General features: G+C 67.4%; 43 protein-coding genes and 5 pseudogenes. 19 read left to right on the top strand and 29 right to left on the bottom strand.

Annotated features, from left to right (window positions below):
- The first annotated feature begins 137 nt into the window (after positions 1 to 137).
- The gene (locus ACFC8N_RS17360; RefSeq protein ID WP_376288660.1) at positions 138 to 1,868 is read left to right on the top strand and encodes a DUF3533 domain-containing protein; all 1,731 of its coding nucleotides are present in this window, start codon (positions 138 to 140) and stop codon (positions 1,866 to 1,868) included.
- A 62-nt stretch (positions 1,869 to 1,930) separates the two neighbouring features.
- On the opposite strand, the gene ACFC8N_RS17355 is transcribed toward ACFC8N_RS17360, so the two are convergent.
- The 4 genes from ACFC8N_RS17355 to ACFC8N_RS17340 all read right to left on the bottom strand — a co-directional run bounded on the left by ACFC8N_RS17355 (position 1,931) and on the right by ACFC8N_RS17340 (position 6,566).
- Complete coding sequence (locus ACFC8N_RS17355; RefSeq protein WP_362820401.1) at positions 1,931 to 2,587, bottom strand: LuxR C-terminal-related transcriptional regulator; 657 nt, start codon at positions 2,585 to 2,587, stop codon at positions 1,931 to 1,933.
- A 32-nt stretch (positions 2,588 to 2,619) separates the two neighbouring features.
- Complete coding sequence (locus tag ACFC8N_RS17350) at positions 2,620 to 3,402, bottom strand: alpha/beta fold hydrolase (protein WP_376288659.1); 783 nt, start codon at positions 3,400 to 3,402, stop codon at positions 2,620 to 2,622.
- 151 nt (positions 3,403 to 3,553) lie between these two features.
- On the bottom strand, positions 3,554 to 4,822 hold the full coding sequence (locus tag ACFC8N_RS17345) for an aromatic acid exporter family protein (protein ID WP_376288658.1): 1,269 nt from the start codon (positions 4,820 to 4,822) through the stop codon (positions 3,554 to 3,556).
- Positions 4,823 to 4,877: 55 nt separating this feature from the next.
- Positions 4,878 to 6,566: an alpha-keto acid decarboxylase family protein gene (locus ACFC8N_RS17340; protein ID WP_376288657.1), complete on the bottom strand. Its 1,689-nt coding sequence runs from the start codon at positions 6,564 to 6,566 to the stop codon at positions 4,878 to 4,880.
- Positions 6,567 to 6,863: 297 nt separating this feature from the next.
- Between ACFC8N_RS17340 and ACFC8N_RS17335 the strand changes: the two genes are divergently transcribed.
- The 3 genes from ACFC8N_RS17335 to ACFC8N_RS17325 all read left to right on the top strand — a co-directional run bounded on the left by ACFC8N_RS17335 (position 6,864) and on the right by ACFC8N_RS17325 (position 10,215).
- Positions 6,864 to 8,057: a PucR family transcriptional regulator gene (locus ACFC8N_RS17335; RefSeq protein ID WP_376288656.1), complete on the top strand. Its 1,194-nt coding sequence runs from the start codon at positions 6,864 to 6,866 to the stop codon at positions 8,055 to 8,057.
- Positions 8,058 to 8,472: 415 nt separating this feature from the next.
- The gene (locus ACFC8N_RS17330) at positions 8,473 to 9,039 is read left to right on the top strand and encodes a hypothetical protein (protein ID WP_362820393.1); all 567 of its coding nucleotides are present in this window, start codon (positions 8,473 to 8,475) and stop codon (positions 9,037 to 9,039) included.
- A gap of 216 nt (positions 9,040 to 9,255) precedes the next feature.
- Positions 9,256 to 10,215 carry a 3-hydroxyacyl-CoA dehydrogenase NAD-binding domain-containing protein gene (locus tag ACFC8N_RS17325; RefSeq protein ID WP_362820391.1) on the top strand — a complete coding sequence of 320 codons (960 nt, stop codon included), beginning with the start codon at positions 9,256 to 9,258 and terminating at the stop codon, positions 10,213 to 10,215.
- Positions 10,216 to 10,390: 175 nt separating this feature from the next.
- On the opposite strand, the gene ACFC8N_RS17320 is transcribed toward ACFC8N_RS17325, so the two are convergent.
- The 9 genes and pseudogenes from ACFC8N_RS17320 to ACFC8N_RS17280 all read right to left on the bottom strand — a co-directional run bounded on the left by ACFC8N_RS17320 (position 10,391) and on the right by ACFC8N_RS17280 (position 22,369).
- The gene (locus ACFC8N_RS17320; protein ID WP_351621051.1) at positions 10,391 to 11,383 is read right to left on the bottom strand and encodes a helix-turn-helix domain-containing protein; all 993 of its coding nucleotides are present in this window, start codon (positions 11,381 to 11,383) and stop codon (positions 10,391 to 10,393) included.
- A gap of 386 nt (positions 11,384 to 11,769) precedes the next feature.
- Positions 11,770 to 15,948 carry a S8 family serine peptidase gene (locus tag ACFC8N_RS17315; protein WP_376288655.1) on the bottom strand — a complete coding sequence of 1,393 codons (4,179 nt, stop codon included), beginning with the start codon at positions 15,946 to 15,948 and terminating at the stop codon, positions 11,770 to 11,772.
- A 747-nt stretch (positions 15,949 to 16,695) separates the two neighbouring features.
- Positions 16,696 to 17,002 (bottom strand): annotated as a pseudogene (locus ACFC8N_RS17310) (alpha-hydroxy-acid oxidizing protein); the annotation flags it as partial.
- Between the two features lie 570 nt (positions 17,003 to 17,572).
- Entirely contained in the window at positions 17,573 to 17,947 is a 375-nt protein-coding gene (locus tag ACFC8N_RS17305; RefSeq protein WP_376288654.1) for a hypothetical protein, read from the bottom strand.
- A gap of 355 nt (positions 17,948 to 18,302) precedes the next feature.
- Entirely contained in the window at positions 18,303 to 18,728 is a 426-nt protein-coding gene (locus ACFC8N_RS17300; protein WP_376288653.1) for a hypothetical protein, read from the bottom strand.
- Between the two features lie 23 nt (positions 18,729 to 18,751).
- Positions 18,752 to 19,582 carry a polyphosphate polymerase domain-containing protein gene (locus ACFC8N_RS17295; RefSeq protein WP_376288652.1) on the bottom strand — a complete coding sequence of 277 codons (831 nt, stop codon included), beginning with the start codon at positions 19,580 to 19,582 and terminating at the stop codon, positions 18,752 to 18,754.
- A complete protein-coding gene (locus ACFC8N_RS17290) occupies positions 19,579 to 20,211 on the bottom strand; it encodes a DUF4956 domain-containing protein (protein WP_376288651.1) in 633 nt (210 codons plus the stop codon). Before ACFC8N_RS17290 ends, ACFC8N_RS17295 begins: the two co-directional genes overlap by 4 nt.
- Before the next feature lie 1,346 nt (positions 20,212 to 21,557).
- On the bottom strand, positions 21,558 to 21,794 hold the full coding sequence (locus ACFC8N_RS17285; RefSeq protein WP_376288650.1) for a dihydropteroate synthase: 237 nt from the start codon (positions 21,792 to 21,794) through the stop codon (positions 21,558 to 21,560).
- Positions 21,795 to 21,814: 20 nt separating this feature from the next.
- Complete coding sequence (locus ACFC8N_RS17280; protein ID WP_376288649.1) at positions 21,815 to 22,369, bottom strand: lytic transglycosylase domain-containing protein; 555 nt, start codon at positions 22,367 to 22,369, stop codon at positions 21,815 to 21,817.
- 832 nt (positions 22,370 to 23,201) lie between these two features.
- Between ACFC8N_RS17280 and ACFC8N_RS17275 the strand changes: the two genes are divergently transcribed.
- From ACFC8N_RS17275 to ACFC8N_RS17265, 3 genes are all read left to right on the top strand, one after another.
- The gene (locus ACFC8N_RS17275) at positions 23,202 to 23,615 is read left to right on the top strand and encodes a mechanosensitive ion channel domain-containing protein (RefSeq protein WP_376288648.1); all 414 of its coding nucleotides are present in this window, start codon (positions 23,202 to 23,204) and stop codon (positions 23,613 to 23,615) included.
- A 218-nt stretch (positions 23,616 to 23,833) separates the two neighbouring features.
- The gene (gene htpX / locus ACFC8N_RS17270; protein WP_376288647.1) at positions 23,834 to 24,748 is read left to right on the top strand and encodes a zinc metalloprotease HtpX; all 915 of its coding nucleotides are present in this window, start codon (positions 23,834 to 23,836) and stop codon (positions 24,746 to 24,748) included.
- 36 nt (positions 24,749 to 24,784) lie between these two features.
- The gene (locus ACFC8N_RS17265; RefSeq protein WP_376288646.1) at positions 24,785 to 25,354 is read left to right on the top strand and encodes a hypothetical protein; all 570 of its coding nucleotides are present in this window, start codon (positions 24,785 to 24,787) and stop codon (positions 25,352 to 25,354) included.
- Positions 25,355 to 25,501: 147 nt separating this feature from the next.
- Here the strand turns inward: ACFC8N_RS17265 and ACFC8N_RS17260 are convergent, their stop codons facing one another.
- The 3 genes and pseudogenes from ACFC8N_RS17260 to ACFC8N_RS17250 form a co-directional block, all read right to left on the bottom strand.
- A complete protein-coding gene (locus ACFC8N_RS17260) occupies positions 25,502 to 25,723 on the bottom strand; it encodes a hypothetical protein (protein ID WP_376288645.1) in 222 nt (73 codons plus the stop codon).
- A gap of 116 nt (positions 25,724 to 25,839) precedes the next feature.
- Positions 25,840 to 26,040: pseudogene (locus tag ACFC8N_RS17255) on the bottom strand (AMP-binding protein); the annotation flags it as partial.
- Between the two features lie 317 nt (positions 26,041 to 26,357).
- The gene (locus tag ACFC8N_RS17250; protein WP_071379009.1) at positions 26,358 to 26,666 is read right to left on the bottom strand and encodes a DUF3759 domain-containing protein; all 309 of its coding nucleotides are present in this window, start codon (positions 26,664 to 26,666) and stop codon (positions 26,358 to 26,360) included.
- Positions 26,667 to 27,355: 689 nt separating this feature from the next.
- Here ACFC8N_RS17250 and ACFC8N_RS17245 point away from each other — a divergent pair.
- Entirely contained in the window at positions 27,356 to 27,808 is a 453-nt protein-coding gene (locus tag ACFC8N_RS17245) for a hypothetical protein (protein ID WP_376288644.1), read from the top strand.
- A gap of 313 nt (positions 27,809 to 28,121) precedes the next feature.
- Here the strand turns inward: ACFC8N_RS17245 and ACFC8N_RS17240 are convergent.
- Positions 28,122 to 28,382, bottom strand: a pseudogene (locus ACFC8N_RS17240) (helix-turn-helix domain-containing protein); the annotation flags it as partial.
- 733 nt (positions 28,383 to 29,115) lie between these two features.
- On the opposite strand from ACFC8N_RS17240, the gene ACFC8N_RS17235 reads away from it, so the two are divergent.
- A complete protein-coding gene (locus ACFC8N_RS17235; protein WP_356038761.1) occupies positions 29,116 to 30,000 on the top strand; it encodes a cytochrome P450 in 885 nt (294 codons plus the stop codon).
- Between the two features lie 96 nt (positions 30,001 to 30,096).
- Here ACFC8N_RS17235 and ACFC8N_RS17230 read toward each other — a convergent pair whose 3' ends face one another.
- Positions 30,097 to 30,654, bottom strand: a complete 558-nt coding sequence (locus ACFC8N_RS17230) for a GNAT family N-acetyltransferase (protein ID WP_376288643.1) — start codon at positions 30,652 to 30,654, stop codon at positions 30,097 to 30,099.
- A gap of 477 nt (positions 30,655 to 31,131) precedes the next feature.
- On the opposite strand from ACFC8N_RS17230, the gene ACFC8N_RS17225 reads away from it, so the two are divergent.
- The 3 genes and pseudogenes from ACFC8N_RS17225 (at position 31,132) to ACFC8N_RS17215 (ending at position 33,980) form a co-directional block, all read left to right on the top strand.
- On the top strand, positions 31,132 to 31,359 hold the full coding sequence (locus ACFC8N_RS17225) for a ferredoxin (protein ID WP_376288781.1): 228 nt from the start codon (positions 31,132 to 31,134) through the stop codon (positions 31,357 to 31,359).
- Positions 31,356 to 32,717: pseudogene (locus ACFC8N_RS17220) on the top strand (NAD(P)/FAD-dependent oxidoreductase); the annotation flags it as partial. The gene ACFC8N_RS17225 and the pseudogene ACFC8N_RS17220, both read left to right, overlap by 4 nt.
- Positions 32,718 to 32,774: 57 nt before the next feature.
- The gene (locus ACFC8N_RS17215; protein WP_376288780.1) at positions 32,775 to 33,980 is read left to right on the top strand and encodes a cytochrome P450; all 1,206 of its coding nucleotides are present in this window, start codon (positions 32,775 to 32,777) and stop codon (positions 33,978 to 33,980) included.
- Between the two features lie 213 nt (positions 33,981 to 34,193).
- On the opposite strand, the gene ACFC8N_RS17210 is transcribed toward ACFC8N_RS17215, so the two are convergent.
- The 5 genes from ACFC8N_RS17210 to ACFC8N_RS17190 form a co-directional block, all read right to left on the bottom strand.
- Positions 34,194 to 34,550, bottom strand: a complete 357-nt coding sequence (locus ACFC8N_RS17210; protein WP_376288642.1) for an ArsC/Spx/MgsR family protein — start codon at positions 34,548 to 34,550, stop codon at positions 34,194 to 34,196.
- A gap of 64 nt (positions 34,551 to 34,614) precedes the next feature.
- Positions 34,615 to 35,271 (bottom strand): GTP cyclohydrolase I, encoded by a 657-nt coding sequence (folE, locus tag ACFC8N_RS17205; RefSeq protein WP_376288641.1) that lies wholly within the window; start codon positions 35,269 to 35,271, stop codon positions 34,615 to 34,617.
- A gap of 1 nt (position 35,272) precedes the next feature.
- The gene (locus tag ACFC8N_RS17200) at positions 35,273 to 35,536 is read right to left on the bottom strand and encodes a hypothetical protein (RefSeq protein ID WP_376288640.1); all 264 of its coding nucleotides are present in this window, start codon (positions 35,534 to 35,536) and stop codon (positions 35,273 to 35,275) included.
- A gap of 258 nt (positions 35,537 to 35,794) precedes the next feature.
- Positions 35,795 to 35,998 carry a DUF2231 domain-containing protein gene (locus tag ACFC8N_RS17195; protein WP_376288779.1) on the bottom strand — a complete coding sequence of 68 codons (204 nt, stop codon included), beginning with the start codon at positions 35,996 to 35,998 and terminating at the stop codon, positions 35,795 to 35,797.
- Positions 35,999 to 36,033: 35 nt separating this feature from the next.
- Positions 36,034 to 36,336 (bottom strand): DUF2231 domain-containing protein, encoded by a 303-nt coding sequence (locus ACFC8N_RS17190; RefSeq protein WP_376288639.1) that lies wholly within the window; start codon positions 36,334 to 36,336, stop codon positions 36,034 to 36,036.
- Positions 36,337 to 36,703: 367 nt separating this feature from the next.
- Between ACFC8N_RS17190 and ACFC8N_RS17185 the strand changes: the two genes are divergently transcribed.
- Positions 36,704 to 37,036 carry a hypothetical protein gene (locus ACFC8N_RS17185; RefSeq protein ID WP_376288638.1) on the top strand — a complete coding sequence of 111 codons (333 nt, stop codon included), beginning with the start codon at positions 36,704 to 36,706 and terminating at the stop codon, positions 37,034 to 37,036.
- 158 nt (positions 37,037 to 37,194) lie between these two features.
- Here ACFC8N_RS17185 and ACFC8N_RS17180 read toward each other — a convergent pair.
- Positions 37,195 to 37,442 (bottom strand): annotated as a pseudogene (locus tag ACFC8N_RS17180) (DoxX family membrane protein); the annotation flags it as partial.
- Between the two features lie 1,245 nt (positions 37,443 to 38,687).
- Here ACFC8N_RS17180 and ACFC8N_RS17175 point away from each other — a divergent pair.
- The 3 genes from ACFC8N_RS17175 (at position 38,688) to pglW (ending at position 46,369) form a co-directional block, all read left to right on the top strand.
- Entirely contained in the window at positions 38,688 to 39,680 is a 993-nt protein-coding gene (locus tag ACFC8N_RS17175; protein ID WP_376288637.1) for a protein NO VEIN domain-containing protein, read from the top strand.
- 96 nt (positions 39,681 to 39,776) lie between these two features.
- A complete protein-coding gene (locus ACFC8N_RS17170) occupies positions 39,777 to 41,636 on the top strand; it encodes a DNA/RNA helicase domain-containing protein (protein WP_376288778.1) in 1,860 nt (619 codons plus the stop codon).
- A 413-nt stretch (positions 41,637 to 42,049) separates the two neighbouring features.
- On the top strand, positions 42,050 to 46,369 hold the full coding sequence (gene pglW, locus ACFC8N_RS17165) for a BREX system serine/threonine kinase PglW (protein WP_376288636.1): 4,320 nt from the start codon (positions 42,050 to 42,052) through the stop codon (positions 46,367 to 46,369).
- Positions 46,370 to 46,423: 54 nt separating this feature from the next.
- On the opposite strand, the gene ACFC8N_RS17160 is transcribed toward pglW, so the two are convergent.
- The 3 genes from ACFC8N_RS17160 to ACFC8N_RS17150 are packed head-to-tail and all read right to left on the bottom strand — an operon-like array spanning position 46,424 to position 49,838.
- Entirely contained in the window at positions 46,424 to 47,905 is a 1,482-nt protein-coding gene (locus ACFC8N_RS17160; protein WP_376288635.1) for a hypothetical protein, read from the bottom strand.
- Entirely contained in the window at positions 47,902 to 49,305 is a 1,404-nt protein-coding gene (locus ACFC8N_RS17155; RefSeq protein ID WP_376288634.1) for a KGGVGR-motif variant AAA ATPase, read from the bottom strand. Before ACFC8N_RS17155 ends, ACFC8N_RS17160 begins: the two co-directional genes overlap by 4 nt.
- Positions 49,302 to 49,838, bottom strand: coding sequence for a hypothetical protein (locus ACFC8N_RS17150; protein ID WP_376288633.1), 537 nt, complete (start codon positions 49,836 to 49,838; stop codon positions 49,302 to 49,304). Before ACFC8N_RS17150 ends, ACFC8N_RS17155 begins: the two co-directional genes overlap by 4 nt.
- A gap of 223 nt (positions 49,839 to 50,061) precedes the next feature.
- On the opposite strand from ACFC8N_RS17150, the gene pglX reads away from it, so the two are divergent.
- Positions 50,062 to 53,802, top strand: coding sequence for a BREX-2 system adenine-specific DNA-methyltransferase PglX (pglX, locus tag ACFC8N_RS17145; protein WP_376288632.1), 3,741 nt, complete (start codon positions 50,062 to 50,064; stop codon positions 53,800 to 53,802).
- Between the two features lie 64 nt (positions 53,803 to 53,866).
- Here pglX and ACFC8N_RS17140 read toward each other — a convergent pair whose 3' ends face one another.
- Both ACFC8N_RS17140 and ACFC8N_RS17135 read right to left on the bottom strand, forming a co-directional pair.
- Positions 53,867 to 54,055, bottom strand: coding sequence for a DUF397 domain-containing protein (locus ACFC8N_RS17140; protein WP_376288631.1), 189 nt, complete (start codon positions 54,053 to 54,055; stop codon positions 53,867 to 53,869).
- Positions 54,052 to 54,900, bottom strand: a complete 849-nt coding sequence (locus ACFC8N_RS17135) for a helix-turn-helix domain-containing protein (protein ID WP_376288630.1) — start codon at positions 54,898 to 54,900, stop codon at positions 54,052 to 54,054. The genes ACFC8N_RS17140 and ACFC8N_RS17135 overlap by 4 nt, the downstream gene beginning before the upstream one ends.
- Positions 54,901 to 55,099: 199 nt before the next feature.
- Here ACFC8N_RS17135 and ACFC8N_RS17130 point away from each other — a divergent pair, with 199 nt between their 5' ends.
- Both ACFC8N_RS17130 and ACFC8N_RS17125 read left to right on the top strand, forming a co-directional pair.
- Positions 55,100 to 55,540 (top strand): ATP-binding protein, encoded by a 441-nt coding sequence (locus ACFC8N_RS17130; RefSeq protein ID WP_376288777.1) that lies wholly within the window; start codon positions 55,100 to 55,102, stop codon positions 55,538 to 55,540.
- Positions 55,541 to 55,733: 193 nt separating this feature from the next.
- Positions 55,734 to 57,317, top strand: a complete 1,584-nt coding sequence (locus ACFC8N_RS17125) for an ISL3 family transposase (protein WP_376288629.1) — start codon at positions 55,734 to 55,736, stop codon at positions 57,315 to 57,317.
- The last annotated feature ends 354 nt before the right edge of the window (positions 57,318 to 57,671 follow it).

Genomic DNA, 57,671 nt, shown 5'->3' with positions numbered 1-57,671 from the left:
CGCACCGCACGCGGCACTTCCGCACAGGCATCGGCGCGCACGGACGTCGCTCAGGCCGCGCCGTAAACCGAGCCGCAGACCGTCATTCAGGTCTCGTCCCGCAGCTCCACCTGGAACCCGAAAGGCATCCGACACCCATGAGGATCAATGTTCCCGGCGTGCCGAAGGCCACCGCCCGACATCTGCTGCGCCGACCGAACCTCTGGTACTTCCCGACGCTCGTCATGATCGCGGTCAGCGTGGTGGTGTCGCTGTCCTACATCGGAGGCATCATCAACCCCACGGGCAACCTCCACCACCTTCCGATCGCGATCGTCGACGAGGACCAGGCGGTGCACGTCGACGGCCGGAAGGTGCACCTCGGTCCGCAGATCGTCCGGGGCATCACGACCGCGTCGGATTCCCGTCAACGCGTGGAATGGCAGACGCTGAGTCTGCGCGAGGCAGAGGCCGAGATGGACAAAGACGCAGTCTACGGCGCCTTGATCATTCCAGCTGATTTCAGCAGCGGCGTCCTGTCCTTGACCGGCCCCGTCGCGCCCCATGGGAGGGCTTCGCGGCAGCCTAGTGTCCACCTGCTCACCAACCCCCGTTCCGGCAGTGTGGCCACCTCCTCGGTTCAAGCCGTCGGAGAGCGAACGACCCACACCGTATCGAGTCGTATCGCCGCGACGCTGGCTGCGCACGTGGAGCCCGCGCACCACACGAGCCGCCGGGCGATCCCGACCGCCGAGAAGATATTGCTGGCCGACCCCGTCACGTTGCACACGAGCGAGCATCGCCCTCTCGGCAACCATTCCGGATTTGGCCTCAGCGCTTTTTACGTCAGCCTCGTCCTCACTCTTGGCGCCTATCTGGGTGCGGGTGTCGTCAGCAGCTCGGTCGATTTCGCTCTCGGATATCAGTCAGCCGAGCGCGGACGTCGCTGGTCCAGCAAACTGCCCGTCCCGATCACCCGCACTCAAACACTGGTGACCAAGACCGCCATGTCGGCCGTCCTGTCACCGGTCACCGCGACAGCAACTTTGCTCACGTGTAAATTCGCCCATCACATGGATACACCCCACTTCGGTCAGCTATGGATCTACTCCGTATGCGCCTCGATAGCCGTCGGGGTGACCGCTCAAACCATCATTTCGCTGGTCGGAGGACTCGGGTCGCTGGTGGGCATGCTCTTCTTCGTCGCCTTGGCGGTGCCCTCGTCCGGGGGGAGCTTCCCCCTCCAGACCGTTCCCAGCCCCTACCGGTGGCTCGCCCAGTTCGAACCCATGCGGCAGATCGACGACGGCGTTCGCGCAATCCTCTACTTCGACGCCCGAGGCGATGCCGGCCTGACGCGTGGCTGGATCATGATCGCCGTGGGGTGTTTCGTCGGCCTGGCCCTGGGCCTGATCTTCGCGTGGATCCGTGATCACGGCGGTCACCAGCGGCTCACGAGCCATCAGATCGCCGCCGCACATGCACACTTCCGCTCCACGGTCTCCCTCGCGGCCCCAGTCGGCGGTACGCAGCACGAATCCGGTGGAAAGCCCACTCCCAGAGCCGCGGCGCCCGACCGGCGCAACGCCACCGAGTCGACCGCTCCCTCGCAGGCAGCACCCCGCGTCTTCGGTCGGGTACGGAACTCCTACGGAGACGTTGTGCCCCTGGCCGCCGTCACCCTTCTCTCGCTGAACGGGAGCCAACTGGGCCGGATCGGCACGCAATCCGATGGCTCTTACGAAATTGATGCGCCGGCATCCGGAGCCTGCCTCCTTCTTGCTACGGCGGACGACCACCAGCCCCACGCCGCCATCGTTCAGATCGGCGACAGGGCGCGATGCCACGACGTCGTACTGAGCGGACTGAGCGGGACGGTTCCGGTGTGACGAGTGGGCGTCCGGCGCCTCCGCCGTTTCGCCCGGACAGAGTGGGCGGGGCTCGCCCGACGTCACTTGCCTTCTTCGGAGCCGGGGGGCCAGGACGTGGGGCTCAGAATTCCGAGGACATACGCCTTGGCGACCAGTGCAGTCCTGTTCGGCACTTTCAGCAGGCGGCACATCCGGGAGAGATGGTAGTTGACGCCGTCCGCCGTGAGGCCGACCGACCGGGCGATCAACGCGGAGGTGGCTCCGGACGCGACCAACGCCAGGATGCGTTCTTCTTTCGGTGACAACTCCTGCACCAGATTTGGTTCTGCCCCGTGCGCCATCGGGTCGACGTGCAGGAACACCATGAGCAGCGTCGGAGTGATGACTTCGTCGCTGACCGGTTCCACGGTGAGTTGCCCGGTTCTGGTCATGCCCTCGGCGTCCCACTCGACTCGAATCGGGTAGCGGAAACGACGCCCGAATCGAAGCCCCTCCGAGATCTTGAGCAGTGACTCCTCGTCCGGGGAGACCAGCAGATCGAGCAGGTTGAGATCACGCATATGTCCCGGCGTCAGGCCCCACAGGGCAGAGAATGCGGGATTGGTGATCACCAGCAATCCATCGGACTGGCTGATCGCAGTGGGCGCCGGCGACCGGTCGAGCAGCCGCAGGAACCGGTTCCGCCAGACCGCCATCTCCTGTCGGAGGTCGGTCCGTTCCTCCGGTTCATTGATCATGGACCAGTCGCCTCCTATCACGCGATACGCGATCAATAGCCTTTGTCTTGATGTGCCGAGATCACTCGCTCCGGCGCCTCCAGCGACGGCCAATGGCCCACGTCCGGCAGCTCGAGCAGCCGTGCCCCGGGCAGGCATTGGCGGATCCGCTCGGCGATGTGCGCGCCCGAGACCGGGTCCTGAAGACCCCACACGAACTGAAGCGGAAGGTCTGTCCCCTCGATCGCGTCGACCCAGCGATCGCGGTACGTCTCCCGATCGCGGACATAGCGCAGCAGCAGGTGGGAGTTCAGATGTCCGTCGTCACGGCTGTACGTCCGCCACATCTCCAGGCTGTCGGTCAGCGCGTCGTAGGCGGGTGCGAACGTGACGGCGAGGTCGGTGATGAATCGGTCCAGGTCGACCTGCGCGCTCAGCACGGGGCCGAGCTGGGGGTCCAGGAGCCGGCTTTGCGCGTCGGTACGCCGGTGCAGTTCGGGGTAGATGCCGCCGTTCATCAGAGTCATGTCGACCAGGGCCACAGACAGCGAGCCCTCCGAACGTCGTGCGAGCAACTCCTGCCCGACCGAGCTGCCGTAGTCGTGAGCGACGACCCGGGTGGCACTCAAGCCGTCGTGCGCCCACAGTGCCTCCACCAGATCGGCCTGCTCCATCAGGGAGTAGTCGTGCTCGCGCGGCTTGGCGGACGCGCCGAAGCCGAGGAAGTCCGGCATCACCAGCGTGTGGTTGCGGGCCAGCTCGGGTGCGATCTTGGCCCACTGGTGGGACGACGCCGGGTATCCGTGCAGGAGTGTGAGCGGGGACCCGCTGCCCATCCGGCGTACGAAGATCAGATGCTCGACGCCGCGCAGGCGGAGAGAGACGTACTCGCCTCCTGACCACCAGGCTTCGACGCCATCGATTGACCCAGCAGCTGACATTGCGCGCCTCGCTCTCGGCTCACGTGACATGTCTACTCTCCGTGTGTCACGACAGATGTTCACGACAGACGTTCGAGACAGATGCTCGATCGGATCGTCGACTCAGTACGCCACGAACGCTGACAACTTCGGCCGCACCTGCATCTTCGGGTGGCTCGATGCCGTCCAGGTCAGTGAGGAGTCGCTCCACGTCGGCGACGAGCGAACCGTAGACCTGCCATGCGTTCAGATCGGTCAGTGCGCCGTGTTCGAGGAGATCGGTCACCGTCGCATGCCAGGTCAGCATGCGATCGATCACTGTGCGCAACAGCCTCCGGGCATCGTCCTGACGTGCGTCGGCCGCCACACCGAGAGCGGCATATGTGAGGAAGACCTGCCCTGCCAACTCGAGGGCCTCCCCGTACCGCACTGCGAATCCCTGCTTCAGGCCATGGTCGGTGCCGTCCTGGTCGAGGCTGTCGGCCAGAGTCCTGGCGATACCTCGCACCTGGAACGACGCCCCGTGGAGAGCTTCGAAGGTGTATTCGCAGACTGCGGACATGTGCTGTCGGTGCGCGGCTGCGCGGGCGTTCCAGCGCAGGCTCTCAGCAGCCTTCTGCACCTCGTCGCGAGCGTCCGAGACCTGCCGCTCCAGCTCTCGTGCCCTCTCCAGCCAGAGGTGCGCGTGAGTCGCAGACCGTCCTTCCCTAACGTCACGGCCCATGTCCCGCAGCAACGTGCCCGTGCAGCGGGCCAGGCCGCGCACGGCGGCGTCGGACTGGCTGAGATACGTCGGTGGGAAGACCAGGGCATTGACCGCAACTCCCACCGTGGCGCCTGCAAGGGTGGAGACCGCGGGGACGACCACATGCCCGACCGGAGCCGCTGCGGCGGCCGTCAGGCTGATCACCGCAGTCGAAGCGACTTGAAGCCGGTCCTCACCGTTACGACGTCCACCGGTGAACAGCACCACGATCAGGACGGCCACGATGGCTCCGGCGGTGGCCCCCAGCAACCAGGCGGCGGCGACAGCCAGGGAGACACCTGACACCTGGATCGCCACCCGGCGCGCGGCATGGACCACCGAGCTGTACACCGTGGACGCATTGGCCATGACCAACGCCGTGCCGACGCCGAGGAACTGTTGCTGCCCCGGTAGCCACAAGGCGATGAGCTGCCACGCGAGCACCGCTGCGACCAGGCTCTTCACGCCATGGCGCAGGACGTACTCACTCTCTCTCGCACGGACCGTACTGATCATTCGCAGCGCGGTCGTCCAGGCCCGCGGCATTACCGCCGTGCTTCCATGCCGCGTGCCGGGGAGAAAATGATCCATAGTGCTGTTTCCGCCGATGGGGTGTCTCGATGGTCGGTCCGGGTGTCATCGGTGCTCAGCGGCCCGCGTCGGCATCGTGGGCAGCGGTGAGCGACTGCTCCGTGGCCCGCACGAGCACCTCCGGGACGTCCGACGGGGGCAGTACGGCCTCCAGCAGCACCAGGTCGGCCGGATCGGCGGCGCCGGCCAGTGCCGCGCTCAGCTCGGCCGGTGTACTCGCCCGCATGGTGGCCGCCGACTCGCCTCCCATGGCCGCCGGGAGCAGGCTCCAGTTCCATCGGGGAATGTCGTTGTAGCGACGCTCCCCACCGTGGAGTACGTTCTCGATGGTGTAGCGGCCGTTGTTGATCAGCAGCACGATCGGCGTGCAGCCTTCCCGCAGATGGGTGCCGAGCTCCTGAGCGGTCACCTGTGCGGAGCCGTCCCCGATGAGCAGGATCGTGCGCCGCCCGGGCGCCGCGAGCTGTGCGCCGAGGGTCGCCGGGAGGGTGTACCCGATGGAGGCCCACAACGGCTGACCGATGAAAGTCGCCCCGGCCGGCAGCCGCATTGCCTGCGCTCCGAAGAGCGAGGTGCCCAGCTCGGCGACCACTATGTCGCCCGGCCTCAGGAAGCTCTGGATCGTCGGCCAGAACGTCGCGTGACGCAAGGCTTCCGCGCTGTCGGAGGGCGTCTCGTCGGCCAGGTCATCGGCTGAGGCCGGCGGAAGATCCGGGCGCGCCCACGACCGGCCCGACTCGGCCAGCACCCCGGTCAGCGCACGCACGGCGTCGCGCATCGGCAGGGGAGCGAACACCCGGTCGCCGATGTGGGTGGCGCAGGGCTGTATGTCGATGGTCCGCTCCGCGTCGATACGGTGGCTGAATGCAGTGGTGCTGTCGCTGAACCGCACACCGACCGACAGCAGTACGTCGGCCTGCTCGATGGCGGCGAGCACACGCTTGTGGCTGGCGGCGCCGCTGTAGGTGCCGGTGAAAGAGGGGGCGCTCTCGTCGAGCACGCCTTTGCCCATGGACAGCGTCGCGTTCGGGATCCGGCCGGCAGCGACCAGCTCGGCCACCTCGGCCCGGACACCGAATCGGTCGGCCAGGAAGTCGGCGAGCAGACCCAGTGTGTCGGCCTCGGCCAGCATGGTGCGTGCGGCGTCGGTGAACTCCGCCAGCATCCGGGCCGAAGCCTCCGGCGCGGGTACGAGAAGCGGCTGCGTCGGCGGCTCGGCCGGGCTCGCGGCCACGTCGGTGGGCAGTACAAGGTAACCGGGACGCCGTTCCCGTTGGCTGGTGGCCAGCACCCGGTCGATCTCGGCGATCGCGTTGCCCGCGCTCAGGTAGGCCTGGGCCACGGTGACCTCGGCGTGTGCCCGGGCGAAGTGCCGGTAGTCGCCGTCACCGAGGGTGTGGTGGAGCAGCGCGCCGGCCTGTTGCGCCGCCGTGGACGGTGCGCCCACGATGTGGATGACCGGGACGTATTCGGCGTAGGCGCCGGCGATCCCGTTGATCGCGCTGAGCTCGCCCACACCGTAGGTGGTCAGCAGGGCACCGGCCCCGTTGACGCGGGCGTAGCCGTCGGCTGCGTAGGCGGCGTTGAGCTCGTTGGCGTTGCCGACCCAGCTGATGCGGTCGTGCTCGGCGATGCGATCGAGGAAGGCCATGTTGTAGTCGCCCGGCACGCCGAACACGTGCTGGACACCGATCTCGTCGAGCCGGGCAAGAAGGTGGTCGCCAACGGTGTAGTCGCCTGTCATGTCTGACCTCGGTTTCCGGCAGATGCGCCTGGTCCACGGGTTTTTCGCTAACGGTTCGAGCATTTCACTACATAACGGACAAAACTACGGCGAAAACCTGGAGATGCTGAGCCAGGATTTGTGGAATCCACGAGCCCGGGGCGCTGTCGGGTCAACCGCTCGCCGCTCACCCTTCGACCTCACGGCTCCCCGCGTCCGCACCCCCCCGCCGGCCGATCTTCCGTCCGAGATTTGAGATTTTCACCACCCAGCGCTCTGGATCTACGGTGAAAAGCCAGAAATGCTAGGGTCGATTTCGTGGAATCCGAGAACACGGCACTGTCGACGCCCCTCTCGGGCGCGGCCCGGAACGCCATTGCTCAGATCTGCGCGCACATCACCGACGACCTGCCGATGATCAGTCTCGAGGTCGTCCGGCGAATCCGGGCCGAGATCCCCGACTACGCCGTCGTGCCTACGGAGGAACACCGGGACTTCGTGCTGTACCAGGGCCGCATGCTGTTCGCCGGCATCGCCGAGCAGCGGCCGCCAGGGGAGGAGCAGATTGCGCACGCCCGGGAGCTAGGGCGGCGGCGCGCCGAGCAGGGCCTGCCCATCGAACTCATGCTCGGGGCCTACCACGTAACCTTTCGCGAGGCGTGGAACTTGATCCTGCAGCGGGCCACGGCCGACCACCCCGAGCACGTCGGCGACCTGACGCATCTGGTCACGCTCATCTGGACCTGGATCCGGGTCCTCACCGGCAACGCATCCGAGGCCTACGGCGAGGAAGTCCGGCGCGCTCAGGTCACCCGGGTCACGCTCGCCCACCGTCTGTTCGCCGCACTCACCGCCGACCCCGTCCAGGTGGAGGCGGCGGCCCCCATGGCCCAGTCGCTCGGCTACCGAGTCGACGGCGAGTTCCAGGCGCTGTGCCTGCCCGCCGAGGACTGGCAGGACGACCGCACCGAACAACTGCGCCTTCGGCTGACCGCCCTGACCGGCGAACTCCACTGCGCCACCGCCGGCACCCGGCTCCTGGTCCTGGGTCAGCGGCACGACCCGGACGCCGTGGCAGCAGCCGCCGCGGCCATCCCGCCGCGGCGGGACACCACCGCGATCGGCGTCGGCCTGTCCCGCCCCGGCCTGGCCGGGGCGGCGGACAGCATCACCGACGCGACCCAGGCGCTGTCCCGGACGGGCGAACAGTGCCGTGTCGTGTACTTCGCCGACGCCTGGCTCGCCGCTGGCCTCGGCGGGCAGGCCACCCGCTTGGCTCCGCTGTTCACCAAGGCCGTGGCCACGGCGCGCACGGACCCCCACCTGGCCCAGGCCGTGGTCGCATTCGCAGACCACGGTCTGTCGGTGGCCGCCGCGGCCCGCGGGTTGCACCTGCACCCGAACTCGCTGGCTTACCGGCTCGGCCGGTGGCACGAACTCACCGGATTCGATCCACGCAGCGGCGACGGACTCGTCGCGTCCCTGGTCGCGCTCCGTCTCTATCGGACGTGACGGAGGATTCCGTCACCCTTGTCTGCCGTGGGGTGTGCGCCGCAGGCGGACCGCTCACGACAATTACGGCGAGGGTCGACGGCGGGTCGGCACGAATGTTCCATCGAGCCGAACAGCCTCGCCCGCGCCCGGTCGCGGTAGCACTCTGACCGGAATGCGACTCCATGCCGATTGGCGTAAGCACTACGAGAATTTGTAGGCGAGCTTCGGTGCGTCGCGGTCACGCAAGCCTAGATTGGCAAATGCAGGCAATCGCCCCGCAGTCCGGCGAGGGTGGCCAACCATTCGAAATGGTGTGGACGTCGAAGACGCGGCGACGGTATGGCATGCGGCCTGACGGCCCGGCATACCGAGTGGCTCATCCACTGCCGTCGCAGAGCAGCACTTCACCGTCGCATTCCCAGAAGGAGCCGTTGTGTCCCGTCTTACCTATCCCGACCGGCAGGACTTTCCCAAGGAACTGCGTGAGTTCCTCGACCAGCTGCCGCAGCACGCGGCATTCGACATGCTGTCGCACTCGCAGGCCACCGTCGAGATCTTCCTCCGGCAGGGCCAGGCGCAGTTCACCCAGCTGGCGCTCTCCCCGCGAGACCGTGAACTGACCATTCTGACCACGGCCAGCGCCACGGACTGCGCATACGAGTTCACCCAGCACGTGCCGATCTCAGCGTCCGTCGGTGTCTCGGACGCCGTACGGGACGCGATCGAGCGCAAGGACTTCGACGCCCCGGAGCTGTCCGACGATGACCGCGCAATCATCCGCTTCGTGGCCGCGGTCATTGCCGCCCCGACCGTTTCCGACGAGATCTTCTCCGCGGTGAAGGAGCGCCTCACTCCACGCGAGATCCTCGAGATCATGCAGGTGACCGGGTTCTACTGGTCCTTCGGACGGGTCTGCACCGTTCTCGATGTCGAGGTCGAGAAAGACCATGGTGATGCCGTGATCGACGCGAGCCGGCGCATGCAGGTACCGGCGCAGTGACGTGGGGGTGTCGGCTCGTACGGGGCCGACACCCCCGAGAAGCGCGAGAGGGGCAGGCGTGGAACTCGGAAAATTCGCCATGCATATTGTGCCTGCGATTTCTCGGCAACAGAGATCAAGCACGCCATCCGTCAGCATGGCAGGCCTGCGGCAGCCCTCAAACACTTCATGCAATGTCGCGGTGCGACGCTCACCACCCGTAAGGAATCGCACACCATGAACACTGCGAACGCGGAATCGTTCCGTAACGTCACCATCGTCGGCGCCGGCGTCATCGGCATGTCGTGGGCAGCCCTGTGCCTCGCCCACGGCTGTGAGGTCACCATCAGCGACCCGGCTCCCACGACGGAGAGCCAGGTCCGCGCAGGTCTGGCAGACATCGCCCCCACGCTGGAAGAGCTGGGCATGAGGACGGACGACCTGACTGCCCGGCTGCGTTTCGAGGCCGATCTGGCCGCCGCGGTGGCCCACGCCGACGTGGTGCAGGAAAACGGCCCGGAGCGCCTGGAGATCAAGCACCGGATGTGGGCCACCATCGAGGAGAACGCTCCTGCCCATGCGCTCTTCGCCACATCGACCTCGGGTCTCCCGGCCGGCGAGATCGCCACGGTCCTCAAGCAGCCCGAGCGCCTGATCGTCGGCCACCCCTTCAACCCACCGCACCTGGTGCCTCTTGTCGAGATCGTTCCGGGCAGGCTCACCTCGGAGGAGACCGTTGAGCAGGCGCGCGCCTTCTACAGCGCCCTGGGCAAGAAGCCCCAGGTCCTGCACAAGGAAGTTCCGGGTTTCGTCGCGAACCGCCTGCAGGCCGCCTTCTTCCGCGAGTGCGTCCACCTGGTGGCCGAGGGAGTGGTGACCGAGCAGGAACTCGACGAACTCGTCACCTCTTCGATCGGCCCGCGTTGGGCGGTTGCCGGCCCCTTCCAGAGTTTCCATCTCGGCGGCGGTTCCGGCGGATTTGCCCACTTCCTCTCGCATTTCGCTCCCGCGATGGAGCAGAGCTGGAAGTTCCTGGGAAGCCCGACCTTCGACGAGGCCACCGTCAAACTCCTGAGCGAGCAGGCCGAGGCCTACCTCGGCGACCGACCCATCGAGGAACTCGCAACTCAGCGGGACCAGGCGCAGATCGCCCTCATGCGAGCGCTGGGTGAGCTTCCGCCCGCTCCCACCCGGTGAGGACCGATGACCTGCACCGTAACGGGTGGAATCGCCTCATGGTGAGCCGAGTTGGTCCGCACATGGTCCGGATCTTGGATCGTGTCCCCGCTGCCCGGCTACACGCAGAACGCCTCGCCGACCGACGTCAACTGTCTCTCCGGGACTCCCGAGCCAGTGACCATCCGGCGTAATGTCACAGCCAGCCGCGCTGGGCGGCGGTGAGCCCGGCCTGGAACCGGGTGTTCACCCCGAGTTGACTCATCAGGCGGTGGATACGGCGTTGGGTGGTGCGTTCGCTCCAGCCCTGGGCCCGGGCGATCGCGGCGTCGGTGAGCCCTGCCGCAAGCAGCGACACCAGTGACCGGGTCTCCTGGTCGGGTTCGCCGGTGCCGCTCTCAAGGCCCCCGTCGGCGGCTGTGCGGTTCGTCAGGGGCAGGGGAACCGCCCGCTCCCACTCCACCTCGAAGAGCGCCTCCAGGGCCACCAGCATCGGTGAGCTCTTCACGAGATACGCCGCCAACTGACCGCCCGGCGCCGAACTGATGGGGATGATCGCGACCCGGCTGTCGCAGATCACGAGTTTGAGCGGCAGCTCGGTACGGACACGCGCCTGTTCGCCGGCTCGGACACTGGGCAGGATGTCGTCTGCGAGGCGGCCCGGCCAGGCGACGGCGGCGCGGTCGTAGATCACCCGGTGGGCGACGCCCCGGCGCTGCCGCTTGATCTGCTCGTCGAGGTTGCTGCCAGGCCGGTCGACGTAGGGGGGCCGGTCGAAGGCTCGTATCTCGCGCTGTGCCTGGGTGGTCATGCACTGCACCGCGGTACTGACGTCGGCGCGTTCGGTGAGGAGTTCCACCGCGAGGTCCGGGCTGCTGATCCGGGATGCCTCCCGGTGTGCCTCCATCAGCCGGTGCACCTGCGACCGTGCCTCATCGAGTTGCTTCTCACGGCGGCGGATCAGCGCGGTGACAGCGATGTCGGGGGCCACCGCGGTGAACCGGGGCGGTCGGCCGGTGGCCCGCGTCGCCAGGCCCCCCTTGACCAGATCGGCCAGCTGCCGTGTGGTGGAGGGAACGGACAGTTCACAGGCGCCGGCGAGCTCCGAAGCCGTGGCGTGGGGCGTATGGACCAGCACGGCGTAGACGCGCTCAGTCTCCTCTGCCAGTCCCAGTACGTTGAATGTCATGCCCTTTTCCGCCTTCATGTCGCCTGCCCGCCGGCCGGCGGATGTCGGCCACCTATGTCTTTGCGCCGCAGCTGCCCCGTCGACATTTTCCATGTCATAAAGGAGGCCCTGGCCCGGGGGCCTGCGGGCAGCGCCACCCTCGTATCGGGTGAAGCCGCCGCGGGCGGCCACCGCGCAGCCGTCGGCCCTGGGCCGCGGCCGAGCAGGAATGGAAAGGGTGAGCCATTGCCCGCTCTCGCGTCGGTGAGGTGCCGGCCCCTGTGGACGAGACTGGGATCGCGTTCGACCGCCACCGCTCAAGATCGAAAAGGCAACAGCTTTGAAGACCGTGTGTCCGCGGGCGGTGTCGCGCCCGCGGACCCAGGTCGTCGAGCAAGCGGATCGGATCAGTAGGAGAACTGCTGGATCTGGCTTCCGTCGCCTGCGTACGTCCAGCCGGTCCGGGTTGCCGGGTCGAGTTGCATGACGCGCTCGCGATGGTTTTCGAGCCGGCCGTTCCAGGAGCCGTACAGGGGGTACGCGACGCCGGTCACCGTACCCACCGTGTTGCCTGTCCTCAGGTCGACGACGGCGATACGTCCGGTGGCGTTGTTGTCGGTGAAACCGTACTGCTGGAAGCCGCCCATGGGTTTCAGGTCCGGGAACCGGAAGGCGAGCAACGCCAGCTGGTGCTCCCCGTCGACGGCGAGCGCGAGGGGCGTCTGAGCCGTTCCGACGTTCACCGGGTCACCGCCGCCGAGCTGCCCGAGGTATCCGGTGCCGGCGAAGTTGACGCTGTAGGAGTGGTACCACGTTTCGTAGAGGTTGCCCTTCTGGTCGGCGGCGAGGTCCCCGGCGCAGGGGATACCGCCTTGGCTCTGGGCGACCGTTCCGGTGTCCAGGTTGACCGCTGCCACCGTGCCGGAGCCGATCGATGCCACGCAGTTGATGGTGGTGCCGGTCTTCTGCGCGGAAAAGAGGCCGGTCGACTCGTCCACGTCCAGCAGGCCGTACGACGTTCTCCCGTCCGGAGCGGGGTCGAGCTGGAGCGGGGTGCCCATGGCGCCGGTTGCCGTGTCCACGGGCAGGACGAAGCCCGCCCGGTCACTCGAACGGTGGGCGAGCACCGCTGCGCGGTGGCGTTTGGCGTCCACCCGCCCGCCCGTCACGACGTACTGGTCATCGACCCGGACGGGGCTGCCGACCGCGTCGCCGGTGCTCGTGTCGTACGTCTCGAGCCACTGCTCGCCGGTGGTCGTCTGCTTGTGCAGGACCAACGCGTGGTGGGCGGAGTCGACGCCGAACACCTCGTAGATGGAGCCGTACGCCGGGTCGCTCGCCAGCTTGCGGCCATAGGTTCCGGTGGCGGCGTCGTAGTCGTACACCGAGCCTTCACCGGTGGGGCTTTCGACCGCTGCGACGGACGTGCCGTCGGGGACGATGGCGAAGTCGGTCAGGTTCGTGCCGTCGGGGGCCGTTCCGTCGTCGTAGGCCAGCAGAGACGTCGGCGAAGCCTGCCCCACTGTCCTGCCGTGCTGGTCGACGGCGAACACCCGCAGGTCGTACGCGACCGAGGAAGGGAGCTTGAGCGCGAGGGCGTCGAGATCCGCCGTGCCTCGCGTGCCCGCGAGCGAGCGGTCGAGCGTCGCCGGGCTGTCCACCCCGTTGTGGTCGCGGGTGGTGCCGTTCTGGTTGCTGACCATGTCGTAGGAGTTGTACATGTTCGGTCCGGGTGCGGAGAACTCCAGCAGCGTGCCGGTGGCACCCTTGACCCGCGACACGTCGTAGTGCACGGAGAGTCGCGGCGCAGCCCGGTTCACCTCCAGCAGGTGACCGAACTCCCCGGATCCCTTCGCAGCCAGGGTCGGCGCCGCCGGGCGTTGCGACGGGTCACCGCCGTCGACCCGGACGGAGGCGAACTCGCCGTACACCGGGCCGCGCTTGGCGCCGCCCGCGGGGTTCTGGAGGACACCGATGCCGTAGATGCCGCCGCCGGCGGAGAAGGCGTCGGCCGGGACGGTGACCGTGCCGCGAAGTCCGGTCAGCGGGGCGGTGTGGACGGCGGAGAAGATGGGCGCCAACGCGGGGTTCCAGTGGCCGACCTGCGACACGATCAGCTGGGGCGAGTTGACGTTCCGCACGCCGGTCAGGTCGTAGCGCACCTGTACGGAGTGCCCCGCCTCGACCACGGGCTGGACCTCCGGGGCGAGTGCTTCGGCGTAGCCGCCGTCGGTGGGGCCGAAGGTCAGCTGGTGGGTGGTGGAGGCCAGCACCTCGTTGCCGTGGCGCACCTCGAAGGTGAGCGGGATCTGACGGTCCGTCGCGGAGACGACCGGAAGTCCGGCGGCGGCCAGCACCTGTGTGGGGGTGAGCCGGATCGCCGGCACAGCGGAGGTGAACTCGTGGTTCTTGATGCGCAGCGCGTAGCTCACGCCGTCCCGGTCGCTCAGGCCGGTGACGTCGGCGCCGATGGTCACCGGTCCCACCAGGCTCTCACCGGTGGCGCCGGCGCCCGTGCCCGGTCCGGCCAGGTCGATGTACCCGGGGTCGGTGGCCTCCAGGTAGGAGCCACCGAGCCCGCCGATGGTCTGGCGATGCGCCACGGAGAGCCGGACGATCCGGGGTGTGCCCGCGTCGGCCCGGCTGCCGTGCGCCTCGGCCAGGACCGCCTGCACCGCGGCGGTGACGTCGAGCTGCGGGCCCACGTGCAGCGGCTGGTCGATCTGTGGCGGAGTGGGCACGGCCCGGCCGGTGCGCTGCAGCAGCGCACGCACGTCCTGGGGTGACGGGTGCTGCCCGGTCAGCCGGGAGGCCTGCAGGACGACCGCCGCGGCGGCGGCGATCTCGGGTGCGGAGGCCGAAGTGCCTCCGCTGAGGACCTCCGTCACCGACTGCGCGGTCTGGCCTCGGTGCTCGAAGGCGGGGATGCCGTCACTGGGTGCCGAGACGTCGACCCGGGTGCCGAATCCCGAGGAGAAGATCCCGGAGCCGTTGAGCCTGGTGGTCGCCCAGGTTCCGTTGCCCGACGCGGCTGCGCCGTTCTGCGGGGGCACGGCCAGTGTGTCGTCGGTCGTGGTGCCGCCCGCGGCGATCGCGCCGGAGTCCAGGACCTTGCTGGGAGTGGTCGACAGCTGGTCGTCGTCGATCCTGGTGGTGTCGGCGGCCTTGCGCGTCACGTCGGTCGCGGTGCTGCCGCCGTCGGGGCCGACGGCCGCGTTGGTGAACAGCCGGGTCCCGTCGTTCGACGAGACCACCATGGTGATGCCGTACTGCTGCACGATCGACGCGATCACGGACTGCTGGACCGGGTCGTCCTCCAGGTAGCGTCCGGCGAACCCGTAAGCGTCGGTGCCGTAGCCCAGGCTGGCGGTGATCACATCGGGCCGCGGCTGCTGCCGGGCGGCAGCCAGTAGAGCCACCGCGATCTGACTGAACGTCGGTTGCTGCGGGGCGACGAGCCGGTAGTCGGCTCCCGGGGCGATGCCCAGCAGGTCCGAGTTCCCGCTGCCCTGCATGCCCGGACGCTGCAGGTCGTGCGGAAGCGGCGCCATCACGGAGAAGTCCAGCAGTACCTCACCCAGCGCGGAGTCCTGCCCCCGGGTCGAGCCGGTCGGGTCGAGTGCGCCGGTCGCGTCCGCGGTGTAGGTGGGGATCAAGGGCATCGTCGGGATGTCCAGGTACCGCTGGCCGTTCTGGACGATGGTCGTCGGCCCCGCGGGGCCCAGGTTCGGCGTCGACGCGTCGGTGAGGTCGCCCACCGAGACGTTGGTGATGGTCTCACCGGCGCCGGGCAGTTGCCGGAACTTCTGCTTCAGCAGGCTGTAGGCGCCTGTCGCGTCGACGCCGCCGGCGTTGAGGAAGCTCTGCAGTGAGGTGCCGAGAGCCGCGTTGCCGGGAACACCGTCGGTGCCGGTCTCACCGCTGTCCTGCTCCCTCGCCGACGAGTCGGCCTTCCCTGCGGTGGCCCCCACTGAGGAGGGCAGCGGCACGGCGCCGGTGTTCATGGGGGAGACGGTCCGGTCGGGCTCGGCGTAGACGACCCCGGGTGCGGCGGCCAGCGCATGGGCGGCAGCCGAGGCTTCGCCGCCGGCCAGTTGGACGACCTGGACCTCGGACAGGTCGATCGCCGCGGACCCCAGCTTCGCCTGGGCGGCTGAGTGCAGCTGCCGGGCCTGGGCGGCGGTGAGCCCCGGCACCAGCGGCCGCATGGAGACGGCGTGGGCCCGGTGGAGTGCGGAGTTGACCGCGGTGTCCGAGGTCAGCGGGGTGCGGACTTGCAAACTGCGCTGCTTGCCCAGCGACTTGCCGGTCACGTGGGTGGCCGGGTCGAGCACCACAAGGACCTGGTGCGGGCCGTTCTTCGCCGACTGCGCGGGCACGGGCTGCTGGAACGAGCGCCACGGACCGAGCGCCGAGGACCCGGGTATGCCGGGCAACGCGCCCACCGAAGCCGTACCTCTCGCACCGGAATCGATCGCAGAGGTCTTCGCTCCGGCGGCCGACGCGAACTGCTCGGGTGCGGCGAGCAGTACGGCCGCACTGGCTATGGCGAGGCCGCGAGCGAACGCTCGTCTCCGCCGTTTCATGGGCACTCCACTTCTTACAAGCGAACTCGGGGAAAGCAAAGACAAGGCGCTGCCCCCGAACAGCGCCCACGCTGCGGGGAATCTTTCAACCTGGAAAAGCCGCCACAAGATGAGCAGGGTGGCGTACTTCTGCCAACCGGCAGGAAGTCGCCACCGAGACGGCGAAGCTCCACGGCATTTACCGGCTTTGAGCCGGTGTTGTCGACGTGGTGTCGGTAGCTGATGGCAGTCAGGGCGTTTCACTGCGCGCAGCCGGTGGTCGGGGTGCGCCGGCCCTCTTTTGGGTCACGACGCACCGTCCGGCGGATACACGCCCTGATCGTGCCCGCCGACGTTCGGCAGCCGCAGCCCGCCGCGCTCTCGGCGGGCCACCCCGGTTGCCTGCGACATCATCACGCTTTCCCATGCCGCAGAGCCGACCAGTCTGCGGGTGCCAGGGGCTCAGCACACGCCATGAGGGGCGGCCGTCCATGGCTGGCCGTGACAAGCTGTCAGCGCCCCCGAACGGAACCTGCGTGCTTGCTTCATGGCGTCGGGCAGCGAAGAGGCCGACCTGAGCGGGGTGCCGCATCATCCGCCTCTGCCGTGCCACGTGAAGCGGGGGCGACCAGCCGGTCTGCCTCCGGAGAGTCGGCTCCGCCCGGGCGACGGTGGAGTCGGAGTGACCGCAACGACACGGGTCGAGCTCGAGTTTCCGAGGGTCCGCCTTTCGAGCCAGACGTCACCGGAAGTACGGATCGTCTCGCATCAGCGGATGCGGCGGAGGGCGTCGGGCGCACAGTCGGCCGGAGCGGGGTAACCGTTGACGGCCACGACGAGGTCGGCTTCGGCAAGCAGGGAGCGCAGGACGTGCACGATGCCGTCCGTCCCGTCGAGGGCCAGGCCGTAGGCGTAGGTCGGCCGACGCATGCGGCTGTGGCACCGAGGGCGAGGGCCTGGATGATGTCTGCTCCCGTGCGGACGCCGGAGTCGAACACGACGGGCAGGCCGTCGGCGCCTCGACCACGGCAGGTAGGGCGTCGAGGGCGGGCAGGCCGCCCTTGGCCTGGCGGCCGCAGGCCAGTTCGGCGGCACGCTCGGCTAGCCGGATGCGACTGGGCCCCGGCCATTGTCGGTTGGGGCCTCGCTCCTGAGCACGGCGCGGGCGACCCCACCGGTTGTCGGTCCCCTGGCTCGGCAGCATGATGGGGACGAAGGCAGCAGCCACAGGCCTTGGCGCGACTCGTATGGCCACGAGGTCAGTGCAGCAGTGCGGTGCTTGCCGGAACGAGTGAATTGGGGTCACTGCCCAGACGCAACGCCTGCATGCTGCCCACTCAGGTGCGCATCCTCGGTGGTGGGTGAGTCTCCGCGTGCGACCGTTGACTGTCGGTGGCCCCGATCACCTGGCACCTCGCCGGCCTGCAGCGCCGACCTCGGGCCGCCACCGGCTGAGACGACGACCCTTGTGACGGTCGGCGCCGACCAGTGCTGTGAACATCTGCCCACGGGCCCCTCACCAGCAGGCTGACCAACCGCTCGCCTCCTCACTACCTCGTCGCCGAACAACAAGCAGAACACCGCGACTACGCCCTCGGTCCCGTTCATCGGCTTGAGCACGCACGAACACTGACGGGCGCCCAGGTCAGGCGGTGGTCGTGGCGCGGGGTAAGAAGACGCGAACGGGTAGCAGCAGCCCGGCGAGCGACAGAACGATGAACACCACTTGGTGGACATGGTCCTTGCCCGGCGGCAGCCCTCCCGCCAAGTGGGCGATCCAGAAGGCCGGGTAGTACCACTGTGCGTACCACGCCCACCGTTCCCCGCAGCGGAACGGTAAGAGGGTGATCAGTACACCGAACAGGCCCATGCCGATCGCGGCCGCACCGTCGGCCCGCATGAGTTGCTCGTCGCCGGCCCACGGTGCGACCGCGGCGACGACACCGAAGATCAGGATGCCGATACCGACGATGAGAAGGCAGATCCACGCTGCCTTCAGGCGCGCGCTGTTGTGCTGCATGCGCGATTCGTATCCGCTTCCGGCGAAGGAGATGCAGAGCGTCTGCCGTGACTGAGGGTGCCGAGGCCGGACGAGGCGATTGGGGCGGAGTGCTGCAGGCTTCCGGGTACGGAGGAGGGGGCCCAGCCGGTTGTCGGCGTGGGCTGAAAGAGGTCTCGGTGGCCGAGTCTGCCTTGAGCCACGACGCCCGTATCGGCAGCCGTCAACTCGCCCCTCGGACACAGAGAGAGTTGCCCCACGACGCCCTGTTCTTGGGCAGGGGGTATTGGCACCCGCTTTCGGCTCCCGGCCGGGGCGGGTGTTCGTCGTTTCGGTTCGGCTTCTCTGCCTTCGCCGGATTGTCGCTGGGCTTTGGTCAGCTGATGGTGATCTCTTCTGCCTGGGGTGTGTTCGCGGTCAGGGTCCTGGCCGCTGGGTCGTAGGTCAGGATGATCTCCTCGCTGCGGAGGTGGGCGATCGCCTGGGCGGGTGTGGGTTGCACCGCGTCACGGCTGACGGACGCCGACCCGGGAGGATCCAGACGGCTGGTGAGACGGAGGCGCAGGGCCGGCAGATGTGGCAGAACGTGGTCTTCGCGGACGTAGGTGTTGGGCATGCGGCCGGGGTCGGGGCGGGTGGTGCTGGTGTGACCGTGGCGGCAGCGGCAGCCGGCCGCCTGGGCCAGCCATGCCACACCGGGCGCGCCCACGAGCGAAGATCGCGCGACAGGGCCCCGGTGTCCGGCCGGGAGGACGCACATCGCCTCCCGGCCGCAGGGCTGTCCCGGCTGCGGGCTCGTCATGCCACCGGGCTTTCACCGGCCGTTCAACGCTCCGGCTCCGGGGCCACCTCACCGAAAGCACGGCGGGAGGCGCGGCGCCACCGGCTGGCGGGGAGCGCGGGTCGCAGTGCGGCGTAGGCGCTGCAGTACTTGGTGAAGACGGCGGGGCGTATCCCGTGGGCGTGCAACAGGCGGTCCGCCTCGGTGAGATGCCCGGTGGTCTTGGTCTCGACGAGAACGAGGTCGTCCGTGCACCGCACGGTGCGCCCAGTGCGCATGTCGTCGCAGACCAGTGCCGCGTCGCAGGTGATGCGCTCGCCGTCGGCCACGAAGGTGGCGCGAATGTAGTCGGTGCACAAGGACGGTTCGAGGGCTGCCGGGGCGCCGATGCCGTACGCGGTGCGCAGGGTGTCGGCGAGGAACCCCCGGCAGTCGGGGTCGAGCGGGGTGGCCGCTCCGGTCAACGGACGGCGGCGTTTGACGGTGTCGCCGCGCGGCCCCTTGAGCTTGATCTCGAACTGCCGCTCACCCGTGTCTGTGTAGACCCGTTCCCGGATCTTGAAGCGGAGCCGGCGGCCCTGCCGGTGGTCGTGGAAGGAGCGGAGCTCGGGGGTGTCGTAGTAGACGGAGTGGTATCGGAAGGCACGTCGGCCGTCTATGGCGAGGGCGCGGAAGGGGCCGCCGGGCCGGTGCGGGTCGGTGAGCCGGCCGACGATGCGCAGGAAGGTGTTCGCGGGCACCAGGTAGCTGTGGTCGAAACGCGCGAGGAGAGCCGCCCGTTCGTTGAGCTCGTCGAGCGAGATCGGGCCGGCGCCGTGGGCGGCGTCGCTGATGGCGCGGACCGCAGCGGCGGAGCGGACCGATGCGGTGGTCATGCGCTTTCCCAGGTGGGTGTGGTCCGGTGGGCGGGTCCGGCGGCGGGCACGGGGCCCCGGTCAGCCGGGGCCGCTGTGCTCTCGCGGTAGCGGACGTCGACGACGGTGAGGTCCCGGACGAAGTCGACTTCCATGACCGTCCAGTGGAGGGGCTCACCCAGGCGCCGTGCGAGGTCGGTGCGGAGCGCGGCCGGGTCCTCGTGGACGGTGTCGAGAGTGACGACGGCGCGCCGGGTGTCGGCCAGGAGGCGGGGGCTGTCGGCCGCCCAGACGATGAGGAGGAGGGTGGCGCACAGCCCGCCGGTGAGCGCGAACGGCAGCCTCGGCAGTCCGCAGAGCAGGCCGAGGACAAGGGTGGTGAAGTAGTAGGCGACTTCTTCGTGCTGCACGGCGTCGGAGCGGAGTCGCACGATCGAGAGCACGCCGAAGAGGCCGAAGCCCAGGGCCGCCCCGCCGCTGCGCACCTCGGCGAGGGCGGTGACGACGGTGAAGAGGCCGGTGTTCAGGGCGAGATAGGCCGGCACGAGGTCGCGCCGGCGGTGGCGCGGATAGTAGATGGCGAAGGTCAGCACGCCGACGGCGGCGAGGTCGAGCCCGAGGTGGGCAGCGAGATGCCGTAACGACTCCATGACTGCACTCCCTGTAAGTACCGAGGCCGGAAGGCCCCGAAAGACCGGAACGAGAGACAGACGGTAGGTGAACGCATGGCGAACATGTATTCGCTTGTGGAGAAACGATGCGCCTCCTTGATGGCCTTCGGCACCAATTGACCGGAAGTGCACACCTCCTGTCGCGTTCGCCTCTCTTGCCGACCGCCTTCGACTGGAGTTGACCCGGGAGGGATTGGAGCGTCTCCGGATCGCGCGGGAGACGGTCGCCGAAGTGCTGGTGGAGTTGGTGCCAGAGAAGCGCGGACGCGGTCGATCCCCACCGGCCAACCGTGGCTGAGCCGGTGGCGTCGGCGTATGCAGGGGCCGAGCGGCAGGTCATCGGAGTGCTGACCGTGCCGAACTGGCAGTCCGGGATGGGGCCGGAGATCCTGTCGAGGGTGTATCAGGACATCGTGGAGGTGGTGGCGGAGGCGCCGGGGCCGGTCCGCGCCAAGCAGATCGTGCCGAGGATCGGGCTGCCGGTCGAGACCGGGAAGATCGAGGCCACGCGGGCGAAGTTGAAGCGGCTGGTGGAGCGGGGGCTGGCTGGACGAGGATGTCCCGGGGCCTGTTCACTTTGGCCCCCAGTCGGGGCGGTGCTTCGCCCAACTCCCGTCAACAGTAGGGCTCTTCCGCGCCTACATTCGAAGGCGCGACCCAAACGATGCTGGACGGGAAGAGCCTTGAAGCTGACACCGTACGACACTGATGCCGCCGCTGACCCCTTTGCCGCTCCCTCAGCGCCTTCGAGCTGCTGACCACCTCGCTGTCAGGCAGCGATGCGGGCACCTGGACCCACACTGAACTGGAGGAATACCTGGACGGCCGGGCGGGAACTGCTTCGCCTGCTGCTGCAGGGCCGCCTCGAGCTGCGCGCGGTGCGAGAGGAGGAACAGGTTCGTTCCGGTGGCGGCCCGGTCGTGGTGGGGCCGGAAGGCCGTGTGCGGCCCTGGCGGGAGACCGGACACGCGCGCTGGCCGGCCACCGTGTTCGGGATGGTCCGGGTCACCCGGGTCGCGCCCACCGAGGCCGGGGCGCGGGCAACGTCCATCCCGCCGACGCCGTGCTGTCCCTGCCGGCGGGCCGGGGCTACGACGAGCAGACCGCCTTCCCCGACACCGCTTGACCGATCAACCGCATCGGATGTCTGCTCCGCACGGGCGGCACTGTTCGCCGTTCCGCTCCCGACTGAGGTGGTCCATGCACCTCGCCCACGCCGCTCTCGCTCACAGGTCCGAGCCGGGCTCCGGTGTCCTGGCCGTTCTGATCGCGGCCTCGATGCGGACCGCGTCGGCCGTGGCCCGTACCTCGTGCACCCGGACGGCTCAGGCTCCCTGGGCGGCGGCGATCGCGGATGCGTCGGCGGTCGCCCTGTCCCGGGCGCGTGGCGGTCGGGGTGCGCCGGTCGCCGGGTCCGCCGGCAGCGTGTCCAGGAATCGCTTGCGGGAGGCCGCGACCAGGAGCGGACGGCACAGCCGTCGCCAGGCGTCGAGCCCGGCCAGCAGAACCCGGTCGTCCGCCCGGGTTCTCGTGACGATGCCCAGTCCGGGGTCGTTGATCATCTGACTGGGAGCAGGGGGCTTCAGTCGCCCGGAGGGTTGGGCGACGCGCTGATCTGCTTGGCGTAGGTCTGGGTGTACTTCGGGATCAGTGTCTCGATCCGGTTGACGTAGTTCTGTGTCTCGGGGATCTGTGGGATGCCCTGGGCCTTGAGTACCGCGTTGGGGCCGGCGTTGTACGCGGCGAGTGCGAGCTGGGTGGGGTCGCCGGGGACGCCCTTGACCTCCTTGAACAGGTGGCACATGTAGGCGCCCTGGGCCGGGATGGCGTCTTGTGGGTTCCACACGTCGGCCCGGCCGTCGCCGGTGTAGTCCTTGCCCCACTCCGCCCAGGTCGAGGGTTGGAACTGCGCGATGCCCTGGGCTTTGCCGGAGTTCGCCTTCGGATTCCAGTGGCTCTCCGCGTCGAGTTGCGCGGCCAGCATCGGAACGCTCAGCTCCGGGCAGGTCTTGGTGGCTGACTGAACGGTCGCCAGATACTGACCGGGAATGGTGGGCAGTGCGGGCGGTCGGGTCAGCCACCAGAGGGCACCGAGGGCAGCGGCGATGACGAGGACGGCTGCGAGGGCCAGACCCACCAGACACCCTCGGCGGCCGGAGCGCCTGGTTTCTACATCCGCCGGAGAAAATCGGTACGTCGTGGCGGGCGACGACACCCCCCGGTCGAGATGTGCGGGCTGCTGACCTTGCCGCCACACCTCGCCGCTGTCGGTCGCTCCGGCTTGCTGCTCTTGCACGTGCCCAGTCCGTCCGGTCGGTCGTCGGGTGCTCTGTCGATGACGGGTAGGACGCGTAGGGCGTCACATTAGTTGCAAGATCACGCAAACGAGCAGGTGCGTGGGGGGATCGCCACACGAGGGAACCCGCCTCGGCCGCCGCGATACCTGCACCAGCGCCGCAGATCTGAGGGCTCCGGCCCGGACGGCCCTCAAGACAGAGACCTTTAGCGGACGCTGTCCGGATCACCTGTGTGACGTGAGGCTGCGCAAAGGTGCTTCACCGGCTTGCCGGGCCAGGCGCCGCCCGGCCGGACAGCAGCAGCGAGGCACACACGCTGCAGGACAGCACCCGTTCCCGGCCCTGGCAACGCCCGCGGATGCGGTGAGGAGGCCATGGCCGAACGGCAGCCGCACTCCGGGCCATCGGGAGGGGCTGATCCGGAAACCTTCGAAGATGAGCACGACACGCGCCGGGGGATAACCGCCCCATTCTTCCTGAGCGTCGGCCTCTGCCTGCTTGCCGGGTCGCCAGGTGTCGAGCCTGGGCACCCAGGCCGAGGGCCGCGTCGTCCTCAGAGTGCCGAGCGCCCTGGCGGATATTCGGCCCCTGCGCCGTAGACCCGGGCCGCCTCGCACACCACGTCTGTATGCAGACCACCGACGAGTGGACGCCGGAGCACGAAGGCATCTGGTGAAGCTTCTGACCGGGCGGATCAGCGACAGCCGGTCGGCCGCGCTGCGGGTCATCTGCCTGCTTTGCGGCTATGCCCTGGTCATCCTCGGCGCCCTCAGCCTGATCCGAGTGCCGTGGGAAAAGCTCCTGCTGGGCGGCGCGCTGACTGGAGTGATCCTCGGGATCGCCGCGCAGCCGGTCCTCGGCAATATCTGCGCTGGTCTGGTACTGCTCGTCTCGCACCCTTTCGCGATCGGTGAGCGGATCAGCATTCAGTCCGGACCCCTCGGAGGCCGGATCGAGGGCGAGGTGACGGACATGACCCTGTTGTTCGTCCAACTCCATACGGAGGACGGTCAGGTGTTGCTGCCCAACAACGCTGTGCTCGGCGGGGCCATCGGCCCACCCGCTCGCGAGGCTGTCGCGCGGTGACAGCTGACGGGAGGCCGTAGTCGGCCGACCGCTTTCGGTGGGTTCTCTCCGATCGCGTTCCGGCGGCTATACAGGAAAGGGCACCCCTGCTGCCGCAGCTGCCCTCCGGCACATCCGAGATCCTCACGTCGGCCACGCCGCATGGGAACGTCCGGGGCTTGTCGAACGTCACCACAGTGGGATCCAGCGGGGGTCCGAACAGAAGTGGAGCATGGGCGATGAGCGGGACGAGATTCGCGCCGGACCGGGGCCTGACCAGCCGCATGGTGGCCACCATGTTTATGATCGGCTTGCTCTACGTGGTCTTTGTCGGGGCGCTGCTCGTGCTGCTACGCGGTGCCTGGCCGCTGGTGGCCGTCATCGCGGGTGGCATTTTCATCGCGCAGTTCTGGTTCAGCGACAAGATCGCCACGTTCAGCATGGGCGCTCGTGAGGTCACCGAGCAGGAGTACCCGGAACTGCACGGCGCGGTCGATCGTCTCTGTGCCCTGGCCGACATGCCCAAGCCCCGTGTCGCCGTCGCCGACAGCGATGTCCCGAACGCATTCGCGACCGGCCGCAATGCGAACAACGCCGTGATCTGCGCCACGACCGGCCTGCTGCGCCGGCTGGAGCCGGAGGAGCTGGAGGGCGTGCTCGCGCACGAGCTCTCGCACGTCGCGCACAAGGACGTTGCCGTGATGACGATCGCCGGGTTCCTCGGCGTGATGGCCGGCTTCCTTACACGGGTGGGCCTTCAGTTTGGTTTGTGGGGCGGGTTCGGTGACCGCCGCGACGAGCGTGACGACGAGGGCCTGGCCCTGCTGGTGGTGATCGCGGTCAGCGCCGTCGTCTACGCGGTCAGCTTCCTGCTGACGCGCCTGCTGTCGCGCTATCGCGAGCTGTCCGCCGACCGCTCGGCGGCGCTGCTCACCGGCCGCCCCTCCGCGCTGGCCTCGGCGCTCACCAAGGTCACCGGCGCGATGGGCGCGATCCCGACGCGGGACCTGCGCCAGGCCGAGCCGTTCAACGCCTTCTACTTCGCCCCGGCTTTCTCCGCGCGGCAGAGCGCGGGCAATCTGCTCTCCACCCACCCGACGCTGGAGCAGCGGCTCGACCAGCTCGGCCGCATCTCCGCCGAGCTGGGCCGCTGATGCCCGATGCCCTGACCAGGAAGGAACAGCTCCGCCATGGGCTTTCTCGACGCGCTGCTCGGCCGCACCAAGCCCGTCAGCCCTGACCTCGACCAGCTCTTCGGCCTGCCCTCCGCCGTGATCACCCTCCAGGCTGCAGCCGGCTTCACTCCGACCGGCCTTGGCTCGGTGTGCTTCGCTGCCGCAGAGGGCGGCGCTTTCGCCCAGGTCCAGCAGGACGTTCAGGCGCTGCTCAACGCCGACCAGGGCACCCCGGTCGAGATCAGCCGCGACAGCTACGGCTACACCTGGCTGCTCTCCCGACAGTCGCCGGACGACATCGTCTCCCTTGTCAACGACCTGCACGCGGTGAACACCGCCCTGCAGGACAACGGCTTCGGCCCGCAACTGCTGTGCTCTCTGGTCGCTTTCGCCAACCCGGAGGGCCGCAGGCTCGCGCTCGTGTACTTGTACAAGCGGGGAACCTTCTACCCGTTCTCGCCACTGCCAGGTGAAAAACGCGACAACGCGATGGAGCTCCAGGTGAAGACGGTGATCGGCAACGACCTGCGGGTCGAACAGGATCTCGGCCGGTGGTTCCCGCTCTGGAGTGCGCCGGGGCTGTGACATCCCGCGCCCAGGGCCGCGTGGGTCTGGCGCGGTGGAAACGGCTGGCGCTCCGCGCCTGATGCGCTGGTCAAGACCGGCCTGGTGGCAGAGGAGGCTGTTATGGCTGTGCCTCGCGCGGGTCCAGGAAGTCAGCGAGCCCGGCCCTCAGCCGTGCCGAGTCCGTCGGGCCGGCGATGACGGTGGCGCCAGCGGCCCAGGGGGCCAGATCTCCTCGATGGAGAAGTCGAAGGAGATGGTCATGTCCTGGTAGACGCGGTCGCCGGGCCGCATGTCGTAGACCGGGCCGACGACCCGCAGGAAGTTGCGGATGCTGGACCGGGCGATCTCCGCCCCCTTGGGCCTGCCGTTCGAGTCCGAGGTGTACATGAATGTACGCCAGCGGGCCCGCACCTCTCGGCGTCTTCAGGCGGCCGTGTGGACGGCAGCAGCGTCCACTCCTCGACGCATCCGTCGATCTCGATGACCGGGCACGGTGCGCCGGATGCCAGGGCGGAGGTGGTGAGCAGGGCATCGACGCCGGCATCTCGGAGGATGAAGTCCACCCGGTCGACGGGCGCCGCCGGGTCGACCGGTACGAACGCCGCGCCCGCTTTGCACACGCCGAGCAGGCTCGCGTACATCTCGACCGGCCTCGGCAAGAGCAGCGCCACACTACTGTCCGAGCCGAGGCCGAGACCACGCAGCCGGTGGGTGATCTGGTTGGCCCGGGCGTCCAGTTCGACATAGGTCAGCCCGCTGCTCTCCGCATTCGAGGGCGACGGCGTGCGGGGTCCGGTTGCAGGAGTCCTCGAAGAAGCGATTCAGGTTGCCTACTGCCGGGCAGGTGCCGTCCCGGTCCGGGGCGACGGCGACGCGTTGGTGTCAAAGGTCGTGTGGTGTCCCCTGGAATGCAGTTCCGAAGCATGCCAGTGGCGCCAGGTTCCGCTGTGCCTCACAACATGGGGAGGTTGACGGTGGCCCCCTCCGGTGAGGGAGAACCGGAGGGGGCGAGCCGATGCGGTCAGGCGGTGGCGAACTCCGGGGCGATGCGCGCCGCTGCGGCCGCCGCGTGGCGCTTGACCTGCTGTTCGTCAAGGTGGTCCAGGCCGAGGTCGGTCATGAGCCGTTCGGCCTGCTGGCGCGCCAGTGCCTCCAGGGTGTTGGTCAGGCTCTGGTTGTCGATCGGCTGCCCGGACTCCTTCAGCTTCCGGGTAGCCTCCCAGGCAGCCGCGTGGCCGGCCTGCTCCTCGGTGACGTTGCGGTCCAGGCCGGTGCCGCCGTAGATGACGGTGTGGGCGTCCTTGTACTGCCTGATGCTGTGCTGAGACACGGTTTCTCCTCGTCTAGGGCCCGACCGGTCTCTTGCCTGCCGGACGGGCACCACACCAGAAAAACTCGGCGCGGCCGACCCCCGCCCGGCAAACACCCCCGAACGGGTGGCCTCCAGCGACCGGCACGCACTGCGGCACAGGTGCGGTCCAGGCAGGCTATTGCCCTGACCGATCTCCGCCGAAGGGATGACGCGTTCGCTTGGACGAGTTCCCTTGCGGCGGTGGCCGCCTGGCAGGGTTCAACGTTGATTCAGGCGTGGATGCCGTGAGCGACCGGGCAACCGACGTGCGCTTCGCTGAACGAGTTGGCTGCGTCACCACATGGACGACTGAGCGGCTCAAGTCCTGCGCCACGCTGTCACAGAGGGGTGCGGACGGCACGTACGGCGGGACTTCGATCCGGGCTACATGATCAGGAGGTCGGCCATCCCAGCAACTCCACGGTGGTTACTCTATGTAACTCAGTTACGCCATTTCAGTGATGCGTGGTAAAAGTGAGATAGCCGCGGCTGGTGGGAGATCGCGTTGCCTGACCTGCGGCTTTATGGGAAGCGACGGGCGTTTCAACGGCTGACGTACTCGCTTCGGCATGCCGGTCCGCCGTGCTTGGGCCAGCCTGGTTTCGCGAGCCGCCCGAATGGCTGACTCGCTCCCAGGGGGGAACTCCTACGAAGCCAGGAGACCCACAATGAGCGTGACCCGAAGCCGCCACGCCCGTGCGCTCGCCGCCGGTGCTCTGTCCGCCGCCCTGCTGTCGACCGGTACGGCCGGTGCCGTCGCCGCGACCGGGACGCCGACCCCCAAGCCCTCCGTGACCCGTACCGGCATGCCGAGCATGAAGCCGTCGCGGACGCCGACCGCGGCGGGTTCGATCACCGTCTCGGCCAACCGCAAGGCCGTCAAGGTGGGCAACACCGTGGTGTTCACGGGCCGAGTCAGGGGCATCAAGGCCGGTTCCACGCTGGTGCTCCAGCGCATGCGCAACGGCAAGTGGACCACGTTGAGGACCACGGCGGCCGTCAACAAGAACGGCACTTACACGATCAGGCGGACATTCACCAACAAGGGTACGGAGCAGGTGCGGGTGGCGACCAAGTCCGGCACCTTCCACTCCTCGCCCGTCACCGTGAAGGTCAGCTGACGTGAGCTGATGCGGGTCCGCAGCCGATCACGGCGCGTTCGGCCCCGAAGCGGGGCTGGGCAGGGTTGACCTTGTCCAGCCCCGCTGTCGCGTCATCCGAAGCGACCATGTCCTGCCGCGGTCCAGGAGCGGATCCGGGTGGGGGCCACACAGAAAGGAGTCACAGCACTGCCTACCGGAGCGGCGCGCAAGGACCTCGAAGGGGTGCCCGGGCGCGGTCCGCGCGCCCAGCCGAAGTGGTCATCCTGTCTTGGCCTGGTCGAGGCAGGCTCGGCGGGCGAAACCCGCGTCAAGGGCAAGGCGCGGATGGGCCGACCGTGGATGGAGCGATCGGGTAGCCAAGGCGGGCGAGCTCGCCTTGCATCCGGCGGTGGCTCCAGGAGTGGTTCTCCTTCGCCAGTCGCAAGATGAGTTGTTTGACGGCGGGTGCGGTGGAGGGCCTGCCGGGGCTGCGGTGCTGAGGAAACGTCCACTTCCAGGCGATGAGTTGCCGATGCCAGGCCAGCAGCGTGGTGGGTGTGTCGGCGGCGGCTGAACGCTGGTTCGGCCGTCGTCGAGAGTCCTTGCTCCCTATCCCACTGCTCTTCTTCGAATGCGCGCGACCGGTGCAGAAATATGACCCATATCGTTGATGTCGCGTGCGTGGCAATATGTCATATGTGGCGTTTGGCGCTGAAGACAGGCGAGAGGAGCGCATCATGATCGCCAAGCTGCTCGGCAAGCTGTCCTTCACCCGCCACTACGGTGCGTATGGGGCCCACGAATGGGTTGCGTACGCCGGCGACGACTAGGACGGACCGCACTGTGGGCGGGCGCCCTTGGGCGTCCGCCAGTCCCCTACGCTGCCGTCGATATCGGCCTGGATAGGTACGAGAGCCAGGGACGATCTCATGGGCCGAAGGAATGAGCCGCCGCGGTTGCCCGGAGGCAGCTTTGCGGCCTGGAGCCGCGACCGGCTGGCGTTGGCGCGCCGTGGGGCTGAAGAGTGTGGGGACGTCTGGCAGCTGGAGCCGGGTGTCTACGTAGCCGCTGCGGCCGGGCCGTGTGAAGCGGTCCTGCGCCACGCGCAGGATTTCCCCAAGGCATCCTCGCCTCTCTTCCCGCCGTTGAAGCGGTCGAGCGGGGCACCGACACCCGAGGAGCGTGCGCACGCTCGCGCCGCCCGCAGGCGCGGACTGCGTGCGCAGGCGGTTGCAGCCCGGATCGGTGAGATTGCGCCCCAGACTGCCCGATTTGCTGACCAGTGGCCCACGGGCCAGGACGTCGAGATTCTGCCCCCGGTCCGGCATGCCCTGGCAGAGATCGGCGTGAGCTACCTCTTCTCCGAAGACGCTCCCACCCTGCTGCCCTATGCCGCACAGCTCTTCCTGGCCCGGGAGGTGCTCGTACGTCCCTCGCGTTGGGTGTGGCCCCCCTGGATCCCCACACCGGCACGGCGGTTCCGCACACGGCAGCAAGTCGCCTTCACCGACGCTTTGCGGCCCATCGTCCGCCGGCGTCGTTCATCGGGCCGGCTCGGTGACGACATGCTGGGACAGATGCTCCGGCCCTCCCCCCACTACGGCCTACTGCCGGAAGAAGCCATCCTCGACACACTCCCCGGAATCACCGTCGCCACCTTCGAGACCCCTTCCCGGGCAGCCGGATGGATCCTGCTCCACCTGGCCCGGCACCCCCAGGCAGCGAACCGCGTCGCGGCTGAAGCCGCCTCGCTGCCAGCGGACCCGGCCGCGACGACCAGCACCCACCTCGGCAGCCTGCAATACACCCAGGCACTGGTACATGAGGTTCTCCGGCTGTACCCCCCGAGCTGGCTACTGACCCGGCGCGCCCCGCGACAGACTCAACTCGCCGACTACACCATCGACGCCGGATCCACCGTTCTCATCTGCCCCTACACCGCCCACCGCGACGCACGGGAATATCCCGAGCCGGACCAGTTCCGGCCCGAGCGCTGGCTCGATGATTCGGGCTCGCCGGCGAAACCCGGGGTCTTCCTCTCTTTCGGTACCGGCCCGCATGGCTGCGAGGGGGCCGCTCTGGCCATGGCGATGCTGACGCTCCTGACTGCGCAGACCGCCCGCTGCTACCACTTGAGCGAGCCGCCGGGACCGGAAGCCAGCTACCAGGTCACCACCCTCGAAGGTCTCGCAACTGTCGGCTTGCGCCTGCGCGCGACCTTGCGCGGCTGAGGTCAGTCCTGCGTTCGGTAGCAGGACGCCTCCACCAGCGAACAGTGCACGTTGATCAAGTAACAGTGCCGTTCCGCACACGCCTGGACGACCTGCTCATGGTTCGCTCATCGTGTGTCGCTGGTCGAATTCGCCTGCGAGCATGCCCATCATGACGAGGTCGTGGTGCCGGCCGGCGAAGAAAACGTGTTCCCGTAAGCGCCCCTCCTCGGTGAAGCCGAGCCGACGGAAAAGTGCCAGCGATGCCTCGTTGTGGGCGAGGACCGCTGCCAGGCATTTGTGATAGCGCCGCTCGGCGAACATGAAGCGCAGCAGCAGCACTACGGCTTCTGCCGCGTAGCCCTTGCGCCGGTGGTCAGCGTCGATCGTGACATCGAACTCGAACCAGCCGGAACGAGGGCCGGTGCGATGCGAGCCGACTGTGCCAACGAGCTCTCCCGTGGCCGTCGCTTCGACTGCCAATCGGAAGCGGTCGTCATCGCACTTGGCGACGGCTTGCTCCTTCGCCCAGGCACGGTAGCTCTCGGCGGACCGCGGCAGATCCAGGCGGCTCCCTCGCCGCCCGTCATCCTCGGCGAAGCGCATGAACGCCGTCCAGTCGTCGGGCTCGATAGCGCGAAGGCGTACCCGATTACCGGTCCAGGACGATGCCATGCCCTATTTGATCACACTGCTGTGCGCGCGAGGCTGAGAGGCACACAGGCAGGTGCTGCCTGCCGTGCTTGATTTCTACTGACCTTGGGCGAGCGCCCCCGGCAGCTGGCGAAGTGCAGGGCCGGATCGCTGACCTGCTCCATCTGATCGATCAATGCTGGAGTCGCCGGTATCGGTGCCGCTGTTACGCTGATTTTCTGACGTTATACCGGCGCACCGTGCCACACAGTTTCCGTCGAAACGGCAATCCAAGACAGCGCCGCTTATATATCCAAAATGCAGACGCAGCCAGGGATACGTCCCTGGCCGGGCGCCGATCGCCTTGCCGTGATGATCAATTCATTCCCTGGAGACCCGGCGAGTGTGGTGTATCCCCTCGCACTTCGCAGGGGTGGGGCAGCGGCCATCCTCCGTGGTTGCGCGCAGGAGTGGCGCCGGCTTGAGGGTCTGCAGCTCCCACTTCCTGTGGAGGTCGGGGTGAAAGTTGTCGTTGATCTTTCCCGATGTGAGGGGTATGCGCAGTGCGCGTTCCTGGCTCCGGAGGTGTTCCGGATGCACGGTGAGGAAGCGCTGATGTACGACCCGAGCCCGGATGACGCCTGGCGTGACCAGGTGCTGCGCGCCGCGGCGGCCTGCCCGGTCCAGGCCATTCTGGTCGACCGGCTGGGGGCGTGGCACGCACCGGCGGAGGCGTGGCCGTCATGACCAGTGCCGGTGATCTGCAGGCGTTCAGGCGCGAGGGCCGCATCGTGGTCGTCGGGGCATCGCTGGCGGGGCTGCGGGCTGCGGAGGCTCTGCGGGACGAGGGTTTCACCGGTTCGCTGACCATGATCGGTGACGAGTTGGGCGAGCCCTACGACCGGCCTCCCCTGTCCAAGCAGGTACTGACCGGGTGGGTGCCGGCCGGGGGCACCGCTTTGCCCCGCCGTCGTGGCATCGACGCGGAGTGGCTGCTGGGTGTGCCCGCAAGCGGGCTGAACCTTGCGACGAACCACGTGCGTCTCGCCGACGGACGCGAGGTTCCCTTCGACCGGGTGCTGATCTCCACTGGGGTACGGGCCCGGCCGTGGTCCGTCGAGTCCGAGGCGGCGCTGGACGGGGTGTTCGTCGTGCGTACACGCGAGCATGCCGAGAGCCTGCAGCGGGCCCTCGCCGCCGGGCCCTCCCGTGTGCTGGTCATCGGTGCGGGATTCACCGGCTCCGAGATCGCCTCCGTCTGCCGCGAACGGGACATCCCGGTGACCGTCGCCGAACTCGCGCCCGCCCCGCTGGTCGGGGCGTTCGGCGCCGTGATCGGCGAGGTTGCGGCCGACATGCAGCGCGCTCACGGTGTGGACCTGCGCTGCGGTGTCAAGGTCGCCCAGCTGGAGGGCGACGCGCAGGGACGGTTTCGGCGTGCGCATTTCGACGACGGCAGTACGGTCGACGCCGATGTGGCGGTGGTGGCACTCGGGAGCATCCGCAACACCGAGTGGTTGCGGGGGTCGGGACTGGCTGCGGGCGTGTGGGGAATCACCTGTGACACGGGCTGCCGCGCCCTCGACGTCAATGGCCGCGTCACCGATGACGTCTTCGCCGCGGGCGACGTGGCATGTTGCCCGAACCCCATCTGCGGATACCGGCTCATCGCACTGGAGCACTGGGCCAACGCCGTGGAGCAGGCCGAGGTCGCGGCACACAACATGGTCAGCGCCCAGGCGGACCGTCGGTCCCACCTGTCCATCCCGCTGTTCTGGTCGATCCAGTTCGGCGTCAACATCAAGTCCGTCGGCCTGCCGACCTTCGCCGACGAGGTGGCAGTCACCCAGGGATCGCTGGACGACCACCGTTTCGTCACCGCATACGGCTATCGGGGCCGTGTCACGGCTGCCGTGAGCTTCAACAACGGCAAGTGGCTCGACCACTACCGACGGTTGATCGAGACGGCCGCACCGTTCCCGCCCCCCTGCCCCACTCCGGACCAGCCAGCCGATATGAAACCGGTGCCCGTCGACTTTCCCGGCCCCGCCCTGCTCGCGCAGGACGCCACGGTGGCCGTCACAAGCCATGACCCCGGGGAGCGCTGCGCCACGGCCGTGCGCCGGTTCCGGCAGGAGGAAGGCCAGACGACCACGACCGGGATGCCCGGAACGCTGCAACGGATCTTCGACTACTCCGCCCGGGCCAACCCGTACCCGCTGTATGCCGAGCTGCGCAAGACGCCCGTGGCTCGGCAGGAAGACGGCAGCTACGTCATCAGCACCTACCGCGAGATCACGGACACGCTGAATGACCCGCATCTGAGTTCCGACGTGCGCAATCTGTCGCATGCGATGCCCTCAGTCGAGGGAGCGGCCACGTCGTCGTTCATCCACATGGACTCGCCCGAGCACGATCGCCTGCGGCGTATGGCGATGCGCCAATTCGGCCCCCCGCACACGCCTGGGCTGGTGACCGGACTCGAAGACTTCCTGACTGCCACCGTCGGCAGTCTGATCGACGATCTGGCGGGCAAGGAGCGCATCGACATCGTCGACGATTTCGCCTTCACGTTCCCCGTAACCGTGACCTGCCACCTGCTCGGCGTGCCACGCGAGGACGAGCCGAGGTTCCACCTCTGGGTGAACGACATCATGAACGCGGTCGACTACGACCCGAAGACCGACCCGAAGGAGAGACGGGACAAGGGCGTACAGGCCCGCAAGGACTTGCTCCAGTGCCTCGGCGAGTTGGTGGAACAGCGCCGCGGCCGGCCGGGAGACGGCCTGCTGTCACGGCTGGCCAACGACGACGAGCCCGATGGCCGGATGGCCGACGCCGAGATCGTCGCCACCGCCAAACTGCTCCTCATCGCCGGCCATGAGACCATCGTCAACCTCATCGCCAACGGCATGCTGACGCTGCTGCGCCACCCGCGGGTGCTGCAACGCCTACGCGACGAACCGGCCCTCGTCGTACCGCTGGTCGAGGAAGTGCTGCGCTACGAGCCTCCCGTGCAGATCATTCCCTGGCGGGCGGCATACAGCGACATCACCGTCGCCGACACAGTCATCCCCAAGGGCTCGCAGATCATGCTGATGCTGGCCTCAGGCAGCCGCGACCCGAAGCGCTTCCACGATCCGGACCGCTTCGACCCGGATCGGCGGGACAACCAGCACCTGGGGTTCGGCAGCGGCATCCACCTGTGTTTCGGCGGCCCGCTGGCCCGGCTGGAAACCCAGATCGCGCTGACCGAGCTGGTACGCCGCCTCGACCGCCCCAGGCTGGTCACCGACCCGCCGCCGTACCGGCCCAGCCCCGTCCTTCGGGGTCCGATCCATCTGGACATCGAGCAGGGCGACAGTTGACGCAGCAGCCGAGGACAGTTGCAAGGTCGCGCCGTGGATGGCCCGGTCGGCTCTGCATCCCACAGCAACCCGCCACCACTGTCCCTGGCGCCGCCGTGGACCCGCATGACCACCGCTGAAGCGTGGCGAGCTGCTACGGATAAAGCCGACGCCAACAGGCCGACCGCCAGCGGTCGTCGTCGGAACGCTGCGTCTGTCCGGAGGCCGGACGACTCAGGCAAGAACGGACCGGATGGCGTCGGCCGATCGGCCCACCACCGTCGTTCCGTCGTCCGCCGTGATGATGGGACGCTGAATGAGGATCGGATAGTCGGCCAGGGCCCGGATCCAGTGGTCGCGGTGTGCGGCGTCGCGTTCCCAGGTCGACATGCCGAGATCGACCGCGGCCAGCTCTCCGGTGCGGGTGATGTCCCAGGGCTCCAGATCCAGCCTCCCCAGCACCTGTTCGATCTCTTCCACGGTCGGTGGCTGCTCCAGACAACGGCGCACCGTGTACTGGGCGCCCTCCGCATCGAGCAGGGAGAGAGCGGAGCTGCATTTGGAGCAGGAGCGATTGATCCAGATCTCCATCGGCGTGGGCCTTTCGGTTGTGTTCCGGTCGGGGGCCCGCCGACGTGTGTGATGTCAGGTCTGGTCAGGAGTTCGCGCCGGTCAGGGCTAGGAATTCACTGCGGGAGCGGCCGTCGGTTCGCAGCAGGCCGAGCAGGGTGGAGGTCAGGGTGCTGGAGCCGGTGGCCTGGACGCCTCGCAGGGTCATGCAGGTGTGCTCGGCCTCGATGACCACGCCGACGCCCTTGGGTTCGAGGTGGGTCTGCAGCCAGTCGGCGACCTGCTTGGTCAGACGCTCCTGAACCTGCGGTCGGCAGGCGATGTGCTCGACGATTCGGGCCAGTTTCGACAGGCCGACGATCCGGGCGCCGGGCAGGTAGCAGACGTGGGCAACGCCGACGAACGGCAGCATGTGGTGCTCGCAGACGGTCCGGACAGGGATGCGTCGGGCCAGCACGAGTTCGTCGTAGCCCTCGTCGTTGGGGAAGGTGGTCAGGTCGAAGGGGTGGGGGCTGAACTGTTCCGCATACGCGCGGGCCATCCGGCCCGGTGTGCGGCGCAGGCTCTCCGACGCGGTGGAGATGCCGAGGGCGTCCAGGAACTGACCGGCTGCTCGTTCGGCGGCGTCCAGGTCGATGCCGCCGGGCTCGTGGACCACCCGCAGGGCGGGCCCTGCGGGTGCTTGTTCCTCCTGGTCGGCGGTGCGTATGCGGGCCGTGGCGCGGTGCGAGGTCTCGGTCATGTCAGCTGCCGCCGATACCGAGGGCAGTGAGCAGGACGAGGACGAGGGTGACCATGGCCAGCAGGCCGTGTGCCAGGACCACGGGCAGCGGGAAGTGCCGTTCGGCCGGAACGGTCCCCTCCGCCCCTGCAGCAGCCGGGGTGGCCGTGGCACGGTCACGGTCACGGTAGACGGGGATCCAGCGGGCCAGCATGACGAACCCCAGCAGGGCGACAGGCAGCAGCAGGCCGAACGCAGTCCACGCGAGAGCGGTCTTGTCGGCCACGACATAGATGATCCACACCACCAGCCCGAGCGCAGCGAGGGCGAAGTGGCCGAAGACGACGGGTGCGGGCAGGCGGCTGGTGCCGGTTTACTGCTGGCGGATTCCGCCACGTTGGATCCAGGTGCCGAGCATGTAGAAGCCGCCGAGAGCGGCGACCACCCAGGTGATCAGTGCGGCGATGTCCGTGAGGGAACTCCCAGGTGAGGTTGTGTTGGAGGCAGTGGGACGAGGCGGGCCGTGGCAGGGCGGGGGACCGGGTCAGGCCGGGGTGCGGGCGCTCCTGTCGGCGGGCGTGTATCCCTCGGCCTGGGTGCTTTCGTCGGCGACGCGCACGCCGTAGCGGTAGGCGAGTTTGCCGCCCAGGAACCCCGAGACTCCCAGCACCGCCACGCTGAGCGCGGACAGGACGAGCCGTCCGATCCCGACGCTTCCGCCGTCGGCGTAGTCGCCGTACCGCCACAGGAAGTTGACGACGTAAGCGGCGGTTACCAGCAGGTTCAGCTCATGTGCACCATTGCGGTGCGGAAGGCCGGGGTGCCGGCGGAGATGGTGAACAGGTCGAGGAATCCGACCATGGCCGCCAGCAGGGCACCGATCACACCGACTGCGATCAGCCACTCCGAGGACTGGGTCAGGAATCCAGGACGGTGCGCGACGTGAGAAGCGATGTCGAGCACGAGGCTGGTCACCCAGGCACCGATCGGCACGGTCACCAGCATCGGATGGAACGGGTGCCCGTACATGCCGGCGAGCGCGGCGCTGACCGGACGCTTGGCCTGAAGTTGTGACTCACGGGTCATCGCAACCTCCCTTCTAATTCACCAACGAATCTTGGTCTCATTGCGAGGAAGCGCGTGTCCGCCGAGCCGTCACCCGCGACGAGGCCGCCGCCAGCGTCGGCATCTCCCGCAAGCTCTCCGCCTTCCACCTCGACAAGCTCGTCGAGGCCGGCCTGCTCCGGGCGCGGTACGAAACGCCCGGCGGTATTCGGAAGGTCGGCAGGCAGCCGAAGGTGTACGAGCCTGTCGACGCCCAGATCACCGTGAGCATCCCCGACCGGTGCCACGAACTCCTGGCGGACCTGCTCCTGGACGCCGTTCTGACCGAGGGCGGGGACGAAAGAGCCGCGCAGGCGGCGATGCGGACCGCTGAGCGACGAGGTCGGCAGTGGGCGAGGCCGCGCGGGAGCAGACCCGCCCGGGCCGTCTGGGCCCCGAGCGGGGACTGACCGCGTGCGAGCATCTGCTGGACGAGTACGGCTACGAACCCGTCCGGGACACCCCCACCCAACTCCGGCTGCGCAACTGCCCTTTCCACCCGCTGGCCGCGAAAGCCCCCGACCTGGTGTGCGGCATGAACCACGCCTTCCTCAGCGGCTACCTCGACGGCCTCGAAGTCAACGGCCTCCAGGCCGTCCTCGCTCCAGAGCCGGGCGAGTGCTGTGTGCGGCTGGGCCCGCGCGGCTACGACGGCGACGGCCAGGTAGCTCAGGACCGCTGACCCCACCACGGCCTGGCCCACGCCCTGTCGGACGGATGATCGCAGCCCGTCACCAAGGGCTCAGTGGACCTGGATGTGCCGGTCCATCCCGAGCCGCTTGTGTCTGCCGACCGGGCGGTACACGTCGTATGTTCCCTTCTTGAGGGACACCGTCAGCGCAACCGACCGGGGCCGATGGCGGCGACGGCCAGAGCAACGATGGCGATCCCGACGCTGTACTCCACACCACCGTCCGTCTCCCACAAGCCGCGTGGGCGCCGGTGACGGTCGCCATCGCATTGATCATCACACCGATCAGGGCAGCGGCCGCGAGCGGGGTGAGCAGCCCGACGGCCAAGCCCAGGCTACCGAGGGAGAGGCCGCCGATCACTGCGAAGACCTTCCCAGGGCGATAACCCAGGGAGGCCTTGGGGTCTTGGAGGTCCTCGGTGGAACAGCGTCCGGCGAAGGCGAAACGGATCACGTGCGGTCAGATCCCCAGCGGGTAGGGCGTGGAGCGCGGCACGGGTGTTATGTGGAGTGCTCCGGGCTCGGGATGTAGCTGGTCGGGATCGGTGCCTATGGCGTGAAGAAGCTCCAGGAGGGTGGCAGCAGCGGATGCGGTCACCTCGGGTGGCTCCTCGGGGAGGGCCACGTGGATCTCCAGGGGGTTGTCCGGACTTGAGTAAAGCTCGGATGGGGGCTGGGGCATACGCTGCTGGGCGTCGGGGTCAGGGGAGTCGTCGATGCTGGCACATCCCGTATAGAGATGTTGAACGTTGGTTTTGCCGCTCTGTGCCGCCCAATGACCGTTTAGGCAAGGTGGCCGACTGCGGATTCCGTTGGTCCATTCCGGCACGGACTGAACCCGGCGTACAGCCCGACTCGTCTGCCATCGGGGGCCCTGACCAGGGGAAACGACGTGGTTGGGGCCTCGGAGTGTCTGGCTGGGTTTCCCGGCTGTGCACGGGGGTGGGGTGCTATTGCAGGCTGTGAGCGGCGCGAGGGTAGGAGCCCTCGGCGGGGGACACGGGGCATGGGGACGCGCGGACCATGGTCCGGCGCTGGTGAGCTGGTGATCCAGATGGCCGTTCCGGTGAAGCGAGTGGGCACGTAGGCGGCGCTCCGGCTGCAGCGTGCGGAGCCGTCCCTCGCGGTCCTTTGCTGCTCCCCGTGTTGCCGGCAGAGCCACCGGGTGGTGAAGCGTGACCAACCCCGCGTCACCTCACTTGTCCCTACGTCACCCTGCAGTGGCGGCGGGGATCGAAGTCCTCGAACTGGTTGATGCGGTCACCGCCGACGGCCCATGCAGGGCGAGTCAGCGGCATAACGGTCGTCGGCATTGCCATTGGCGGGTCGAGCCACTCGGCTTGATGGGAATACAGATCGCGTGTGGCCAAGACCGGGCGAACCAGCGGGCTCTGGTTGCGGCGGGGCCAGTGCAAGCTGACGGGACGTCGGCCGGTGATCGGTTCCGTGGAGATGAGGCGCGACCTTGCCCCTCTCGTCTCCTGTGTCTTGTGCGCGTTGCCAAGTCGCCTCCCAACGGACTTAGTTATATGAAAATATGAGCGTCATGCGGACTGGTTATGGAGCTCAGCCGACCGTTGGGATCGACGTAGAGGCAGGCGGTCACGGAGGAAGGCACTTGTCGAGGCACGAGGACAGCCGCATGGACGATCTTCCTGCCCCCCTCCACCGTCCGTCGCCGACAGCCTCCTTCGTGATGGTCCACGTCGGGCAATCGCCCGAAACCCGGCGCAACTTGCAGTACGGGATCGAAACCCGGTCGTGGGGGTTCCCTCGGTGGAGGCCCGAGTACCGGTCCGCGCGCCCACGTTTCGCAGTGTTGGGCACGGGAGTGGGGCCGCGCGTAAAACTCGACGTATGGAGTACCAAGAGGATCACTCTGTACCTGTTCGAAGTACGTGAGAACTTCTACGAGGCAGAGGCTCCTCACTGGCCGGACGAGGAAGCCGAGAACGCCATCAAGTACCCGGTGCGCTTCGGCATCGAGCCGTTGGCTGTGCTCCACGAGGTCAGTCTCGATGAGGACGGGCCGCTTGGAACGGTTGCCAGTGACGCCATACGTATTTCAGGGACTCAACAAGGCATAGGCATACTTGTCGACATGGACCCGCAGCCATTGCTCGATGCGGCCGGGATCCCGACGAACTGGTCCGAACAGCAGACGGTGGCCCTGAACCGCACCCCCGGCTTCACCGAGGAGCAGGTGAAGCCGCCCAAGCCGCCGAAGCGGCCCTCCAGTGGAGCAGGCTTCGTCTCCGACCCCAAGAAGCGCAAGGCCATCGAACTGCACGCGGAGGACATGGCAGTCGCTCACTACGAGGGGGAGGGATGGACAGTCGAACGTCTGGGCAAGCCGTACGACCTCCACTGCACTCGTGGCAGGGAAGAGCGCCGCGTTGAGGTGAAGGGGACAACGGGAGCGGCCACAAGCGTCGACCTGACGATCAACGAGGTCGAGCATGCTCAGGACCCGCAGAACACCGTGGACCTGTTTGTGGTCAGCGACATCAAGGTGGACTTGCGGACCGACAACTACACAGCGAGTGGCGGCAGGGTGCTGCACCTCTATGACTGGGCGCCGGCCGAGGAAGACCTGAGGCCGCGGAGCTTCGAGTATCGACTGCCGCTCGCCTGACTGCCCTGATGCACCGGACAGGTTCCGGGAGCCTCCGCCAGCCCCTTGCCTTCGAATCCACCGTCCTCATGGAGATGGTCCGTGCCTCTTCTGCGCATGTCCGCACGTGCCCTGTTCGACCAGTGCCGTGACGGAGGGTTCTTCGAGCGGCTCGCGCAGAAGTACCGCTTCGTACTCTCCCAGGACCCGTCTCCCAGTGAACGCCACTCGTGGGAGAACAGTCTCCCGGCCCTGGCAGAGGTTCTGTGTGACGCGGGGCTTGATGACATCGAGGTGCTGATCGAGCACCGGTTACCCCTTACCAGCCTGCGCGCAGACGTTATCCTTGCAGGCTCCCACCCCGCGACGGGCAGACCATCCTTCGTCATCGTAGAGCTCAAGCAGTGGAGCGAAGCGCGCCTCGTTCCTGGCACTGACAATTTATGTTTAGTGGCAAGAATGGGTAATCGACCGGTTCTACATCCCGTGGCCCAGGTGCGTCGCTACTGCGACTATCTGCAGGACTTCACCAATGTGCTGAGTGATCAGGAGGACGCCGTCGCAGGCGTGGCCTATCTGCACTACGCAGTCGATCACAATGTCAGTGAACTACTAAGATATCCCGACGCGAGGGCGCAACTGTTCACGGATACATCCCGCGGCGAACTAATCAAGTATCTGCAGGCCCGCCTTTCTGCCCTGGATGGCTCGCCCGAGGGTGATTTTCTTCTAGCTAGCCCCCAGGCTCCCGGACGTCAACTAATGCGTGCCGCCGGTGCTGAGATAATCGACGGTGGTGCGTTCCTCCTAATGGATGAGCAAGAGGTAGCGGCTCGTTTGGTGAAGCGGGCAGCGGACCTGTCGCGACAGTCAGACCAAAAAGAAGTCATAGTGATATCCGGGGGTCCCGGTTCGGGTAAGAGCATAATTGCGCTGCACCTCATGGGACACCTCGGGAGGAACGGGCGAAGCGTTGTCCACGCAACCGGGTCCAAGTCCTTCACCACCACTCTCCGGCACGTCGTCGGCACTAGGAACGGCCGTATTCCAAAGCTCTTCCGTTATTTCTTCGACTTCGCAAATGCCGAACGAAACGGGCTGGACGTCCTGATCTGTGACGAAGCCCATCGCATTCGCCAGTGGTCGTCGGGTCAGGGCACGTACGCCGGGCATCGGAGTGGTCGAAGCCAAGTGGAGGAACTCATCGACGCAGCCAGGGTTCCCGTCTTCCTCCTCGACGAGCATCAGGTCGTGAGGCCAGGGGAGATGGGAAGTGTCAAGACCATTGACGAGGCGGCTCACGCGCGTGGGTGCATTGTTCGCCATGTCGATCTCAACAGCCAGTTCCGGTGCGGCGGGAGTCGTGCCTACGAATACTGGATTCTCCGTCTCCTCGGCCTTGAGTCCGGTGGTCCGATTCAGTGGCGGTCTGAGGAAAATTTCGAGTTGCTCGTCGCCGAATCGCCTCAAAGAATGGAGAGATATCTCCACGGTCGACAAGAATCTGGCTATACCTCTCGCATGACGGCGGGATTCTGCTGGCAGTGGAGCGATCCGCGAATTGATGGCAGCCTGGTCGACGACGTGGTCATTGAGGCATGGCGCAGGCCCTGGAATGTCAGAGGTGAGCGAGCTGTAGGTGGGGCGCCCGTATCCTCTCTCTGGGCCACTGATCCCTCAGGCTTTGAGCAGATCGGGTGCATTTATACGGCGCAGGGATTCGAGTACGCCTGGAACGGAGTGATCTTCGGTCCCGACCTGGTGTGGCGCGGAAATGAATGGCGCGCTGTTCGTGAAGGGAGCGAGGACCGCACGGTGAAAAAGGCGGCGCCAGAAGCTTTTGACCGACTCATACGAAACACTTATAAAGTGCTACTCACGCGTGGACTGGCCGGAACCGTACTGTACTCAACCGATCCCGAGACTCAGGCCATGCTGGGTAGCCTGGTTCCTACCGAGATCAAGCAGGGTCCCTGAGTGAGTAGCCCTTCGCCGACTACTCGAGTCGCCGCGGCCTCCGAGGAACCGGACGACGCCGACCTGCTCAACGTTCGGGCACGCAACCGGCGGCGGGGCTGTCGGTGGTGGAGGTGTTCCGGGCCGACGAGTAGGCACCCGTGCCGACGGCTCGCATACCTGTCCACCAGCAACACGCCGCTCCCGTTGTGGCCGAGCCGTGAAACAAACACGGATCCGGCCTGTCGGCGGGGCGCGGTAAGGTCGATCAGGGGATTTCGCCCTGAACGGGGCTTGGAGCATACAGCGGAGGTCGGACGGTGACGGCAAGAGACTCGCGTCCGGTGCCCAAACCGGGGCCGCCGCGTCCGGTGCAGCAGTGGTTTCAGGATCGGCCCTCGCCTTTTCCGTGGGAGCAGGACGCCCTGGATCACGTGCGCCGCCTCATGCCGGCCGTAGAGCCCTATCGTGCGTGGGCGACGTTCTCCTTCACCGCTCAGTCGGGCCGCATCAACGAGTGCGACCTGCTGATCGCTGTACCCGCGGGCTTCTACCTGATCGAGATCAAGAGCCATCCGGGACGACTGGAGAACATCGGTTCCACCTGGAACTTCCATGCTTCCGACCGCACCAGGACGATCAGCAACCCGCTGCACTTCAACGACGCCAAGTCCAAGGACCTCAAGAGCCAGCTGCTGTGGGCGGCCCGCAAGTTGGGCATCCCGGAGCGGTCCGTGCCCCGCGTGGAACCGGCGATCTTCCTCTCCGCGCCGGACCTCGAGAGTCGCCTCGACGACGTCCAGAAGGTCAAGGTGTACGGCCGTGACGACCTGCACACCGGCCTGAAGCGCATCTGGCAGGACTTCCTCGGCCTGCCGCCCGACCGTCCCGAGCGCCGCATCACGCCGGACTTCTCCCGGAACACGTTGCCGCGCCTGCTGAAGGCCATCGGCATCGCGCAGTCCACGGCGCATCTGCGGTTCGGCGACGCGTGGAAGATGCAGCCCCACCCGCTGGACGCGGGGCCGTCCTGGGAAGACCGACTCGCCACGCGTGACGACGGTCTGGTCCAGGAAGAGGGGCGTGTCCGCGTCTACCTGGTCAGCCAGGGAGCGACCGAGGCGGCGAAGAAGTCGACCGATCGCGCCGCCCGTCGCGAGTACCAGGTCCTGCAGGGCGTCACCCACCGCGGAATCGTCGAGGCTGTCGAGATCCGCGAACACCAGGGTGGGCCGGCGATCCTCTTCCGCCACCGCCACACCGACCTGCGCCTCGACCAGTACCTGGCGACCTACGGCGGCAAGCTCACCCCCGAGATCCGCCTGGACCTCGTACGCCAGCTCGCCGAAGCCGTCCGCTACGCGCACAACCGCTCCCTCTATCACCGTGCGCTGGCTGCCAGGTCTATCTACGTCTCGTTCAAGGCCGATGGACTGCGACCCGAGCTGCGCATCACCGACTGGCAGACCGCGGCCCGCGACTTCGACAGCAACGCCACCTTCTTCCGGTCCATCGGGGGCTCCGCCCTCGACGCCGCCCTGATCGAGGACACCGCACGTGTCTACCTCGCCCCGGAGACGGACCAGCCGTATGCCGATCCTGCGGACCTGGACGTCTTCGGCCTCGGCGCCATCTCGTATCTGATCCTCACGGGTCAGCCTCCCGCACCCCAGCGAAGCGGTCTCAGCGAGCGGCTTCGCGCAGACGGGGGCCTGCGCCTTTTCGCCGTCGCAGACGGCTTCTCCGACGCGCTCGACGACCTCGTCTTCCAGGCGACCCGCGCCGACGTCAACGAACGTCTAGGCTCCGCCGAGGAGTTCCTCGACCTGCTCGACAACGCCGAGCGGGCCAGTGTGCTTCCGGAGACGCCCGCATCCGTCGGCGTCGACCCGCTGGACGCGCTGCCCGGCCAGTCCCTGGACGCCGAATGGTCCGTCGGCCGGGTCCTGGGCACCGGGGCCACCGCCCGCGCCCTGCTCGTGGAGCGCCTGGTCGAGGACGAGGACGGCCGTGTGGACGTCGACGAACGCGTCTTCAAGGTCGCCCTCGACGAACAGAAGGCCGAGCGACTGCGCGTCGAGGCCCGCGTCCTGAAGGAGGTCGGCGGCGGTGCGGTGGTGCAGCTGCGCGGCGAGGGTCTGTGCGAGATCCACGGACGGACCGTCCTCCAGCTCGAATACGCGGGTGAGCAGTCCCTGGGCGCCCGGCTGCGCAGCAAGGGGCGGTTGACCTACCACGAGCTGGAGCGCTTCGGCGACGACCTGTTCAAGGCCCTCGACCAGCTCGCTGCCAATGGCGTACGCCACCGTGACCTGAAGCCCGACAACTTCGGCATCCACCACAGCAAGGACCGCATCTGGCGGCTGAAGCTCTTCGACTTCTCCCTCGCCGACGCCTCGGAACGGGACATCAAGGCCGGCACGCGCGGCTACCTCGACCCGTTCCTCGGCTCACTGCGGCGGCCGTACTACGACGACCACGCCGAACGCTACGCTGCGGCCGTCACACTTCACGAGATGGCGAGCGGGGAGCGCCCCATGTGGGGCGACGGCCAGATGGACCCGCTCACCAACGAGTCCGCCGAACTGTACGTCGCGACCGAGCTGTTCGAGTCCGCGCTGAGTGACGGCCTCACCGCGTTCTTCCGGCGTGCGTTGCACCGGGACATCGAACATCGCTTCGACACGCTGCGGCAGATGAACGACGCGTGGCGTGAGATCTTCCGGGTGGCGGACTCGACGCGGCCCGCCACCACGCCGGCCACCGTCGGCCAGCTTGCCGAGGACACCGAAGAGGCGCGTGATGCCGCGGCTGCGGCCGCCGACGCCTCGACGCTCCTGGAAGCCGCCGGCCTCTCGCCGCGGGCCGTCTCGGTGGCCAACGCCCTGGGCGCGACCACGGTCGGAGAGCTGCTCGAGATCCCGCCGTACGCGATCTCGAAGGCGCGCGGTGCCGGGGCGCTCGTCCGCAAGGAGCTCAACCGCCGCCGCAAGCAGTGGGCGAGCGCGGTGGCCCGGACGGCGACCGTCCCGGCACCCCGCGGCCCGGCGGTATCGGCCGAGGCCGTAGCGGACGAGACTGGTGCGGGCCTCTCCTCGATCCTTTCGATAGACGACATGGCGGCCCGGCTCATGCCTGCCCCTGGTCGCAAGGGATCCCACCGCGCAGACGTGGTACGGCTCACGCTCGGCCTTCCCCCGGAGGAGGGCGGGCTCTCGCCGCTCGGCCCTTGGCCGGTCCAGGCCCGGATCGCCGACCACCTCGGGATCAAGCAGCCGCCCGTCTCCCGTCACCACCGCCTCGAGATCAAGCAGTGGGCCGAGCTGGACTGGCTCGCCCACGTGCGCAAGGAACTCGTCGAGGTCGTCGAGGCCGCGGGTCGCGTGATGACGGCGCACGAGGCCGCCGTGGAACTGCGCGTCAGGCATGGCGCCGGCAACGACACCCCCGAGCGCACTCTGGCGAAGTCGGTGGCCGTCGCACGGGCCGCCGTCGAAGCGGAGATGTGGGAAGGCGAGGGTGCCGAACAGCACGAACCGCTCCTTGCCGTTCACCGGCGCGGCGAAACCGTGCTGATCGCGGCGGAGTCCCTGCCCGGGACCGACGACCCGAGCCCACGCGAACTCGCGGACTACGCGACCGAGCTGGGGACTGCCGCCGAACGTCTGGCGCGCCAGGAGCCGCTTCCCGGACGGGCCGCCGTGGTGCGGGAACTGAGGACCGTGGCGGCGCCGGACGGATTCGTCCCGCTCGCGGACACCCGCCTGGTGGCGCTGGCCGCCGCTGTTGCCCCGATGATCGAGGTCACTCCGCGCCTTGAGCTGTATCCGCGCGATCTGACCCTGGAGCGTGCACTGCGGATCTCCCAGGCGGGCGCCGGCGTGCGCAGGGACCGCGGCATCACGGTCGCCGAACTCGTGACCAGGCTGCGGGCCCGGTTCCCGGACCTCGATGTGCTCTCCGGAGACCGTGAGCCGACGTATGTGGAAATGGAGTCGGCGCTCGCCGAGGCACGCTTCGACCTGAGCTATGACGCCAAGTCGTCGACGTTCCTCCCACCTGCGCTGGAGTCGATGGTCTCGTGGACGTCAACCGGCACCCACACGAGCTACCTGCCCTACGCCGCCCGCCTTCCGGTGCTGGGCGACGCGCCCATGGATCCGCACGAGGTGATCCGGGCCAAGCTCACGGCGTGCGTCGAACGCGGAGGCTTCCTGGCCCTGACGGTGCGGGCGTCCCGGCTTCCGGGTGCCGCCCAGGCGGTGGCCGCGTCCTATCCGGTCGAGAGTGCTGACCTGGGGCGTGAATTCCTGGCCGAGTTCCGGGCACTGGCCGCGGAGAAGGGCCAGGACTGGGAGAAGGTTCTACGCGCCGACGCGGGATCCGCCCCAGGCCAGATCAAGAGAGGCCTCGCGTCCTTTGTCCGTGTCGTCTGGCCGCGTGTAGAAGCCCGCCTGCTGGCCCGTGCGGCCGCACCGCGCACGGTGCTGTTCCTGCACAACGTGGGCCTGCTCGCCCGCTACTGGGACGAAGGCGGCCATGACACCCTGGTCCGCCTGCAGGCAGCGGCCCGTCGACCGGCTGACGATCCGCACGGGCTGTGGCTGCTGTGCCCGATGGAGGTCCGCTCGCGGACGCCGCAGCTCGATGGGAAGACGGTCGAGGTGATCGGCGGGGACGGAGAACGGGCCTACCTGGACAGCAGGTTCCTTGATTCGCTCGCGGGCGAGCAGGAGGCGGAAGAGGCGTCCTGAGGCCGGTGGCGTACCGCCAGCCCCCGGCGCAGGTGCGCTGCGCCGGGTCGGCTGCTACTTGGCGGTCCGGCGGGGCCGGGAGACCCCACCCTTGCGGCCGATGTCGAAGGCCAGACGGTAGACGTCGGGGAGGTCCACGGCGCCGCTTGCGCGTTCGGTCATGACGCCGAGGGCCGTCAGTTCCTTGATCAGGCCGAAGTAGTCGCCGACGTCGGCCGGGCCGCTGCCGTCCTCGCTGTCCTCCAGCAGCTTGCGCAGTTCGGTGGCGAGGGACTCCGTGGACCAGATGTGGATGACCACGGACGGCTCCATGGGGACCTGTGTGCCGCGCAGTTTCTCCACGGCCGTGGCGGCCCAGCGGATGTCCTCCTTGATCTCCGCCACGCGGATCTGGGATGCGTCCTGGACGGCCTGCCGTATCGCGTCGTGGTGGAGGGCGAACTCATGCCCGGGATGCCGGTCCCGCGTCACCTCGGCGGCCTTCGACACCGCGCGGAGCATCGTGCGAGGGCTGATCTCCCCGTTGCCGTCCTGGAGATGGTTGGGCAGCCAGGTGTAGGTGTAGCCCTTGCGGTGATCGGAGCCCATGTGCAGGCCCGCCATGTCGCCGAAGACCTTCTCCTGCCGCTCGGGATCGGCGATGACCTCGACGGGAGCGGTGTACCTGCCTTCACCCTGCGGGTGCCACGGGCCGGTCAAGGCCCGGAACTTCTCGGCCTCCGGGCCGGGCTGGTTGCCGAGCCGGTGGAAGAGCATGCCGTAGAGGTTCTCGGGGGTCCAGGTGAGTTCGGCGCGGTTGGCGTCGAGTTTCGAGGCGTCGGCGAAGTCCTTGGGCGCGCTGGCGTACATGTCCGGACGAACGAAGATCTTCGCCCGGATGCTGCGGAAACTCAGCCTCATGTCCAGGGCCACCGCGAAGAGGGCCGAGACGAGCCTGTCGACGACGGAGCGGTCTTGATGCAGATGTTCCAGCGCATCGAAGATCAGCAGATGGGGACTGCCGTTCTGCTGGGCATCCCTGTCCCTGTCCCACAGGGCGCTCTCGCATTCCTCGGGATGCTCCGCCACCCAGTCGATCCGCGCGTGCCAGCTGGGGAGGTGTACGACGGCCGGAACTTCCAGAGCGACCAGAATGACGGCGAACCAGAAGTTCTCGCAGAACTCGCCGAACTCCTCGCCGTCATCAGGTGCTTGTTGAACCAACTTGCGGATGATCTTCCGGGTCGGGTAGGCAGCTCCGCTACCCCCGCCCCTGCCATGACCGGTCGTGACGTTCAGCCCGCTCAGGCGCGGGATCATGTAGGAGGCCGCGGCGACCTTCCGTAGCTCCTCGGTCTCGAGCACCTTGGTCCAGTACGTCTTGCCGGTGCCGCGTGCACCCAGAACCACCGTGACGTCGGGGTCGAGGGCGCGCCGGTGGCTGGACGGCGTGAACATCCTCAGCAGGTCCGGCTGTTCGGTGTCCGCGTCGAATGCGCTGCCGGGTGCGTGGAGGAGCAGAGTCCGGTACTCGTCGGGGGTCAGGTCGTGAGTCATGACGCTTCCGTACGGGGCTTGGGGACCAGCCGGTCGAGTGCGGCGAGGAACCGTGCGTAGGCGGCCTCGATGAAGGGCAGTTCCAGCCAGTCGCGGCTGCGGTACGGGTCGAGGCCGACCAGGTCGTTGCCGAAGAGGATGGGGATGGGGGCGTGAGGCGCGTCGCTGTCCAGTGGCGCGGGATGGAAGACCGCCGGGACATCCGCGTCGGGGGCGAACTCATCCACGACATCTGCTTCCACGTCGTCGTACAGAAGCTCCGAGAACGTCTCGTACGCCTGGTCGCGCAGTGCACCGAGCCGCTTGGCGTCGCCCGCGGAGTGGAACATCGCGGCGACGATACGCAGTCGGCTGCGCAGCTCGCTCGCCCGGTCCGGTCGCTGGGCCCACTGCCTGAACATCATGCGGTAGCCCTCCCAGGTGGAGGGGTTGTTGACGGCGAAGAGCAGAGCGAGCCCGCTGAGCTGCGTCAGGGTGACTGCCGCGATGTCGTGGATGCCGGCGCGGCTGTCGAGGAGCACGACATCCGGCCGCCGGGAGCGTTCGGCCACCAGGTCCTCGCAGGCTTTGATGGCGTTTTCGAGGCGCAGGCAGAAGGGGCGCGGCTGACTGCCGGGTTCGGCGGCAGGCAGGTCGCTGTAGATGCGGTTGAGCTTGGCGAGATAGTCGTACGGCTCTCCCTCGCGCGGCTTCCCGCTGGCGGGCGCGAGCCACACTTCGCCGTTGCCCTCGATGCCGGGCAGGACGCTGCTGCGGGTGACGAGGTCCAGGTCCGCCTCGTTGCCGACGGCGGACTCGACGAGGTGGTCGACGATGCCGTGGGCGGGCAGGCCCGCAGGGTTCTCCAGGAGGGACGATACGCCGGGGGACTCGAGGTCCAGGTCGACAACGAGCACGCAGTAGCCGCGGCTCGCCAGGTGGCGCGAGAGTATCGCCGTCGCTGTGGAGCGGCCGACGCCACCTTTGAAGCCGTAGAGGGCGATGCGCCTCTCGCGTCGTTCGGAGGAGGGCGAGGTGTCGGTGTCTGTGTCGCGGGACCAGTCGGCGCCGACGACGGTGCGTTCCAGGACGGCGACCTGGCCTGCTCCGCCTGGCTCGCGGTCGCTGCGGACGACGAGTTCGGCGGAGTCGAAGAAGAGCTCCGGAGCGAAGAGGGAAGAGGCGGTCTGGACGGGCTCGGCACCCGTGAAGGGGTGCGTGAGTGCCGGGAACTCCTCGCGGAGTTTGACCAGTTCGGGAGCTTCTGGTGCGAGAGCCTGCTCGCGGTCGTCGATCAGGAGTGAGGCCCGCCCCAGGAGGTCGCGTACGAGGACGACGTTCCGGCCGGATGCGGCGGCGGCCGCGTCGGCCTGGGTGAGTGCGGCCGACCACGTGGTGTCGAAACGAGGGGTCGGGTTCATCGGAGCGTGCCGTTTCCTGTCTGGCGTGCGTACTCGAATGCGGCTATCAGGTTGTAGGCGGCCTTGAGATGCTGCTCGATGTCGCTTGTGGATATCGAAGTGCCGCTGCAGTATCGCCCTGCGACGTGCCAGCTCTGGAAAGGGTTCTGCTGCAGCATCTGTTGGAACACCGGTCCGACCCTGCCCTGACTGATTTTGACGACCTCGGCGAGTTGGGCCCACAGGTCGGGCAGGTGACCGTGCTCGTACTCCTTGGGCGGCTGGGGCTTCACCTTCTCGCCCGGCGTCGGCTGCGGCGGAGGGAGCTTGAGCGCGGGGGAGAACGGCTTGTCCTTGGTGCTGAGCCGCGAGCCGAGGTAGGCGAGGAGGATCGCCTTGATCGCGCACTCGGCGGCCAAGCCGGCGAGGTGGTCGGCGGAGACGGATAACTGCGCGTCCGCGGCGAGGCGTGCCGTGCGGTAGTGGTGCTCACCCGCTGCCCGGAAGTCAGGGGGCGGCGGAGTGGGCGGGGCGGAGGGGGTCGGAGCCGTCACAGCGATCATTTTAACTTCGGGATCTTTCGGAGAGGGAGGGGTTTCCCTGGTTTGTGCGGGAAGTCGATCACGTTCCTTCCGGCTGGTGCGGGCGGTGGGGCTGGCAGGATGGGGGTGAGCTTTCCTGTCGTGGTTCCGGTCGCGGTTCGGGGCGGGTTGCGGTCGTGGTCGCGGATTCCGGCCACGCGGAAAATGGTGCAGTGCGGTCAGAAGGATGCGAAGAGTGACGGATGCGGTTGCGGGGTCGGGTTCGGGGTCCGGGTCCGGGGTGGACAGGGTTGCGCTGCTGAAGGACCTGAAGCGGCAGGTGGCCGCCCTGGAGGATGATCTGCGCGAGCGCAGTGACTCGGTCGAGGAGTTTCGCGTCCGGCTGCGCGCGGAGTACGACCAAGCCCTGGAGGCGTCGCGTACGGCGGCGACGTACGGGGCGTGGCGCGACGAGCGGGTCACGCAGGCTGCGGCTGCGTGGGTGCTGGCCTGTGTCTTCGTACGTTTCTGTGAGGACAACGGGCTGATCGAGGAGCCGTTCATCGCCGGCCCTGGTGAGCGGCTGGTGGAGGCGGAGGAGCGGCACGAGGCGTACTTCCGGGAGTTCCCGCACCTCAACAACCGGGACTGGCTGATCGCAGCGTTCGATCATGTGTCGTCGACCAATGAGACCGCGGCCGGGCTGTTCGACCGTGCGCACAATCCGCTGTGGGGACTGACGCCGAGCTACGAGGCGGCGACCGAGCTACTGGGCTTCTGGCGGAGGTGGGGAGCGGACGGTGAGATCCGGTACGACTTCACCGACCCGGAGTGGGACACGCGGTTCCTCGGGGACCTGTATCAGGACCTGAGTGAGCACGCGCGCAAGACGTACGCGCTGCTTCAGACGCCGGAGTTTGTCGAGGAGTTCATCCTCGACCTGACGCTTGAACCTGCTGTGAGCGACGAGGAGTTCGGGCTGGATCCGGTGTGGGTCGGGCCGGATGGGGAGGAGCGGCGAGGGCTGCGGACGATTGACCCGGCTTGCGGGTCTGGCCACTTCCTTTTGGGGATCTTCCGGCGGCTGGTGGAGAAGTGGCGGGTCGCTACGCCGGCTGCGGATGACTGGACGGTGGTTCGGCGGGCGTTGGAGTCCGTGCATGGTTGCGACAAGAACCCGTTCGCGGTGAGTATTGCGCGGTTCCGGTTGCTGGTTGCAGCTATGAAGGAGGCGGGGGCGCGGAGGTTGGCTGAGGCGCCGGTGTTTCCTATCAATGTGGCTGTGGGGGATTCGCTGCTGCATGGGCGGGGGGCGGCGGGGATTCAGCAGGAGTTGGATCTTTTTAATTCTGAGGAAGATGAGGCCGTAGAAGTCTTTGCCTACGGTACGGAAGACGTATGGGATTATGTGCGGCGCGTTGACCTCCTAGGGCGCGGGTCGTACCACGTCGTGGTAGGAAACCCGCCGTACATTACAGTCAAAGATAAGAGGGAAAACGAAAACTATCGGCGTGCTTATGATGCTTGTTCAGGAACTTTCGCTCTCTCGGTGCCATTCGCTCAGCGACTCTTTGAGCTTGCGGTGCGCGCCAACGGATCCAGTCGTGCTGCAGGATATTCAGGGCAAATTACGGCGAATTCTTTTATGCGGCAAAACTTCGGGAAATCCCTCATTGAGGATTTTCTTGTTGGGGTGGACCTGTCTCATGTGATCGACACGTCGGGTGCTTATGTTCCGGGTCATGGAACTCCTACTGTGATCATCGTGGGACGGAATAGGCTGGGCAGGAGCGGCGACCCTGTTCGCCTGGCTCAAAAAATCCAAGGAGAACCTGATCAGCCTGATAACCCTTCACGGGGAAAGGTTTGGTCGGCTATCGTGGAGCAAATCGGTCAGCCGGGGAGCGAGTCTAAATGGATCTCCGTAGTTGATGTTGACCGTCGCCAGCTGTCCATGCACCCTTGGTCTCTGACTGGTGGTGGCGCAGAGGAGATCATGAAACACTTGTCGACTGGTCGTGATCAGTTGGCGACGGTAATTGAAAAGCCCATCGGTCGCGCAATCCGGGCTGGCCTGGATGAAGCGTTCACTCGACCGCTTCGAAGGGTGTTCTCTGGTCGCGCTAGCAGGCGAGCCCTGCGCCCCCTTATGGCAGGTGAAGGGGTTCGCGACTGGAGTGCGCAATCCACTAGCGCTATTTGGTATCCCTATGATTCAACCCTAGGTGACCGCGGACTTTCGCTGGAGCTGTGGCCGTACCGTGTTCCGCTCTCCGCTCGGCGAACTTTTCAAGGCGGCATGAGTGATGCGGGACTTTCGTGGTGGGATTATCAGCAGCATACTTCATCTGCGTACCTGACGCCCCTGTCTATTACGTTTCCGTATGTTTCAACATATCCTCATTTCTCCCTTGATCGGGGTGGGAGTGTATTTAAGCAGACTGCGCCCGTAATTAAGGCACCTCCCGGCAAGGGTGAAGATTTCTACCTTTCTGTACTAGGGCTGCTTAATTCGTCTGTGGCGGCCTTTTGGCTCAAGCAGGTGTGCTTCGACCGAGGGAATGGTGGAATCGGAGGTGGAATCTCTGATGAGCTTTGGGAACATTGGTATGCGTTCAATGGGCGTCAGATCGAGCAACTCCCTTTGCCGTCTCATTTTCCGGAGTCGATCGGGCGGATTCTTGATCAGCTGGCGCATACGTTGGCGGACTGTGAGCCGCATGCTCTGTGTGACGCTGTTGTGCCAACGCGCGCTGTCCTCGATGAGGCCTGTAGTGTTTACGCGCGTACGCGTCAGCTCATGATTGCTCTCCAAGAAGAACTGGACTGGCAGGTTTACAGGCTGTACGGCCTGCTGTCTGACGGCGATGAAGCGCGGGTCACTCACCCGTCGCCTTCACCTGAGACGACTCCGGAAGTTTGCCTCGGGGAGCGGGCATTTGAGATCGTGCTGGCGCGGAAGGTGGAGCGGGGCGAGGTTGAGACCGCGTGGTTCGAGCGGCACGGCTCGACTCCCGTGACCGAAATTCCTAACCGTTGGCCCGCTTGGTACCGGGACGTCGTCCAGGCCCGCATCGATCTCATTGAGAGCCGTAGGGATATCGGACTCATTGAGCGGCCCGAGTACAAGCGCCGATGGGCTACCGAACCTTGGGAGAAAAAGGAGAGGGTGGCTCTCCGTACCTGGTTGCTGGATCGGTGTGAGGATCGGTCGCTATGGTTCGCGCTCCGCGAGGGAATGGAGCAGCCAAGGACCCTCACCGTAAACCAGCTTGCAGACACGCTGAGTTCAGATGCCGATGTCACTTCCGTAGCCTCGCTCTACGCAGCTGACCACCTTGGCAAGCCGGACCTTCCCCTCGCACAGGTCCTCGCCGACGTCGTCGCCGACGAGCACGTTCCGTACCTTGCCGCCATGCGCTACAAGGACTCCGGGCTGCGTAAGCGTGAGCAGTGGGAAGAGGTCTGGAAGCTGCAGCGGGAGGAGGACACGAGGGGCGAGCGGCTCGACATTCCCGTGCCGCCCAAGTACAGCTCCGCCGATTTCCTCAAGACGTCCTACTGGTCCAACCGCGGCAAGCTCGACGTCCCCAAGGAGCGGTTCATCTCCTACCTGGAGGCCAGCCCCGACGCCGATTCGACCATAATGCTCGGGTGGGCTGGCTGGGATCACAAGGACCAGGCCCAGGCGCTGATCAATCTCATCGAGGACCGTACGACAGAGGGTGGCTGGGGTACCGAGCGGATCACGCCCCTCATCGCCGGGCTGTGGGAAGTCATGCCGTGGGTGCGCCAGTGGCACGGTGAGTACGACCCCGAGTGGGAGAGCGCGCCGGCCGAGGACTGCGATGCCTATCTGGAGGAGCAGATGGCCAAGCATCAGCTCAGTGCGGCCGATCTGAAGGCGTGGCGGCCCGTGAAGAAAACGCGGGGGCGGAAGGTCGCCGCCAAGAGGTCCGAGGCTGCTTCCGATCAGTCCGCCCTCGACATCGAGTAGTCCGAAAAGGCTTGGGGCGGCCAAAGCATGAAGGCTTTGGCGGCCCCAAGGATGCCCCGGCGCTTCAGACTTGGGATTGGGTCGCGTACGCGATGAACTCAGACCAGGCGGTGGGGGAGAGGGCGAGCTGTTCGCTCTCCCGCTGCTTCGAGTCGCGCACGTGGATGGCTTCGGCCATGGCGACCTCGACACAGTTGTCCCCTTGTGTGCCGCTGTAGCTGCTCTTGAACCACGTCAGCTCGGTGGTGCTCATAGCGCTCCTCGCATCTGCTTCAGCAGGCTCACGGTTGCCTCCTGGCTGAGGGCCTGCGAGCGCATCTTGCCATAGCGCTGAAGTAGGGCGCTGGTGTCTTTCGGGTCGCTGATCAGGGCGCTTCCCTGTTGGCCCTCGAAGTAGCCGAACCACTGGTGCTCCGGAGTCTCGGCCAGGTACATGGGGCCATCGAGTCCCGCGTGATCGGACTGGTGCAGTGGCATGATCTGGAGTTGCACATTTCGCAGTTCGGATCGCTCCAGCGGGAGGTCGATCAGGATTCGAGTGACCTCATCTCCGCCGGTTCGGCGCTCGAAGACGGCCTGCTCGATGATGAAGCTGAAGGCAACGTTCTGCCTCTCTGTCAGTAACCGCTGCCGCTCCAGTCGTGCCTGAACCTGCTTCTCCAGTAGATCGTCTGTCAGCGGAGGCAAGCTACTCAGGAAGACCGCCCGTACGTACGCCTCCGGCTGCAACAACCCCGGAAGAGTCCTGCATTCATACGCATAGAGCGAGATCGCCTCCTCCTCGATCCCCGCCCACTGCTGAAACCACGACGCCAGCCCTTGCCTCCGCGTCAGATTCCGTGCCGCCGCACGCAGCACCTTCGGCGCCTCCAACACGTCCCCCGCTCGTGCGATGAAGTTCGGTTGCGGGAACCGCCTGCCCTGCTCCAGCTTGGCGATGGCGTGCACCGAGTAGCCGACGATCTCGGCGTACTGCTCCTGCGTCAGCCCGACCGTCTCACGCAGCGCCTTGTGCACCGCGCCGAAGGTCTTGAGGCTGTCCGACACCTCTGGTTCACTGCCACCGACTTCGGCTCCCGCGTCCCCGACGTTCACCACGCCCGGCCACCTCCCGCACTTGCCCGCCGCCCCGCTGGACCATCAGCCCACTCATGGTCACGGAACGCTACTGACCCTGTCCATTGCGTGAACCAGTACAGCGCGGCTGTACCAGTGTCGTGCCTGTTGAACCGAGTGCTGCACCGGAACGCTGGGCGCCGTGACCGCTCCATACCCCCAAGTCCCCGTCACCGTACGTATGTTCAGTCAGCGGCTCAGCGCCACCCGCCGCGGTGCCCGTCTCGCCCGCCGCTTCACCACTCAGCAACTCCACGCCTGGGGAATCCCATACGGGTCCGACCCCTCCGAAACCGCCACCTTGATCGTCGCGGAGCTGGCCGCCAACGCCGTACTCCACGGGCGCGTACCCGGCCGGGACATCGCCCTGCGCCTCACCTCCGGGGTGGAAACGGTCCGCATAGAGATCTCCGATGCCCGAGGCGAGTGCCTCCCGGTTCTCCCGTCCACCCCTCCTGGCGGCGACGCCGACACCGGCCGTGGCCTCCTTCTGGGCGATGCCCTCGCCACCCGCTGGGGTGTCGACACCGATCCCGGCCCCGGCAAGACGGTTTGGGCGGAGATCGACCACCGCGCCGACTCCCGCGTCTCCTGCCCCGATGGCGAGGCAGCCCGCCTTTGAGTCCGTGAATTCAAGCTCACGGAGCACTGTCAGTGCCTCCTGCCACCCTGCTCCCATGAGCATGAAACAGACCTACTTATGGTTCGTCTTCAACCTCTGGTTCCTCGCCTGACGGCGGTCATGACAAGCGGCTCTGATCAACATTTCGGGATGACCATACGTAACCGATCTCCAACCCCCTTGTTGACCAGGTGTGTTAGGAGATCACATAGCCAAGACGCTGCTGCCGCACCTGGCCAGCGTCGCGATCGAGGACCTGCGAGCTGATGGTGGACGTATCTGTATCACCGCCTCGGCGGCCGCTCGCTCAGCCCAGTGCCCAGGCTGCGGGACGCACTCACAGCGAGTCCACGACCGATATCGTCGGCGGCTCGCTGACGTCGCGATCGGTGGACAGGCGACGACGATACATCTGACGGTTCGCCGGTTCCGGTGCGAGCAGTCGTCGTGCCCGCGCAGAACCTTCGTCGAGCAGGTCGACGGGCTCACCTTCCGCCACGGCCGCCGCAGCCAACTGCAGCAGGCGATGCTGATATCGATCGCACGCTGCCTGGCCGGTCGGGCTGGTGCCCGGCTCGCCGCCCTGCTGCACTGCACGATCAGCCCGAACACCCTGCTCAACCGTGTGCGGAGGCTGCCTGCCGAGCCGCCGAAGCAGAGCCCGCGGGTACTGGGCGTCGACGACTTCGCACTCAAGCGCGGTCACGTCTACGGCACGGTCCTCATCGACATCGAGACCGGCCGCGTCGTCGACGTCCTGCCCGACCGCACCGCCGAGACCTTCACCGCCTGGCTCGAAGAACATCCTGGCGCCGAGATCGTGTGCCGTGACCGCGCGAGCGCGTACGCGGAGGCGATCCGCACGGCCGCGCCGAATTCGGTCCAGATCGCAGATCGCTTTCACCTCTGGCAGAACCTGTGCAAGGCGGTCGAGAAGTGCGTCGTCGCCCACCGCTCCTGCCTCACTCCGGCCGAGGCAGCGAACCAGGACGCCCTGGTGGAACGGCCTGCCGAGCCGCCGGCGATCGAGGGCAAGCGGGCCGCGAACACGCGCCGCAACTTCGCGGCGGTGCACGAGATGTACGACAAGGGCGTCGCCATCGAGGTGATCGCCAAGTCCCTGCGGATGGACCGCAAGACGGTCCGCAAGTACGCCCTCGCGACAGTCGTCGCGGACCTGCTCTCGCCGCCGCGGCAGAGCCGACGGATGCTGCAGCCCTGGGCCGAGTACCTCAATATGCGCTGGCAGGAGGGGTGCACTGACAGCGGGCGCCTGTTCCGCGAGATTCAGGAACGCGGCTACCGCGGCAGCAGCCGCAGTGTCCGGCGCTGGCTCGAGCCGTTGCGCTCCGCCGAGTCGCCGACCCCGAAGAGGTCGGAGGCGCCCACGGTCCGGCAGGTGACCGGCTGGCTCACCCGTCACCCCGACAACCTCAGCTCCGGTCAGCAGCTCCGCCTCAAGCGCATCCTGGCCGATTGCCCTGAACTCGCCGATCTACGACGGCACATCGCGGCGTTCGCCGCGATGATGAAGAAACTCGACGGCCGTCTGCTGCCTCGCTGGATGAAGGCGGCCCAGGGCAGCGAGCTGCCACCCCTGCGCGGTTTCGCCCGCAACCTCAGCAAGGATCTCGACGCCGTCACCGCCGGCCTCGCCCAGCCCTACTCCAGCGGCATGGTCGAGGGCCACGTGAACCGGGTGAAATACCTCAAACGTCAAGGGTATGGACGGGCCAACTTCGATCTCCTGCGGCGCCGCATTCTGCTCACACCGTGAACCGATCACGTACGGTCATCCCGAAATGTTGATCAGAGCCGAACGACATGGCCGTTGACACTCGCCACGCCGTGCACGCTGATCGGTTACTACATACCGTGGGTGAGCAGGACGCGTAGAGCTCGAAGTGCTGACATACAAACCGCTTGTGGATCAGGTACACGCCCACGCCACCTGGGCACAGCTCAGCCGCCTCTTCCTGGTCGCGCCCGGGATGCTCGCCTCAGTCGCGCTCGCCCTCGTCGTCAGTCCCTTGGCCTGGCGCACCTCGTCGCTGTGGGCGATCGGTGTCTACCTCACGTTCGTCTATGTCTCGGCCGCTCTGACCTGCGTCGACATCTGGGCCGTGCGCAA

The sequence above is a fragment of the Streptomyces sp. NPDC055966 genome, assembly GCF_042269865.1.
GTDB lineage: Bacteria > Actinomycetota > Actinomycetes > Streptomycetales > Streptomycetaceae > Streptomyces.
Note: the sequence above shows the minus strand (reverse complement) of the source record. Positions and strands in the feature narration are given on the sequence as shown.

Coding starts and splice junctions, on each gene's coding strand:
- ACFC8N_RS17360 (WP_376288660.1), top strand. CDS start 138: ATGAGGATCAATGTTCCCGGCGTGCCGAAGGCCACCGCCCGACATCTG.
- ACFC8N_RS17355 (WP_362820401.1), bottom strand. CDS start 2,587: ATGATCAATGAACCGGAGGAACGGACCGACCTCCGACAGGAGATGGCG.
- ACFC8N_RS17350 (WP_376288659.1), bottom strand. CDS start 3,402: ATGGGCAGCGGGTCCCCGCTCACACTCCTGCACGGATACCCGGCGTCG.
- ACFC8N_RS17345 (WP_376288658.1), bottom strand. CDS start 4,822: ATGGATCATTTTCTCCCCGGCACGCGGCATGGAAGCACGGCGGTAATG.
- ACFC8N_RS17340 (WP_376288657.1), bottom strand. CDS start 6,566: ATGACAGGCGACTACACCGTTGGCGACCACCTTCTTGCCCGGCTCGAC.
- ACFC8N_RS17325 (WP_362820391.1), top strand. CDS start 9,256: ATGAACACTGCGAACGCGGAATCGTTCCGTAACGTCACCATCGTCGGC.
- ACFC8N_RS17320 (WP_351621051.1), bottom strand. CDS start 11,383: ATGACATTCAACGTACTGGGACTGGCAGAGGAGACTGAGCGCGTCTAC.
- ACFC8N_RS17315 (WP_376288655.1), bottom strand. CDS start 15,948: ATGAAACGGCGGAGACGAGCGTTCGCTCGCGGCCTCGCCATAGCCAGT.
- ACFC8N_RS17305 (WP_376288654.1), bottom strand. CDS start 17,947: ATGCAGCACAACAGCGCGCGCCTGAAGGCAGCGTGGATCTGCCTTCTC.
- ACFC8N_RS17300 (WP_376288653.1), bottom strand. CDS start 18,728: ATGACGAGCCCGCAGCCGGGACAGCCCTGCGGCCGGGAGGCGATGTGC.
- ACFC8N_RS17295 (WP_376288652.1), bottom strand. CDS start 19,582: ATGACCACCGCATCGGTCCGCTCCGCCGCTGCGGTCCGCGCCATCAGC.
- ACFC8N_RS17290 (WP_376288651.1), bottom strand. CDS start 20,211: ATGGAGTCGTTACGGCATCTCGCTGCCCACCTCGGGCTCGACCTCGCC.
- ACFC8N_RS17285 (WP_376288650.1), bottom strand. CDS start 21,794: ATGATCAACGACCCCGGACTGGGCATCGTCACGAGAACCCGGGCGGAC.
- htpX (WP_376288647.1), top strand. CDS start 23,834: ATGAGCGGGACGAGATTCGCGCCGGACCGGGGCCTGACCAGCCGCATG.
- ACFC8N_RS17265 (WP_376288646.1), top strand. CDS start 24,785: ATGGGCTTTCTCGACGCGCTGCTCGGCCGCACCAAGCCCGTCAGCCCT.
- ACFC8N_RS17260 (WP_376288645.1), bottom strand. CDS start 25,723: ATGTACACCTCGGACTCGAACGGCAGGCCCAAGGGGGCGGAGATCGCC.
- ACFC8N_RS17245 (WP_376288644.1), top strand. CDS start 27,356: ATGAGCGTGACCCGAAGCCGCCACGCCCGTGCGCTCGCCGCCGGTGCT.
- ACFC8N_RS17230 (WP_376288643.1), bottom strand. CDS start 30,654: ATGGCATCGTCCTGGACCGGTAATCGGGTACGCCTTCGCGCTATCGAG.
- ACFC8N_RS17215 (WP_376288780.1), top strand. CDS start 32,775: ATGCCCGGAACGCTGCAACGGATCTTCGACTACTCCGCCCGGGCCAAC.
- ACFC8N_RS17210 (WP_376288642.1), bottom strand. CDS start 34,550: ATGGAGATCTGGATCAATCGCTCCTGCTCCAAATGCAGCTCCGCTCTC.
- folE (WP_376288641.1), bottom strand. CDS start 35,271: ATGACCGAGACCTCGCACCGCGCCACGGCCCGCATACGCACCGCCGAC.
- ACFC8N_RS17190 (WP_376288639.1), bottom strand. CDS start 36,336: ATGACCCGTGAGTCACAACTTCAGGCCAAGCGTCCGGTCAGCGCCGCG.
- ACFC8N_RS17175 (WP_376288637.1), top strand. CDS start 38,688: ATGGACGATCTTCCTGCCCCCCTCCACCGTCCGTCGCCGACAGCCTCC.
- ACFC8N_RS17170 (WP_376288778.1), top strand. CDS start 39,777: ATGTCCGCACGTGCCCTGTTCGACCAGTGCCGTGACGGAGGGTTCTTC.
- ACFC8N_RS17160 (WP_376288635.1), bottom strand. CDS start 47,905: ATGACTCACGACCTGACCCCCGACGAGTACCGGACTCTGCTCCTCCAC.
- ACFC8N_RS17155 (WP_376288634.1), bottom strand. CDS start 49,305: ATGAACCCGACCCCTCGTTTCGACACCACGTGGTCGGCCGCACTCACC.
- ACFC8N_RS17140 (WP_376288631.1), bottom strand. CDS start 54,055: ATGAGCACCACCGAGCTGACGTGGTTCAAGAGCAGCTACAGCGGCACA.
- ACFC8N_RS17130 (WP_376288777.1), top strand. CDS start 55,100: ATGTTCAGTCAGCGGCTCAGCGCCACCCGCCGCGGTGCCCGTCTCGCC.